Annotated in this window: 37 protein-coding genes and 2 pseudogenes (2 of these 39 running past the window's edge); 7 read left to right on the forward strand and 32 right to left on the reverse strand. The window is 47.7% G+C overall.

Features of this window, described 5'->3' with window-relative positions:
- From AB4Z29_RS11400 to AB4Z29_RS11455, 12 genes are all read right to left on the reverse strand, one after another.
- Positions 1–455, reverse strand: partial view of a response regulator transcription factor gene (locus AB4Z29_RS11400; protein WP_441943175.1) — the beginning only. The gene continues 1,096 nt to the left of window position 1, outside the view; the window shows 455 of its 1,551 coding nt (coding positions 1–455); the start codon lies at positions 453–455; the stop codon falls past the left edge of the window.
- Positions 456–537: 82 nt separating this feature from the next.
- Positions 538–2,985 carry a glycoside hydrolase gene (locus AB4Z29_RS11405; protein ID WP_441943176.1) on the reverse strand — a complete coding sequence of 816 codons (2,448 nt, stop codon included), beginning with the start codon at positions 2,983–2,985 and terminating at the stop codon, positions 538–540.
- A 288-nt stretch (positions 2,986–3,273) separates the two neighbouring features.
- Positions 3,274–4,197, reverse strand: a complete 924-nt coding sequence (locus AB4Z29_RS11410) for an ROK family protein (RefSeq protein ID WP_441943177.1) — start codon at positions 4,195–4,197, stop codon at positions 3,274–3,276.
- 12 nt (positions 4,198–4,209) lie between these two features.
- Positions 4,210–5,955: a class I mannose-6-phosphate isomerase gene (locus tag AB4Z29_RS11415; RefSeq protein ID WP_441943178.1), complete on the reverse strand. Its 1,746-nt coding sequence runs from the start codon at positions 5,953–5,955 to the stop codon at positions 4,210–4,212.
- An 89-nt stretch (positions 5,956–6,044) separates the two neighbouring features.
- Complete coding sequence (locus AB4Z29_RS11420; protein ID WP_441943179.1) at positions 6,045–6,818, reverse strand: DeoR/GlpR family DNA-binding transcription regulator; 774 nt, start codon at positions 6,816–6,818, stop codon at positions 6,045–6,047.
- Between the two features lie 225 nt (positions 6,819–7,043).
- Entirely contained in the window at positions 7,044–7,259 is a 216-nt protein-coding gene (locus AB4Z29_RS11425) for a hypothetical protein (protein WP_441943180.1), read from the reverse strand.
- 65 nt (positions 7,260–7,324) lie between these two features.
- Entirely contained in the window at positions 7,325–7,960 is a 636-nt protein-coding gene (locus tag AB4Z29_RS11430; protein WP_441943181.1) for a carbohydrate-binding domain-containing protein, read from the reverse strand.
- A gap of 415 nt (positions 7,961–8,375) precedes the next feature.
- Positions 8,376–9,245, reverse strand: a complete 870-nt coding sequence (locus AB4Z29_RS11435) for a YitT family protein (RefSeq protein WP_441943182.1) — start codon at positions 9,243–9,245, stop codon at positions 8,376–8,378.
- Positions 9,246–9,469: 224 nt separating this feature from the next.
- Positions 9,470–16,450, reverse strand: a complete 6,981-nt coding sequence (locus tag AB4Z29_RS11440; protein WP_441943183.1) for an S-layer homology domain-containing protein — start codon at positions 16,448–16,450, stop codon at positions 9,470–9,472.
- Between the two features lie 36 nt (positions 16,451–16,486).
- Positions 16,487–17,356: a carbohydrate ABC transporter permease gene (locus AB4Z29_RS11445; RefSeq protein WP_441943184.1), complete on the reverse strand. Its 870-nt coding sequence runs from the start codon at positions 17,354–17,356 to the stop codon at positions 16,487–16,489.
- A complete protein-coding gene (locus tag AB4Z29_RS11450; protein ID WP_441943185.1) occupies positions 17,353–18,276 on the reverse strand; it encodes a carbohydrate ABC transporter permease in 924 nt (307 codons plus the stop codon). Before AB4Z29_RS11450 ends, AB4Z29_RS11445 begins: the two co-directional genes overlap by 4 nt.
- 72 nt (positions 18,277–18,348) lie before the next feature.
- A complete protein-coding gene (locus tag AB4Z29_RS11455; protein ID WP_441943186.1) occupies positions 18,349–19,752 on the reverse strand; it encodes an ABC transporter substrate-binding protein in 1,404 nt (467 codons plus the stop codon).
- A gap of 615 nt (positions 19,753–20,367) precedes the next feature.
- Between AB4Z29_RS11455 and AB4Z29_RS11460 the strand changes: the two genes are divergently transcribed.
- Positions 20,368–21,258 (forward strand): AraC family transcriptional regulator, encoded by an 891-nt coding sequence (locus tag AB4Z29_RS11460; protein WP_441943187.1) that lies wholly within the window; start codon positions 20,368–20,370, stop codon positions 21,256–21,258.
- Positions 21,259–21,527: 269 nt separating this feature from the next.
- On the opposite strand, the gene AB4Z29_RS11465 is transcribed toward AB4Z29_RS11460, so the two are convergent.
- The 13 genes from AB4Z29_RS11465 to AB4Z29_RS11525 all read right to left on the reverse strand — a co-directional run bounded on the left by AB4Z29_RS11465 (position 21,528) and on the right by AB4Z29_RS11525 (position 40,449).
- Positions 21,528–23,954 (reverse strand): hypothetical protein, encoded by a 2,427-nt coding sequence (locus AB4Z29_RS11465; RefSeq protein WP_441943188.1) that lies wholly within the window; start codon positions 23,952–23,954, stop codon positions 21,528–21,530.
- A gap of 406 nt (positions 23,955–24,360) precedes the next feature.
- The gene (locus AB4Z29_RS11470) at positions 24,361–24,930 is read right to left on the reverse strand and encodes a helix-turn-helix domain-containing protein (RefSeq protein ID WP_441943189.1); all 570 of its coding nucleotides are present in this window, start codon (positions 24,928–24,930) and stop codon (positions 24,361–24,363) included.
- A gap of 48 nt (positions 24,931–24,978) precedes the next feature.
- Positions 24,979–25,953: an NAD-dependent epimerase/dehydratase family protein gene (locus tag AB4Z29_RS11475; protein ID WP_441943190.1), complete on the reverse strand. Its 975-nt coding sequence runs from the start codon at positions 25,951–25,953 to the stop codon at positions 24,979–24,981.
- Positions 25,954–25,965: 12 nt separating this feature from the next.
- Positions 25,966–27,159 carry a glycine C-acetyltransferase gene (locus AB4Z29_RS11480; RefSeq protein WP_441943191.1) on the reverse strand — a complete coding sequence of 398 codons (1,194 nt, stop codon included), beginning with the start codon at positions 27,157–27,159 and terminating at the stop codon, positions 25,966–25,968.
- 858 nt (positions 27,160–28,017) lie between these two features.
- Positions 28,018–30,003 (reverse strand): YjhG/YagF family D-xylonate dehydratase, encoded by a 1,986-nt coding sequence (locus AB4Z29_RS11485; RefSeq protein WP_441943192.1) that lies wholly within the window; start codon positions 30,001–30,003, stop codon positions 28,018–28,020.
- A 30-nt stretch (positions 30,004–30,033) separates the two neighbouring features.
- Positions 30,034–31,491 carry an alpha-ketoglutaric semialdehyde dehydrogenase GucD gene (gene gucD, locus AB4Z29_RS11490; protein ID WP_441943193.1) on the reverse strand — a complete coding sequence of 486 codons (1,458 nt, stop codon included), beginning with the start codon at positions 31,489–31,491 and terminating at the stop codon, positions 30,034–30,036.
- A 31-nt stretch (positions 31,492–31,522) separates the two neighbouring features.
- Positions 31,523–32,398 (reverse strand): fumarylacetoacetate hydrolase family protein, encoded by an 876-nt coding sequence (locus AB4Z29_RS11495; RefSeq protein WP_441943194.1) that lies wholly within the window; start codon positions 32,396–32,398, stop codon positions 31,523–31,525.
- 138 nt (positions 32,399–32,536) lie between these two features.
- Positions 32,537–33,295: an IclR family transcriptional regulator gene (locus AB4Z29_RS11500; protein WP_441943195.1), complete on the reverse strand. Its 759-nt coding sequence runs from the start codon at positions 33,293–33,295 to the stop codon at positions 32,537–32,539.
- 35 nt (positions 33,296–33,330) lie between these two features.
- Positions 33,331–34,956 (reverse strand): response regulator transcription factor, encoded by a 1,626-nt coding sequence (locus AB4Z29_RS11505; protein WP_441943196.1) that lies wholly within the window; start codon positions 34,954–34,956, stop codon positions 33,331–33,333.
- Positions 34,957–34,966: 10 nt separating this feature from the next.
- Positions 34,967–36,715 (reverse strand): sensor histidine kinase, encoded by a 1,749-nt coding sequence (locus tag AB4Z29_RS11510; RefSeq protein WP_441943197.1) that lies wholly within the window; start codon positions 36,713–36,715, stop codon positions 34,967–34,969.
- Positions 36,716–36,784: 69 nt separating this feature from the next.
- Entirely contained in the window at positions 36,785–37,690 is a 906-nt protein-coding gene (locus AB4Z29_RS11515) for a carbohydrate ABC transporter permease (RefSeq protein WP_441943198.1), read from the reverse strand.
- Between the two features lie 13 nt (positions 37,691–37,703).
- Positions 37,704–38,603 carry an ABC transporter permease gene (locus AB4Z29_RS11520; protein WP_441943199.1) on the reverse strand — a complete coding sequence of 300 codons (900 nt, stop codon included), beginning with the start codon at positions 38,601–38,603 and terminating at the stop codon, positions 37,704–37,706.
- 100 nt (positions 38,604–38,703) lie between these two features.
- On the reverse strand, positions 38,704–40,449 hold the full coding sequence (locus tag AB4Z29_RS11525; protein ID WP_441943200.1) for an extracellular solute-binding protein: 1,746 nt from the start codon (positions 40,447–40,449) through the stop codon (positions 38,704–38,706).
- A gap of 491 nt (positions 40,450–40,940) precedes the next feature.
- On the opposite strand from AB4Z29_RS11525, the gene AB4Z29_RS11530 reads away from it, so the two are divergent.
- From AB4Z29_RS11530 to AB4Z29_RS11550, 5 genes are all read left to right on the forward strand, one after another.
- The gene (locus AB4Z29_RS11530; RefSeq protein ID WP_441943201.1) at positions 40,941–42,506 is read left to right on the forward strand and encodes a response regulator transcription factor; all 1,566 of its coding nucleotides are present in this window, start codon (positions 40,941–40,943) and stop codon (positions 42,504–42,506) included.
- Between the two features lie 14 nt (positions 42,507–42,520).
- Positions 42,521–44,266 (forward strand): sensor histidine kinase, encoded by a 1,746-nt coding sequence (locus tag AB4Z29_RS11535; RefSeq protein WP_441943202.1) that lies wholly within the window; start codon positions 42,521–42,523, stop codon positions 44,264–44,266.
- A 123-nt stretch (positions 44,267–44,389) separates the two neighbouring features.
- Entirely contained in the window at positions 44,390–46,072 is a 1,683-nt protein-coding gene (locus tag AB4Z29_RS11540; RefSeq protein WP_441943203.1) for an ABC transporter substrate-binding protein, read from the forward strand.
- Positions 46,073–46,208: 136 nt separating this feature from the next.
- Complete coding sequence (locus AB4Z29_RS11545) at positions 46,209–47,147, forward strand: ABC transporter permease (RefSeq protein ID WP_441943294.1); 939 nt, start codon at positions 46,209–46,211, stop codon at positions 47,145–47,147.
- A 52-nt stretch (positions 47,148–47,199) separates the two neighbouring features.
- Positions 47,200–48,087 (forward strand): carbohydrate ABC transporter permease, encoded by an 888-nt coding sequence (locus AB4Z29_RS11550; RefSeq protein ID WP_441943295.1) that lies wholly within the window; start codon positions 47,200–47,202, stop codon positions 48,085–48,087.
- Between the two features lie 315 nt (positions 48,088–48,402).
- On the opposite strand, the gene AB4Z29_RS11555 is transcribed toward AB4Z29_RS11550, so the two are convergent.
- Together AB4Z29_RS11555 and AB4Z29_RS11560 are read right to left on the reverse strand one after the other, a co-directional pair.
- Positions 48,403–49,416 carry an endo-1,4-beta-xylanase gene (locus tag AB4Z29_RS11555; protein WP_441943204.1) on the reverse strand — a complete coding sequence of 338 codons (1,014 nt, stop codon included), beginning with the start codon at positions 49,414–49,416 and terminating at the stop codon, positions 48,403–48,405.
- A 268-nt stretch (positions 49,417–49,684) separates the two neighbouring features.
- The gene (locus AB4Z29_RS11560) at positions 49,685–51,208 is read right to left on the reverse strand and encodes a glycoside hydrolase family 43 protein (protein WP_441943205.1); all 1,524 of its coding nucleotides are present in this window, start codon (positions 51,206–51,208) and stop codon (positions 49,685–49,687) included.
- 553 nt (positions 51,209–51,761) lie between these two features.
- On the opposite strand from AB4Z29_RS11560, the gene AB4Z29_RS11565 reads away from it, so the two are divergent.
- Entirely contained in the window at positions 51,762–52,502 is a 741-nt protein-coding gene (locus AB4Z29_RS11565) for an S-layer homology domain-containing protein (protein WP_441943206.1), read from the forward strand.
- 449 nt (positions 52,503–52,951) lie between these two features.
- Here the strand turns inward: AB4Z29_RS11565 and AB4Z29_RS11570 are convergent.
- The 5 genes and pseudogenes from AB4Z29_RS11570 to AB4Z29_RS11590 form a co-directional block, all read right to left on the reverse strand.
- Positions 52,952–53,134: pseudogene (locus tag AB4Z29_RS11570) on the reverse strand (4Fe-4S dicluster domain-containing protein); the annotation flags it as partial.
- 25 nt (positions 53,135–53,159) lie between these two features.
- Positions 53,160–53,492 (reverse strand): annotated as a pseudogene (locus AB4Z29_RS11575) (FAD-linked oxidase C-terminal domain-containing protein); the annotation flags it as partial.
- Positions 53,493–53,704: 212 nt separating this feature from the next.
- Complete coding sequence (locus AB4Z29_RS11580; protein WP_441943207.1) at positions 53,705–54,802, reverse strand: SGNH/GDSL hydrolase family protein; 1,098 nt, start codon at positions 54,800–54,802, stop codon at positions 53,705–53,707.
- Positions 54,803–54,860: 58 nt separating this feature from the next.
- Entirely contained in the window at positions 54,861–57,341 is a 2,481-nt protein-coding gene (locus AB4Z29_RS11585) for a hypothetical protein (protein ID WP_441943208.1), read from the reverse strand.
- Positions 57,338–57,671 carry the 3' portion of an L-arabinose isomerase family protein gene (locus AB4Z29_RS11590; protein ID WP_441943209.1) on the reverse strand. It continues 1,109 nt past the right edge of the window, so only the last 334 of its 1,443 coding nucleotides appear in the window; its start codon lies beyond the right edge, outside the window; the stop codon is at positions 57,338–57,340. The genes AB4Z29_RS11585 and AB4Z29_RS11590 overlap by 4 nt, the downstream gene beginning before the upstream one ends.

Below are 57,671 nucleotides of genomic sequence, written 5' to 3' on the forward strand. Positions count from 1 at the left end.
AGCAGCATTTTTTCCTTTTCGTAAACCAATCCCCGATTATACCCCTCCAGCAATTGATCCGTGCGCATGTTTTGCGCTGCTATCTCGTCGCAGGTTTCGATCGTCTGCTTCAAAACGGCAAGAAATTCTGTAACTTGAATCGGTTTGAGCAAATAATTTGAAATATTCGTGCGCAGCGCTCTTCTTGCATATTCGAACTCGTTAAAGGCACTATAAATAATGATTTCAATATTCGGATGCAGCTTGCTAACATGCTCCGCCAGCTCCAGCCCATCCATAAAAGGCATCTTAATATCCGTAATCAGAATATCGATCGGTTGATTATTAATGATTTCCAGCGCAACCTCGCCGTTCTCGGCCAATAGCGTCTCGAGATCCAGCTGATGCGTCTTTATTAGCTGCAGGATACCCTGTCTTTCGATACGCTCGTCATCAACAATCAGAATGCGATACACAGTAGATTTCCCTCCTGGATAAGAGCAAAAAAAGGGCATCTTTAATAAGATGCAGCCCTTTTTTTGGTCAATCGATTTATTTTTATTTTGCTCGAAACGCTACCGTTCCTGCATTTGCACTGTGACACAGCTGAATCGCTTTCTCCGCTGTATTCACGTCGCTTCCCCATTGCAGCATATAACGGAACTCGTAGAAGCCGCCTAATGTTGCCTTGAAATTCGTCTCCCAATAGTTCGTCAAAACCCATGCGTACAGCGTTTTCTTAGCATTCTCCGGTTGCTGGCCTTGAACGAGTCTTGGCCCATATTCCAAAGAACCGGTTTGCATAAGCGGCGTATCAGGAGTTGCAATCGATAATCCTCCTTGTGCCGAAACGAGAGCAAGTCCCTCTTGAATGCAATAGAAGTCCATGCCAGTACCCGGTATTTGATCGATGCCTGGTCTTACGAGCGCCCCAGCTTTTTCAAACCACAGATCTCCGTTCTCCGCTTTGACGAACGGAAGAGAGATATATACGTTCTCCGGGTCCCAGACACTGTCCTTGTGAATGCGTACGGAAACATCAACTCTCGGCTGTGCCAAATACACTTTGAGGAATAACGAATAATGGCTCATTCCCTGCACGTTGTATTTCAATTCGATGATGCTGTAAATCGGTCCGTCCGTTATGGCCTTCACACCTGTTAGTACACCGGTAGAACGCTGAACGTTCATGCCTTTTCGATTCCTTCCCATGGTTCTTCTCACGTTCATCTGATCGCCATGATCGCCGCGAGTCACTTCATAGACGGGCGTGAATGCTCCGCCAGGCTGCTCCTGATCGATGAGCTCTTTTCCTGTCTCTTTCTCGATCCATGAAACGATACCTTCGCCAGCTCTCCAAGCAATCCGCACATAGCGAGATTCAATGCTGTTCTCAGTAATATGCATCCGAGGCCTATCTTCCTGTACAGGAGGCAACAAATCTACGATATCATGGATGCGATCGGCTCCCCGCAAGCGGGTGCTGCTGGTCGTAATCGATGAAGCCTGCGCAGCGTCGCGGATATAAAATCTTTTTTCTTCCTTTGCGCTAAGCTTAACCATTATGGCAATTTGATATCCTCTGCTTACCTTCTCCTGCTGGTGAGGAATCACTTGTCCCGTTTGCTCGTCGACTACCTCGAAGCCTTTTCTGTAATAATCGGCTTCCCATTGCTCCTCAAGGTAGAAGAATGCCATATCTTCTACAGGATAATCGAAGGAATTGACCACTTTATAGGTGAATGCCCTGTTTGCTCGCAGCAGCACATCGCCTCGTCCCTCTAGAACATCGTCCAAAGAAACGTAAACCAGTCTGCTTGCATTTGCGGCGTAGGCTTCTTTTCTAACGGCGAGCTCCTGCACCATCATATGCCAAGGCTCCGATATCGAGGAGTGATAGCCCCAGGTATGCTCCGCATACATGATCAATTGCTGTTCGGCTTCAGCAATTCGTTCCGGTTTCACATAGCTCGCTTGCGGATCCAAACGTTTGACCACATCGAGCGTACGTTGAGCGTTTCTGAAAATTTGCGTATGCATAGCCGTGGAAGCAACGCCGTCGGACCACCAGTCCGGCCAATCGCCTCTATACACGGGAATGTCGACATCCTGCTCTTTCACAAGATCGAAGAAACGGTTCAACGTCGTCATTTGGATTTCCACGCGATTCCCATGCTTCTCGTTCCATTCCTGAATGAAGCTCATAATTCTCCCATTAGGAGCCGAGTTATCCCGAAGAAGTCCCATCACGTTAACCAAAATAAAATCATACGGATAATTTTCTTTCTCAAGCTGCTCAAGGTAACGAGAAATACGAGTTTCCGCATGCGTCCAGTGATCCTCAGCAATGCCCCACACCGGATTCTCATCCCGAATCGTGTAGGAGAGCGTTCCGTCCGGATTGATGCCCAGATCATTGCCCATCATATAATGCTCGCCGCTCCAAACTAATATTTTCTCGCCTTTTGGAGTTTCCCAGTAAAAGGGATACTGCTTGCGGCCGATCGCGAACATGCCGTGGTGTGTGTGAATGCAGGAAAGCAGATTCTCGATTCCCGCGTCTGCCAAAGCCTGCGCATATCCCCAGCTGTATCCGTTAATATCAGCCGTCATAGCTGATCTTACTTGTAAGCCCAGCGGATTCGCAAACTTCCCTGCTCTTGCCAGCATATTGCTCAGCAGCTCGAAATTGATCAATTCGGTCATATTCAAGTACGTGCCCGATAATTCGATATCTCCCCGCTTAAGTGCATCCACGAACGCTTTCTGTTCTTCTTCCGTCGCTTCTGTTAAGAACTTCTCGACGGCCCAGAAGGTTTCGCACGTCCATTTAAAACCTTTCCATTCTTTACGTTCCTCCGTATGAGAAGCACGGCATATTTCGATGGCTTGCCGAATGAAATCCACCTGATACTGCTCGATTTTTTCTTGCCTTTCTGTATAGCCGATATCGGTATGCGAATGATGAATCACATGAATTTTCCAATTCTTTTTAAAATTGTTCATAGGTTCGGTTCCTCCTTGGTTTCACTGCTTAACTCTGAGTGTATGACCATTATAGACAAGACGCGAAAACGAAGGATATATTACATTTTTTCGAAACATATCACTTTCTTCCGCGCTTGCGCTGCCTGCTTTTCGCTCGCGCTTTCCCACAATATTTATCCCGAATAAGCTACTATATTAGATGAACTAGACATGAGTATACTGTTAGCGCTGCGCGACCAAAGTCATTCGTTCAACTTATATAGGCTGTTTGTCCTTGCACATGCAAGCGCATCCATACTGACGCGTTTATTTGACGAATTCGTATATGCCTTTGAACGTGCTCTCAAGCGTATCCTCGCTGATCGCAACCCGGACATATATCCCCAGAGCCGCCAGTTTATCTTGAAAAGCCGGCACAAACAAATGGCCGCTCTTGGAAATCTGGCCCCCAAATACGACCAAATCCGGCTGATATGCATGCAGGGGCTCCTCTAGAATAACAGCCATTCGCTCGCCGAAACCTGCAAAAAGCTGGATAGATGCCGGGTCTCCCTCGTTTGCTAACGCAGCGAACTCATGAACATCCGTACCTTTCCCATCCATCCCGAGCTCTGACGCGAGTTCAAGCACGCCTCTTCTGGAAGCATAATCGTCCGCGATGCCTCTCTTATAGGGAATTGTGTACAGCCAGCCATTATCGGGCACGTCAAAGCGATCCTTCACAAGCTGCCCATTCTCAAGAAAACAAGAGCCAAGCCCTGTCCCAACAGTGAGGAATACCGTTCGTTTGGCTCCAAGCGCAGTCCCGGATCCGGCCTCACCGAGACCGAACAACGCGGCGTCGTTCTCAAAACGGATTCGAAAATCTGGAGCCAGCCTATGCTTCAAGGAAGCTTCCTCCCGAATGGCTTTCTCAAGCAGATTGCCGAAAGGAAGACCATACAGGGATTCGTATTTCGCCAAGCCTTGGATGCGGCTAATTCCATTCTCGTATTCGAAAGGACCGGGGAATGCCATTCCAATTCCTCCAATAAGCTTATCGGCAGAACCTGCTCTTAACAGCACATCCGAAGCGATCGCTACGAAGTGGGCGATGATCTCGCTAGCGCCTTGGTCCGAATGAGCTTCATATTGCGCGATGGATGGCTTAATAATGGAGCCACTGATAAGCGCTGCAGCTTTAATTTGCGTGCCACCGACGTCAAAGGCAAGAATGATGGAAGAATTCATATAATACCCCCTCTATACTCGGACGTATGCTTTAATGGTGCCAATGGTTTTCCCTACGCTCGGACCACTTGGCCGAATCGTATAAGCAGCGACATGAGCCGGAATAATGAAGGTTTCCGCATAATGTATAATGAATGGCTCGAAGGCGCCATTCGGGCTTTCGATTGTCGCTTCTTCGCCTTCGACCAAATTCAGCATATGAACGCTTCCGTTTGACTCGTGACTAACTGGAACTGAGAACCAATGCCGGCGTGTCTCGATGAACTCAAGCGCATGAAGCCCGGTCCTCTCTTCGATCCAACCTTGTCCTTCCGCAATGTGTTCTACCCTACCGACGCATTCCGACGTTGTCCATTTGGTATCCCGGTCCCATTGAATAACCTTGCTCCCATGCTCTACATGAACGGGCCGAGGCTTGCCGTCAAGTCCGAGGCGTTCCCAATCCCACAGCTTGAAGGTGAAAATATACGGAGTCGCGCTGATCTCCAGCACCATGCAGCCCGCTCCCGAACAATGGACGGTTCCCGCCGGAATCAAAAAATGATCATGCTTGACAGCTGGATAAACATTGATGTAATCATTCGCCGGGAAGCTGAATCCGCCTTCCTGCGCCTTGTTCAGATCAGCAATCATGGCTGTCGAATCGATGCCTTCCTTCAGACCAAGATACACCTCTGCGCCTGGCGTCGCCTCGAGAATGTAATAGCTTTCATCCTGTGTGTACGGCATCCCGAAATGTTCCTTGATATACTCATTGGTCGGGTGGACTTGCAAGCTCAAGCTTTGCCCGCCAATGGTGTCCAGAAAGTCGAAGCGAATCGGGAATTCGGCACCGAACCTCTCGAATACTTTCTCTCCCAGCAGCTTAATCGATTCAAAGAACACGAGATTGATAGCGGGAAGCTCAATCCTGACCGGTCCATATTGGAAATAGAGACTATTCTCCTCCGGCACTCCGTCGAAGCCCCACGCATAAGGATGCTCTCGTTTTGGCAAGTCGATATTCGCTTCAAGCCATGTGCCTCCCCATACGCCGGGATCAAAATAAGGGACGAGACGGAACGGACGATTCGCCGTTTGCTCAAGCCCTGCGAACAATGCGCTCTTCGATACCATCTTAGGATCGTCTTTCGTATTCGTATCCAGGTAGTAATCTATACGGCCTAGTAATGTTTTCTTCAAATTGTCAGCCATTCGCCATTCGAAGAAGAAGCCGCGTTTGTAGCGGCGGAGCATATCCTCTTCCGGGTGGCTCGTTCTCCAATTTCCGATTTCCTTGGAACGAAGACGAAGCTGGATTTCCCAACGCGCCATGTCTGCATAGATAAGAACGTCGCCTGCCGCAATAAGAGAAGCGCCGAATCCGATAACAACGATAATACCGGCGGATATCGCTTCAATCTGACTTTGGAGGGACACGATTTTAGCTTGATCATAAAATTCATTGATTTGAAAGGAGGTCATAAATCCGAATACACGATCGTTTGTCATAAATCCGTCTACGATGCGATCAACTTCTATAGGGTCGAATGCCGCTTCTTCGGCTCGTATGATCGCAGCCGGGTTCAAAAAAGAAGAAATCCCCGTTAGAATTTCCTCTTGCCTGACGCCGGGATAACATTCGATAACGACAACCGTTTTCTTGCTGACACTCGCTTTATCAAATATCGTTGATCCAATTGCCTGATATCCGGTCCAGGCTTCATGCTCCCAGTTTTGAATAGTGGTGGAAGGTTCTCTGTTATAAGCTAATTCCATGTCAAATTCACAGCTCCCTTATGTTAATTTATCATAATATATCATAAACTAACACAAATGAACATACAAAAAAGGAACGAATTGAATGTTTAAACAATATGAAGCTCAACGCCGCTTGCTTCGATAATCCGTCTGTCTTCTTCCCGCATTCCGTTATCGGTCACAAACACATCGATATCGGACAGCTGCGCTACCGTTGAGAAGTATCGGTTGCCAACCTTGGATGAATCCAAGAGCATAACCACCTTTTTGGCGGAGCTAATCATCGCTTTCTTCACCTGCGTATCGAGCAGGTTTGGATCCGTAAACCCATACTCAGGCGAATAGCCCAGTGCGGATAGAAACAACGTATTCGCATGGTAATCTGCAAAAAATTGTTCCGCCACCGGCCCGACAAATGTACCCGACACTTCCCTCAGCAGCCCGCCGCAGCAAATGATCGCATGTCTCTCCGAGACATGYGGGCGAAACCGGCTTAACGTTTCCAGCCCATTGGTCAGCACGGTCAACTGCCCGAAGGAATCCAGCAGATCCGCAATCCGGGATACCGTCGTTCCGTTCTCCAGAATGAGAACATCCTCTTCATGGATGAAATGCTCGGCTGCGAAGGCCGCCAACCGCTCTTTAATATCTTGGTTATTGGCTTGCTTGGAAGCCAGATCCGGTTCTTGAGCCAGCTTTGAGTCTTGGTATATGACTCCCCCATGGGAACGCTGCACATGATTTTCTTGCTCCAGAGCGTTCAAGTCTCGACGAATGGTCATTTCAGAAACGCCAAAATGATCGCTAAGCTCTTTCATGGTAGCTGCGCCTCGTTCGGATAGATAAGTCAATATAGCTTGTTTGCGTTGTAATGGCAGCATTCGTTCACCTCTTTTTTTCACTCATTTTAACACAAATGATCAAATTCGATCAAATAATTTCCGAGTTCATTTAGGATTACAAAGCAGTATCAAACACAGCTCAAAAACACCCGAGAGATCCTCATTATCGAGGGATCTCCCAGGCGCTTCATAGCATGATGACAATACATTAAGGGGAAAGGACGGCCAGCTGAAACAGGGTTGGCGTTTTCTTTGAATCCTGAACTATTGGCGCACTCCTCTACCGCCGCCTGCTCCTCCTCCACCCCCGCGTGATTGCGTGATTTGAGTGATTTTTTCTCCATTAACCGTGACATTGCCGCCATTCAATTGAACTGTGCCATCCGCGTCAAAGGCGGAAGCTGCTTCTACATTAATGGTTCCTCCGTTAACATAAATATCACCGTTTGAATCAAATGCATCCGTATCACCGCTAGCCATACTTACCTCAATCGTACCGCCATTGACCTCAATGGCTACCTCAGAATTGACTTTTGGTGTGGCGTTTAGGCCATCATCATTCGCATAATTTTCAGATCATCCTTTGAAGAGATACCGTTCCCTTGATTCGATATTACTTCTAAAGTTCCAGTCCCATTCAGGGTCAAATCTGCTTTCGAGAAAATGACCGCATCCGAATTAGTCTCACCATCCGCCACATAGCTTCCAAAAACCTCCATGTAGTTCTCGCTGACAGTAGATGTAACGAATACTTTATCCGCTGCTTTTACATAAATGGCAGGTGAATCTTCATTGGTTATACTAACGCCATCAAGGACGATTTGAACTTTTGCATCCTCGGCAGCAGCAACCACTAGCGTCACATGTTCCACCTCACCACTAAAGACATAAACACCTTCCTTATTGAGTGTCACATCTTGATTGCTTTCCAAATTCATTTGTGTTGCTGCTGCAAGATCCGCCGACTGTTCTAAATCCCGATCACTGAACATTTCCGATGTGTCTAGAACGGAAGCAGTCACTGCAGACGTTGCGCTTGGCGACACGGTCGAACTTGCTGTTTGAGTAATTGCAGGAGCCTCCTCGGTGCCGACTTGTGCCTTTGAGCATCCCACGACGGATACGGTAAGTAATGCGGCCAAAGTAATGGCGCTAATGCTTTTTAACTTGTTGGTTTTCATAAATTAACACTCCTCATATAATCAGTAGCAAACTTTTGTTTATTATTCAAAAAGCAGTATCGCTTCATGACTTGTTTAAATCATAATTCAGATAACATAAACCAAACTTAACTAACGGATCCTCTCCTAATGTTTTCTTTAACGATTAAAGTCAGACCAAAACAATAAAACTCCCTCAAACTTATTCGTCTGAGGGAGTTAAATTTGAATAGTGAAGATCTGAACCGAGTCGATATCGCTAAAATAAATTTCCAGGATAATTAGTTCAAAGGTTCCCTGAATGGCTAGCCTAAGCAAATAACAAAAACCACGCCCATAAATGGCGTGGTTTTTGTTTTTTAGAGCCAAGTAGATGTGATTTGCAATAGAGCGTCTATCCAGCTTGGGGAAGTCCGAAATTAGGAGCTGTAATCTTTTAGTGAATGTCCTTCTTCTTAAAGCTGCCTCCCTTTACTTCTGCAACTTCATACACCATGATGAAAGCATTTTCGTCAATCTCACGAATGATTTCTTTCATTTTCCGTTCTTCCAACCGGTTAATAACGCATGTAATTTCTTTGAAATGTTCATTCGAATATCCGCCTTGCACCACACTATACGTAGCGCCTCTACCCAAGCGATCGCGAATAGTGTCAATCATGACTTCAGGATGTTTGGTAATGATTTTGAACGTTTTAGCTCCGCTCAAGCCTTCCTCGACGATGTGTATCACCTTGGAAGCTATAAAATAAGCAATACCCGATAATATAGCACCCTGCAAACCAAATACGGTCGAGACGACAATAAAAACGAATACATTTAGGAATAAGATAAGATCGCTTGTGCCGAAAGGAAGCTTCCGGGAAAGCAATACCGCCAACATATCAATGCCATCCAACGCGCCGCCGTTCCGAAGAGCAAGACCCATTCCCAAACCGATAATGATGCCTCCCACAACGGTGACGAGGAGCGTATCTCCTTCTACGATCGGATTAATATGATGCATGACGACGGTTCCCACCGCCAGCGAAGCAATACCAATCACAGAATATATCGCGAAGCTCTTTCCGATCTGTTTATACCCTAAATATACGAACGGTATATTTAGAATTGCAATGAGAAGTCCCAAGGGCCACCCGAATAACTTCGACCCTACGATGCTAATGCCCGTCACGCCACCGTCGGATACGTTGTTCGGAATTAATACGGCCTCAAGGCCGTAGGCTGTAATAAAAGCGCCGATGACAACAATGAGTCCTCGCAGCATCGCACTCAGTACTACGGTCTTTTTATTCTCTTTCTTCATTTTAAACCTCATTTCCTAGTTTCATCACTTAAACTTCACTAAATGTAAATATTTTTCACATTAAAATTCTAAATATCTATTAGCTTAAAGTCAACTAAATATTCCCTGATTCTGGTGTGATAATGTCAAACGGGGCTATGTGATTTTTGGGGGATGGACAGCAGAAGGCACAATATAGAAGCAATCGCCTCTATATTGTGCCTTTTAAGTTTACCACCAATAAATTAGTTTAGATCTAGCAATCGCAAGATGACTACGAGCGCTTCCGCACGTGTTGCTGCGTCATTTGGTGCAAAGCTGTTGTTGCTGCGTCCTGTGATAAGACCTAGCTCACTCAATGCGTTGACTGCTCCTTTGCCCCATGCCGGAATTGTCGAATCATCGGTGAAGCCTGTTTGATCAACTGTTGAGCTAGCAAGCTCTAATACTCTCGCCAGTATGACAATCATTTCTGTTCGAGTAATGACTTGATTCGGTCGGAAGCTGCCATCGGTATAGCCGGTAATCACACCGAGCTTAACGCCTTGAGTAATCGCATCCTTCGCCCATTCGCCGATTTTGTCATTATCCGTGAATGCCAGTTCATCTTGCGGGTCTTGCCACTTGAAGGCATTTGCCAACATCTGCATAAATTGCGCACGAGTTGTCGGCTCAGCAGGCTTGAACGTGCCGTCCGGGTATCCTTGTACGATGCCCAGTGCTGCGGCGCGCTTAATTGCGGATGTTGCCCAGTGTGTTTCTGGAACATCGATAAACTCGATTTGTGGCTGCTCCGGCTCGACTGGTTTTTCTGGCACTTCTGGATTTACAGGTTTATCAGGTCCCACAGGTGGAATGTACGTCAGTGTTGTTACTGCAACTGTCGGACCATTGCTCCAATTGTTTGCTGCGTCACCCGCTTCGAGCTTAAAGGTGTAGCTCGTACTTGACTGTAAACCGCTTATCACTGTGCTCGTCGCATTTCCATTAATGACATCATGCGTTTTCACTTCGGTTCCTTCTACCCATGTCACCTTGTAACCCGTAACAGCTACATTATCCGTAACAGCATCGGCATTCCAAGTTAAAGTGACACTAGTTAAACCCGTCTGCGCTGATACGGTGCTGCCTGCATTCCATGTAGGCGCTACTGTGTCCCCATCAGTTGGATCTAACGGATTGCTTATAATGACCGTTAATGAATCACTCGCGTTGTAAGTTGAAGTTTCCTTCATTCTCACATAATAGGTTCCGGCATCAAGCTCAGTAACCTCTACACCTGCGATGGCAGTCCAGTCGCTCAAATCAGCCCCCTGCTTCTGGTATTCCATCGCGGAATCCACGCCTATGATTTTCCCATCCCTAGCGCCAATTACGCTGACATTGACACCTTTGACCACTGTACCTAACGGAGGATTCTGTTCCTGCTTAGACCCGTCAGGAACGATAACGATGATCACTGGACTCGGATTTGCGATATCTGTCTCCGCATACCTGATTTCATAACGGCCAGCTTCAAGGTTGTCAATGCTGCTTCCGCTAACCGCAGTATATGCACCGCCATCTGCCTTCCGATATTCCATATCGGCAGTCACGTTTTCGATCTTCCCGTCGCTTCCGCCTGCTATTGTAACTGGAGTAACGACCAGCTCATTCGCATCTGGCGCATCCTGATCCTCCTTGGCTTCATTACGAATCTCAACAGTTACCGGCTGGCTGGCATGCAGCTCATCTGTCGCTGCATATCGGATTTGATAGCTGCCGGGCTCCAGATTTTCAATACTAGCGCCGTTGACGCGCACGTAGTTCTCATCGCCCAGCTTCCGGTATTCCATCGTGTCGCGGACGCCATCTATCTTTCCGTTTGTTTGGGTATCGGAATTAGCATGCGTAATCGTCCATTCGCTTGTTTCCGGCGCTGATTGATCCTGTTTCTGTCCTTCCGGAATGACAACTTCCTTATCCGGGCTGGCATTCAGAGAGGCGGTTTTCATATACCGGACAAAATAGTTCCCGGCGCTCAGACCTGTAATTTCAACGCCAGTAATTGCGGTATACTCTTCCACTCCTTCCTTCCGGTACTCCATTGCTGATGTCACGCTTATAATCTTGCCGTCGTTGCCATTTACAGTTGTCGGCGCAACCGCTGTAGGTGTTGTCGGTGCTTCCTGCTCCTGATTGGAATCCGACTTAAGCACTTCCCATTCCCATAAGCCTACGCCAACTCCGCTTCCCGCTGATTGCTTTGTCATCGTAACGCGCAGCGCTTTCACTTTCAGCGACGCATTGAAATCAACAAGATTGGAGGAGCCCACCGGTGTATGATTCACCAAGGTGATGCCTTCGGTAATGGATTTCGCCGTCAACCATTCATTTGTAGCGCTATCCATTGGAATGTAGGAATACTCGTACTTTGTAGGTGCCAATATGCCGCCTGCATCTGACCATAGCACCAAGTTAGAGCTATTGATTGTGACGCCCTGCGGCCAATCATATTGCACCCATTCCGCTGCTCCTGCATTCCCCCACGTCCCCCAATGCGGGATGCTCGCTTCTGCTTTTCTTCCGTCATTAACGGAAGCTAGATTCTCCCAAGGAGAGGTGTAACTGGCGGATACGCGAGCCAAGAACGCCATATTGTTATCGCGCGGACGGAGCAGCTGCAGATCTGTCAGCAGCTTATCGAGCGCCTGGGCGACTTCCTCTTCTGTCGCATCCATTTTTTGAATGACGGCTGCCGCATTCGCCTTTGCCGCATCAATTGGCGAGAGACCTAGATCGATAAAATTAGAAGGATTCAAGGCATTGACATAGTTATTAACACTGATCAGTTCCGACTTGTCTACCGTTCCCGTATAGCCGTTTACCTTCCATTCCAGAATACCGCTTCCGTTTGCAGTAGGCCTCATGTCTATACGGACGCCTGTAATATAGGCAGGCTCGAAAGTGGTTGTGTTGTACTTGTCCAGTTCATTTCCAAGTCCGTTAATAGCTCTTGGCGTATACCATATTCCATGCTCATCGCGAAGCTTGAGCTGCATATCCTTGGGACGGAAGTTTCCTCCGCCGTCTTGGAAGACGTATACATCCATCGAAGAGGCAAGGAGTGGTTGAACCCATTCATATGTGATCCATGCCGGATCTCCTTCTCTTCCCCAGTTGTGCCAAGCGCTGTTCGGAGCCGTGCGAGAAGGCGAGAAATCTCTTGAATTTCTTGGTTCAACGCCGTTATTCATCGCCTCGGGATACCCGTCACCACCGGAGAAACTGGCAGAGGCTTTTGCTGTCAGCGCAGCATTCTGAAGCGGCACGCTCACGACATATACCGTAGCCTGTACCTCCAAATCGCTGTCGATCACTTTGCCGCTTGCTTCGAAGCTGCCGATTGTCTCATAGCTGCCTGGATCGATATCATTCCATGCAATTGCGCTCTCCTTATATCCGTCATCGTACAAAATCTTCATATTTGGGGGAAGCGACGGAGCCGTTCCCTTCCGTGTTACGGTATTGATTGCCCGGTAGGCATCTTCGGTATCTGCTTCAATCACGATCGTTACATCCTTGCTTGCCGTCTTGCCTTCGTCGGCAGCAGTAAGCGTGAATACATAGGTGCCCGCCTTGCTTACGCGCGCATATGCGGTCGCTTTGTCTCCTGCGACAATCGCGATATCGCCTGCGCCATTCGGCTTCTCCTTGACGGTCCATGCGTACGCCATGTCGGGCTCAAATTCCGCGCTGTGGATCGGATCCGGGATTGCCGTACCGGATAAAATCACAATGCTTTCATTCGTAACGTCTTGAGCGGCAGTCACTTCGCTAATCTGCGGAGGCTGTTTTTCCGGTGGAGCGGCCAACTGGAATGTCAGATCGTCAGAACCGCTCGTCTGCCCGTCATTAGCGGAGAGTCTGACTGTATAGGAGCCTTCCTTTGTACCGACAGCCTGTGTAATGCTAGCCTTTGGATAGACAAAGCTTAGCTTGCCGCCTTGCGGTGTGCTGATCACTTCCCACTGGTAAGTCAGCGTTCCGTCCGGCGCGCCATCGTCGCTCACAATACCGTTCAACATAAACGGAATCAGCGCCTGCGGGTTTTGCGTTGCCGTCTCTGCCGCAACCTGCGGAGCTTCATTTTCGCCCGTACTTAGCTTTTCGATGGTCAACTGAGCTGTCTCGTCGCTGTTCATTTGGAACCTAGCAAGTCCTTTATTGTTTCTTACATAGAACTGCCCAGCAGCTTCATTATTCAACTTAATGGCATAATAGCCATTTTCCAATCCTGCTCCGTCTATAGCAATTCTCGAAGCGTGTGCTTTTTTATCGAGATTCGCGAGTGTCAATTGGAATAGACTGCCGTCCTTTTGGATTTCGGCGCTTACCATTTTTTCATTTTGAGAGACCAAATATATTTTTTCGTCGATTAAGTTAATGCGCTTGCCGAATCCGTCCTTCGGGGTAATCTCGTAGCTGCTGCCTTTGTCGGCAACCAATGCTCCATACCCGAAAAGTCCAAATACCGGATCTGTTACAATGTCCGAGCTGATACTTAGCAGGGAGCCGTAAATGCCCTCGTCGGCTTCGCCGGAAAAATCGTTCCAGCCGTTGTTCATCACGCGGGTACCGCCATCGTACACGTCTTTGGTACCGGTTCCACCTTTGTACATGGAATATCTCCAAGAGGTGCTGCCTACAGACTGTGCAGAAATCTGTCCCATGTTAATCGCGTTAAAGTTCGATATCTTGGCCGCATAGTTGCGCTGCTGTGCGATCGCGGTCTGAGCAGCGGATCTGCCGTCATCCTGATAACGAATCCAGTCATCCATAATATAGCCTGCCAATGACGTCGTATATTGGAAGTTCCACCAGCCCTCGCCGCCGCGAAATACCGGTACAGAGTAATGGTACCAGGTTGGCTGAATGCCGCGCATGGCGCGAGTCTTCCAGTCGGCCATTTCCATGCTTTTCTTAGCCGCGACTGCCTGTGCGTCCTGAGGGTAGTAGGTGAGCAGCGCCTTGGCAGCTGCATAGGCTCCTTCTTCGCCGGTATTGTCATATTCAAATTCCGAGCCGTAAGGATAAGCAGCGAATGTCATGCTTCGTCCTTTGTCTAGGGCGAACTTTTTCCTGAGATTGTCAAACTCGGTTTGCATTCCCTCTTCTTTCAAAGCTTCGATCATATCAGGGATCTGCTGTTCGCCATAGTATCCGATTGCGCCGCTGGAAATTCGGTTATTGTAAATGCCATAAGCCTTCTCCAGATAATACTGCGGCGACTCGCGGTACTCGATCAGATGAGGATACGCCTTTTGGATCCGATACATGTTGAAAAAGCCGGTGGCTGCCATGATTTCGGAAAACTCACGTGTGTAAGGCTTATCTTTATCCGTGAACGAGCCAGAATCTCTAAGCCAATTCGCAACAATAAAGCTGTCCTGCGTATGCTTCATAAAGCGTTCCCACATAAAATCAATGAGGTAATTTTCTATCGATTCAATCTCTTCAGGACTTGGATCCAAAAAGTTCTTCATGGTTATGGAGTTGATATTATCATGACCCCAGTCATCTCCCCAATGGTTGATGTTGGTGTCGAGCCCATCCTTCAGATACCAGTCAAAGTAGTTGCCGTAGGTAGGACTTTGCGGGTCCTTGTCCTGCGTCTTCTCTACCATAAATTCAGTGTGGGTGCTCATCGTTTCGTCAAGCTCGGCCATTACATTGAATTCATATTGCGTAAATTTATTGACCCATTCATCGCCAACCTTCAACTCATACTCCACACGGACGCTGTTATTGCCCAGATCGTCAAATTGGAGTGAATAGATATGGTGCTGTTCGCCGTCTACAACCTTGGTCTCCAAAAATTGATAAGCCTCGGTGTATCCCGGGTTCCCGTCAGCAAGCCCACGGCCTGTGCGAGAGTTATTAACCATCTCACCTCTCTGCTTGCCAGGCTTGATATTCGGAATATGCGCTTCATCATAAGGATCATTCTCGTGAACGGATTGAATATCAATCGACGTTACTTTAATTTTGCTGTCATCATAGTGCAGAGCCAGCTTGGTCGGCATATTAATGGCCGTCTGGAAGCCAGGCACCGCTACGGCGTCTACCATGCCAGATTGGTACAAAATGGAGCGAAGGTTTTTCTCGCGCTCTTCCACGGAAGTGGAAGCGTTGTTAGGGCTTTGGGCACTATCCTGCGGCGCGTTGTCACCTCCGCGTACTGCGGAAAATTTAAACTGATAGGTTTTTTCCTCATCCGGACCCAAAACTAGGCTGGAGGCATCGGTAAAATATCCGCGGCCCGTTTTCTGTATATCCTTGGAGTGGATATAGAGCACGTTCAGCCCAGGAAACCAGCCGCCGCTGTCGCCGGTCCAGTTGGTGAAGGTTTGTCCAGCACGCAGTTCGCCTTCCTCCTGCATCCAGTAATCGACATATTCAATGCGCGCTCCAGTTTCCGTTACCGGGGTAAACAGCATGAAGTTTCCTTCACCGCTGGTCCGGATGGCATAGGAGTACCCGCTGTCAGCCCCGGCAAAGTTATGCACGGTTAAACGATTGTCATACGTATCGGATACCGATCGGTATTTATTATTCCAAGGCATCGGCAAGCCGATATCGCCGAATTCCATGTATTTGCCGCTTTTGTTTTTCAAGGTTATTTCCCATAGCATGGAACCGTCTTCCGTCTCCATGTCGAACACTGACTTCACGTCAAAACCCTTCATCGCCCGATTCGTTGTGGAGCCCAGATCCTGGCCGATAAAGTTGACTTCTACTTTCTTACCCTCCGTAGAAACCGTTCTCTCGAAATATTGGTTATCAGGATTAATATTGGAATAGGTTGTTGATCCGCCAGCTGCAAGCGTTTTGTTTGTATCCACTTCTACAAAGCCATCCCTGCTTACAGGGAATTGTTCGGTATCGCCGGTGCGGTAAGAAAAAAGCATCTCGCCCATCCATTGATGCTGGACGTTGTTCTGCGGAGACGTATTGTTAGGCAAAACAAAATTGATAGGAGCCCCGTTTCGATTTACAGGATTGTTTTTAATAAACAGCTCTTCAATCTGTCCCAAATCGCCAATTTTCGCAGAAAGGCTGGCATTGGATATATCGTCCGCTGCTGCAGCCAGCTTAGTTAAATCGCTCGAATTAAGCTGCAAAATCTGAAATATCAACATAAATGCGATCGTCATCGACACAAGCCTTTTTGTAATCGTTTTCATAGAAACCTCCTGATGGCTTAGTTATCCAAGTCCGAACTAATTTTTCAACCCGGTAAGCGTGATGCCCTCTACAAAATACCTTTGACCAATGAGGTAGAAAATAACGCCTGGAGCAAAGGACAAGCATGTTGCGGCCATCGTCATCGACCAATCGCTTTTTAGCTGGCCCCTAAAGTTGGTTAGCCCTAGCGCGATCGTAAATTTATCGCTTGAATTAATATAAATCATCTGCTGGAGCAGATCGTTCCATAATCCGATGAAGATAAACAATGCGACTACGATCATAGCCGGTCGGATGGCTGGCATGATGATACTGAATAAGATGTGGAAGTATCCAGCACCGTCAATCGTCGCTGCTTGATCGAGCTCTCTTGGTATCGACATAATGAATTGACGGATTAAAAAGATATTAAATGCGCCGCCGCCGCAAAAATACGGCAAAATTAACGGCCAGTAGCTGTCACTGATTCCTAGGCCTCGCGTCCAGCCGATATACAGCGGAATAAGCGTAACCATTGCAGGCAGCAGCATGGAACCGATGCAAAGCGACCAGATCAAGTTTTTGCCTCGAAACCGCAGCCTTGCAAAAGCATAACCACACAAAGTTGCTGTGAATGTCCCAGCTAAGCAGGAGGGAACAATAATAAGCATCGTGTTCCACAAGTACTTCCAAAATTTGAATATCTCTAGCGTTTTCTCATAGTTTGAAAACAGCCATTTGTCCGGGGTCAGGGCTGGCGGATATCTGTAGATCTCGGCATTCGTCATTAGAGACGTGCGGAAAATCCACCAAATCGGGAAGATCGCTAGAATGGCAAAAAAAACGACGGCGACTATCGTGATGATGTTCATCGTTCTGGTTCTGCGTTTTTTGCTTCTTAGTCTGCCATATGCTAATTCGCTCATTTGTCATCGCCTCCTTCATTGTAGATCCACCGGTTGGACGTCTTGAACAAAATCAGTGTAAAGGCAGCAAGAATAGCAAATATAATCAAGGTAGTGGCGCAAGCATAGCCGATCTTGTAATTCACGAATGCTTGATCATACATCAGATAAGTCAAGAACCTTGTAGAATTCCCCGGGCCGCCATTGGTTAATGCAAGCGCCGGCGTTACGACTTGAAGGTTGGCGATCAAGCTCATCAACAAGTTGTAGAAAATGATCGGCGTCATGCATGGCAAGGTGATATGCCGGAATCGCTGCCAACCGTTTGCGCCATCCATTTCGGCAGCTTCATGGTATACATTCGGAACATTTTGAAGCCCGGCCAAAAAGATGACGATCAAGTTTCCCGAAAGCCAAACCGAAATCAATGAGAGAGAAGGAACAACAAAGCTGGAATCGGCGATAAAGTGAATTTTATTCAACCCGATCTCGGAGAGAAGATAGTTGAAAAACCCGAAATTCCCCTCGTAAAGCCAAGACCATCCTACATAGATCGCTACAGCCGGCAAAACGTACGGGATATAAAAGACCGCTCTAAAAAAACTTCGGGCTGGAATTTTACGATTCAGCATCATAGCAATAAAAAGGGAATAAATCATGCTTCCGATTACGGATAATACCGCAAAATAGATCGTCGTGATTATAGAGTCCTTGATATAAGGATCGGAAGTAAATAGCTTGATATAATTCTCGAATCCGATGAACTCCGGGGATTTCAAACCCGTCCAATTGGTAAGACTGATTCCGAGTACACCGAGAAGAGGCAAATACGTCAGAAAGATTAATCCCACAAAAGCAGGAATCAAGCATATATAAGCAACGCGCGCCTCGCTTGAATAAAAACGGGAACGGCGCTTCGGCAGTTTATTAACGGTTTCCATATCTTGCCCCACTCCTTACGAATAAAGGATGGCCGCCACCGTTGCAACGCTGGCGGCCATCCCTTCTATCTATTATTTACTGCCTGCATGAGCTGCTTTCAAAGCATCGAGATTTTTGGAAATCGCTTCTTTAGCGGTCGTCTTGCCAGTCCAGACATCGCCGAGTACCGACCCGAGCAAGGTATTGAAGTCTGTTGTATAGTTCGTATAGAACCACGCAGCCGGCCTAGCAGCGTCGGATTGCGCATAGTCAACGACAGCAGACTTGTATTCCTCGTACGGTGGGAAGTTAGGATTTTCCACCCATTTGCGAGTGAACGTTTCATCCTTATACCACTTGTCTAGTGTCGGCATCCAAATGCCCGATGAAATAAGCGCCCAGTTGTTTTCTTCGGAGTTGTACCATTTCAGCCATTCCATCGCTTCTTCCGGATGTTTGGTCTGAGAGAATACAACGTTCGCGCCGCCTGTATTGAGGGTTACCTTATCCTTCAAATAAGGCAATACGGCTACGCCATATTTAAGGCCCTCCTCTTTGGCCGTATTCAAGCTTGTTCCTATGTTCCATTGTCCATTCGTAGCCATAGCGACAGTGCCAGCAATAATCGTACGCTGGATACCATCATCGGTCTGTCCGACGGACAACGGGGCAACGTGATCCTTCAAGTACAGATCAGCGACTTTCTGAATCGCTTCGATGCTGGCATCTTCTCCGATGCGAACCTCCGTGCCGTCTTCCGAATAGAAACCGCCGCCATTGCTGAGGGCCCAGGTTTCGAGCTGCCATGAAAGATTTTCGACGGAAGTGCCGTACTGAACAATGCTCTGCGCATCAAAACCTTCCTCGCCAGAATGCTTGCCGTTTTTGTCGATCGTCAATTTCTTCGCCGCCGCTACGAATTCATCCCATGTCCATGCTTGGTCCAGTGCAGCCGGAGGGTAGGGCACATTCGCTTTATCAAACATATCTTTATTGTAATAGAGCAGGAGAATTTCATTGGCAGCCGCATAAGCAACGGTATTTCCCTGATGCTTGTATGCCAAGCTGTCCAGCGGTTTGCTGTCGCTTCCCTCATACATTGCGCTTACGTCATTCAGCATGCCTTCGGACGACCATTGGATGACGCCGCCTTCCTGCAGCATCCCTGTATCCGGCAATTGACCTGCCGTTGCAAGCGTATTCAATTTTGTCATGTAGTTTTCCCATGGAATCGCTTGCACTTCTACCTCAATTCGATCCTGCGAAGCATTAAACTTGTCCGCTACCGCCTGAGTCGTACTTCCTTCGGCCGCGCTTCCCCACATGGAGTACAAAATTTTGACCTTCTCTGTCTTAGAATCCGCCGGTGTATTCGTAGCATTCGATTCCGGTGACGCTGTGTTGCCTCCGTTTTCTCCGTTGTTCGCGCATCCAATTGCACTCATCGCCAATGCAGCTGCGATAAGGCCTACCCCAAGTTTCTTCCCTGTTCTCATTGCCCCCGTCTCCCTTCAAAATTCGCTTCATTTGTATGTCCAACCATTTAACTCAAGCACTAGAGCATGCAAGCAACAAGTTAAACGTTTAGAAATAATTACAACCAGATTGTGCCATAAGTATTCATGAAAGGCAATAAGATATTTCAACCTGTTCTTTTGATATTTCAACCAGCCGACAATCTCTTCGCCATCAAGATTCGATTTGGCTCCTCCCTTATTAGGCATTCATGGCATTTGATTAATCGTTTAACCATCTATTCACTGTATTGGAATAACCAGCATTCTCTTCAACCTGCAAGAAAACGCTTACTTCATTGTATCATCCATTGTTAACATTGAAAAACGATTATTTCAACCTCTATTTATGATATTTCAACCTATATTTTTCTGTTTGAAAAGTGTCGTAGATTATGTTATTTTGATATAAAAGTCTTTGATTTACTCTACGATCGGACAATTTCACCTAACAAAATATCATTTTGTGAAACGTTTAAATGTTTATGTTATCTTATGTTATTTCACCATTGTAAAAACATGAATGTGGCGCTAATGCGCTCCTTTATCACCAAATTGATCGTACCACTATTACGGCACAAAGTGAGGCGAATCGTTATGTCTGATATCATCATGCATTTTGTAACTCCACCTATTCCCTATTTTATCGACAATGGGAAGCATACTTTCCTGCCGGGAGAACGGCATGTCAGCCGTAATTCCATTAACGTATTCGATATTATTATCGTCACCAAGGGCAAGCTGTTCATAGGAGAAAACGATAATGAGTGGATGATAAGCAAAGATGAAGCCATTATTTTAAGACCCGATGCCTATCACTTCGGTACGGCCGCTTGCGAAGAAGAGACGGCTATTACGTGGATTCATTTCCAAACATTCGGAGCCTGGGATGAAATGAAAAGCATCAGCGATTGCTATGACAATCAAATTGCTTTATTCGAAAAACATAAACAGCAAGCGTATCTCAACCATTGCGAAGTCAACTCGATCTTTATTCCCAAGAAGTTCAAGCTGTCAAGCCAATCCATGAACGATCTAACCCCATTTTATTCCTTGGATAAGGATCCGCGTTCGCTTCGAAATTGGAGAAAACAAACCGCCTTCCAAACCTTCATGCAAAATATAAATCATGATTCAGCGCATTCAATAAATTCAACCGCCATACATCTCGCTGAAAAAATTGAATTATTCATCCGTCAAAACTACACCACAAAAATCACGAATTCCGTGCTTAAGGCCGAATTTAATTACCATCCCAACTACTTGGCCAAATGCATGCTATTAGTTTATGGAGTCACCCCCATTGATTATTTGCTGCAATATCGGATCGAACAAGCAAAACGACTTCTATTCCAAACCGACTGGTCGATTGCCCGAATAGCCGATGAATTAGGCTTTAGCACGCCTGCCTATTTCTCCTCCGTTTTCACCAACAAACAAGGCAGCTCTCCAGCAAACTTTCGAAAAAAAAGAATTTCGGATTTCTGAACGGAGCTGGACAAGGTGAAACGGCTTTCGCCGTCCTCTGGCGGCGCAGCGCGTTTTATTCCGAGAAATAAGAAAAAGTATAGTCTAAGGATATACTTTCTTATATTTCAAGAAGAAAAGGCTTCGCCGTCCTCTGCAAGAGGAGGGTATTCGTTTCTCGTAGCAATGAAAGAATGCTTTATCGCGTGAAACATATGAAGTCTTATCTATTTAAAAACGAAAGCCGTCGCTGAATTGCCGGCTTTCGTTTTTTTTTCCAGATCAGCTTGTTAACGATTAACTTTTGCGCTTTCAAATGTATCATCCATGAATAATACGCTCCTTACGAGCTCACCTGCTTTTGAAACGAATGCAAGTCCTTTCTCCCTCATGACATATTTAGTCGGATATGCGGCATAGCTCGTAATTTCCCATCCCTTTTCTCTCGGCTCAATAAAACCGTTTACGCAGCTTAGCCCGCCTTCTTCATCCGTATAAAGATACGTCGTCGAACCGAAACCAAGCATATAAGCAACGAGTTCTTCCCCCATGTCCCAGTCGTCGCCTTCAATAGTAGAAAACAGGCTGCTGAATAAGGGATCGCTCGACTTTTTAAATATGGATTGCCCAAAACGATTTCTGGAAATCTCGGGCATATTTAAATTCGGAGCCGCAATGCTGTACGTAGAAGCTGCCTCACCAGGTTTTAGTTTGCGTGTAGTCGAGTAAACATTCCAATCGTAACAATTAAAAACAGCCATTGCGGCTCGATAGCCTGCTTCCAGCAATTGCGTGTCTCCAATTGTTTCATAAGTAGCCCGAGCAGCACCCGCTACTAGTCCTCCCCATAAGGAATGCGTCATGAATGACAATGCCTCCCACCACCGATCCGGAGCATTCGCTCTATAATCGTTGCTAAATCCGATATTCGCAATAATCAGCGGGGCGTACAATTTTGCTTCATCCGTTAATTCGGCTATGCACAACGCTTCACAAGTAAGACCAAATCCTGCATTATCATAGAAATGCTCCGTCACGGCCCCTTGGTACCCTTGCGAACCTTGTTTTAGGCTTTTTACAAATGCTGTCCATAGCTTGTCAAGCTTCTCGTACCAATTAACGAATCCCCTCCTTTTCAAATGCTGTAACAAGTCGCCAATATATAAAATAAAAACGCCTACAAGCCCGGCTTCTTCTTTTTCGCGTTTGTGCTGGTGACAATCCGGATCCAATCGCATACACATGACCTCTGCGGCCCAGCATAAATAGGTTTCTGGTTTTCCATAATGCAAATGCGATTCATCAAATTGAGATAATAAATAAAATACGTGACCAATGTAATCAAAATCATACATGCGGTAAAAAGATCCATACAGCGGTTTAGGGTTCATAAAATCCCCATCCTCAAACCAATGGTGTTTGAGATCATGGAAAGCAGACCTTTCAACTTTACTGATTTGTTCCGGCATAGGAGCAGATAGAAGATTTTTCATTAGAATAAAAGATAATTTGCCAAGCGACTCTCCTTGATTCGATAAAGGTAAACAGGCATAAGGGCGAGTTTCTTGGAACGTATTAAAGCTATGGTTGCATAACCAAACTGCCCTCTCTTCGAGTATTTTATGGATGGGTTCAAGGACATTTCCTACCAATACATCATATTTTCCGTTATCGAGTATAGCTACTATCTTGATCTCTCCAGCTGACCTTAGTGGCAGCACCGCACGTAAACGTTTAGATTTTTCATCAGAAATCATATGAAACTCATTTGAAATGTCGATCTCCTCAACGGTACCGCCTTCTTCTCTTACGCTTAAAAGCTTAACGCCAAGCAAAGAATCATTTTCCGGCAGTATCACTTCTGCAAAAAACTTTCCTTCCGTAGTCGTCACGGGCGAATATGTCCAATGCGGATGCCCGTACTTTTTCGCCTTTTTATAAAAATCCTCTTGGTGTTTAAATGGCGTAAAAACAAAGGACCATGTTCTTTCGTCGCCAGGCTCAAGCGTAATAGACGAGTAATCTCCACCATAAATCCAATCACTGTCCGCAGACTGCTCCATGGAGCTTCCATCCTCAACAAATGACAATCGGTGGTATAATATGCCATCCAATGACGGAGAAACCTGTTCCAAAAAACGGTTCACATAACTGCAATACGTACCGAAAGCGCTAACTCGTTCGCCCGTGCTGTATATGGCCAGATGAGGAGCCTCGTTGCTCCTTCGCATAGCTGCAAATTTGGAAAAATCCCCTCCCAAATGCGGGAATACCGCGCAAGAGTGATTCATGTTCCTCAAAACATCATGATCACGGAACATTATATACGCAAGAGAAAACCAGCTATGAAATCCCTTTACAACGATAGAATCATTAGTTGGGTTTGAACAACGAATCGTCCATGTCCATTCACCGTTAAAATTAAGCAGGTACTCATACTGGACTTTAAATGTATCGTGTAAAAAAGTAACAATAGCAGATTGATTATCCATAACTTCCATATGAGGCTGCAGATTAATGCTTTCAATCATTTCGTCATTGATTTTAGCGCTCCAATGTCCAAACCGTTTATCCTGATTCCCATATCCAGCGTCCTTCACATATTGCGCATCGATTACCCAGTTCATCTTTTCTGGATCGTCTGTCAATAGGATGGATTCCACTGTGCCGTGTGGAGACAAGCATATTTCAAAAGTATCATTACGAAGCCGTTTCAAGTTCTCACCCCTACCCTATTAATTTAAACGTTTAGATAATAAAATTATATTATCACAGTGCCATAACTCCCATCAAGCAATTTATACATTCCTCCAGAAACCCAGTTAAATCAAGGAAATTCTTTAATCGCTTCTCAAAATATAGGGACTATTAAGAATGATGTAATTCTGTCAAGAATATGATATACAAGTTAATCGTTTTTCTTAATTTCGCAAAAAAGAGACCGTTTTGTTAGTGAACACGGTCTCTCTTCGAACATATGATATCTGCGGTTTAACAAAGCAGGCTGCCCATACAGACGATCTCACCACGTTTGTTAGGAATGTGAAACGAAAGCGAAAAGCCCGCGATTTCGCGGGCAAAGGCCAGAGCGTCATATTGAATTGGGCTTAGATGGGAAACTAATCAGCCCCGCGCCGCGGCATCCGCGTAGAAGATGACGGCAAAGAACTTTGCCGTCTCCGCGCCAGTATTCCGATACGTATGGAGCTGATTCGCGTGAAAATGAACAGCGCTTCCCGCCGTCACCTTATAGCTTTCGCCGCCGTGCTCCAGTTCCAGTACACCCTGCTGGACGAATAGATACTCTTCTACGCCATCGTTATGAGGCTCGGAGTCGTGCTCGCAGCCCGGCTCCATCTCGACCAGATAGGATTCAAATTTGTTACGCAGCCGATACGGGAACAACGGGAATGTACGGTAAGTGCCCCCTTCTTCCGAGAACGGCTCCAGATCGCCCGGCGTTGCTATCGTGACGTCCGAATCTACCTCGTCTATCAATGTCGTGAACGAGATGCCCAGACCGTTCACGATTCGCCATAGCACCGAGATCGTCGGGTTGGAATCCCCTCGTTCGATCTGGCCCAGCATCGCCTTGCTCACACCGGTCATCTCCGCGAGGTTGTCAAGGCTGAGGTTCCTCGACTTCCGAATGGCGTGCAAATTTTTACCGACCTTTTTATGAATGGGCTCCACAGGAATCAGCCTCCTCGCAATTTCGTCATTTCGTACAACTCTACCGTATCATAACAAAATCGCGCCTTTCTCGCCATCAGGAAGCTTGCGGTATAGGGTCGCCAGCATTTCGTCGGTCGTCCGGTCCAGATCATAAACGGGCTGGAAATCCCACTCCTTGTACGCGGCCGAGGCGTCGATCGCGTCCGGCCAACCGTCCGCGATCGCCTGTCGGAGAGGGTCGATGTCGAAACGGAGCTCAAACTCCGGCAGCCGTCTGCGAATGCTGGCCGCGATCGCTTCAGGATCGACGCTCATGGCCGTGACGTTATAGGCACTGCGTCGCTTCAACCGGGAAGCATCGGCTTCCATTAAGCTGACGACGGACGCTATCGCATCCGGCATATACATCATATCTAGGAATGTTCCTTTGCCAATGTATGAGGTATAACGGCCGCATTTGATGGCATAATCGTACATCTCGACGGCGTAATCGGTCGTTCCACCACCCGGAGGGGCGGTGTGCGAGACCAAACCTGGAAAACGCAAGCCTCTCACGTCCACGTCATATTTTCTGTAATAATATTCGCACAACTGCTCGCCCGCAGCTTTGCTAATCCCGTACATCGTCACCGGCCGCAGTGACGTGTCCTGCGGAGTGCCTTGCCTGGGGGCGTCTGGACCGAACGCGGCGATCGAGCTCGGCGCGAACAACTGACAGCCCAGCTCCCGTGCCGTCTCCAGCGCGTTCAGCAGCCCTCCCATATTAAGCTGCCAGGCAAACATCGGCTTCGCTTCCGCCGTCGCGGACAATAACGCTGCCAGATGGATGACCGCATCCACCCGGTGCGACCGTGCCGCATCATGGAACGCCCGGCCGTCGGTAACGTCCAGAAGCCGGAACGGACCGCCCTGTGCTGCCTCGCTACGATCTTCTCGAATGTCGGTCGCTAAAACCGCGTCATCCCCATACAACTCCCGAAGTTTGACCGCCATCTCGCTCCCGATTTGTCCAAGCGCGCCGGTTAACAGTATCCGCTTCATCTCGCATTCCTCCTATCCGATAATTCCGAGCTCACGGCCCACTTTCTCGTAAGCGGCAAGTGCTTGGTCGAGCATCTCTGACGTATGCTTGGCCGTCGGCATGTTTCGGATGCGGCCCGTTCCTTTCGGTACGGTCGGGAACACGATCGCTTTCGCGTATATACCTTCCTCGTACAGCAGGGCGCTGAAGCGCTGCGTCTTCTCTTCATCTCCGATGATGCATGGCGTGATTGGCGTCGCTGTCGGACCGAGAGAGAAACCTAGCCTCCGGAGGCCGTTCTGGAGATAGGCCGCATTGTTCCACAGCTGCTCCTGGAGATCCCGGCTTTCTTGCAGCAGATCGATCGCCGCGATGCTTGCCGCCACCGCCCCCGGCGGAAGCGACGTCGAGAAGAGGAACGGTCGGCTTCGAGCCTTGAGCCAATCCGCAACCGATTGCGAGCATGCCACGTACCCCCCGACGACGCCGACCGCCTTGGACAATGTGCCAATTTGCAGGTCGACGCGGCCAGTCAGTCCAAAGTGCTTCACGGTCCCCGCACCACCGCCCAGCACGCCGGAACCGTGGGCGTCGTCCACATAGGTGATTAGGTCATAGGTGTCCGCGATATCCACGATATCGGGCAGCTTTGCGGTATCGCCGTCCATTGAAAACACACCATCCGTGATGACCATGATTTTCGCATACCGGCCCGACTCCTTGGCCTCCCTAGCCTTTTCCCGAAGATCGTCCATATCGGAGTGTCTATATCTGATGACCTTCGCCTTCGTCAGCCGACAGCCGTCGATAATGGAGGCGTGGTTAAGCTCATCCGACAGAATGGCATCCCCATCGCCCATAATGGCCGAGATCGCTGCCATATTGCAGTTAAATCCCGACGGATAGGCGACAGCCGCTTCGGTTCCTTTGAACGCCGCCAGCTTCTCTTCCAGCTCGATGTGAAGGGACAACGTCCCATTTATCGTGCGAACGGCGCCGCTGCCGACCCCGAACTGTATCGTGGCCTGAACGGCAGCTTCTACGAGCCTCTTGTCTGTCGCCAATCCCAAATAATTATTGGAAGACAAGTTCACGAACGTCCGGCCTCCCATTCGGATGATCGGACCGTTCGCGCTCTCCAGCGGTTCGATCGTATTGTATAGCCCTTGGACCTTCAGATCGGCCAGTTGTTCGGTTATAAACGAAGATAAAATCGGGCTTGCCATTCGAATTCCTCCATTCTCAGCTCAATCAAAATGTACGTTATAACATATTTTATTATACTATTACATTTATATGTTATATTACACAAATGTGCGTCATCGCGCAATACATCTTTCCAGATAATCAAACCTTCATTTTTAAAATTAGGCCTGCCTGCAAATTGTATGTGAATAGATTATGCTGCTTTTTTTGCAAAGTGCGACCGATTGATCTGGTCCTTCGGCATAAACTCGAAAAGTCTATTTCGTACCTAATCGTGAAAAGGAACCAAAGATGCAGGTCTCTCTCTTCCAAGTAAGCCTAGGATGGACGATACATGAAAACAGGAGCAGATGCCGAGGCAGCTGCTCCTTCTTTTGTTCGAAATACGTTGCTCGTTTGCGCAATTCTATCTTAAAGCAGCAACCTTCTTAAACATGTCGGCAATGTGGAGAGCATCCTTTTTGACACTCCTCCTTAATGACGGGATTCGTAGGACAGTGACTCGTTGCGTACTCCCATCGTACCGAGTGAGCTTTATGTCGAACATCATATGATAAACAAAATGCCCAACAAACCTTGATGAGATATTTATTTTTTTCTAGCCAAAAGATTAAAAAAGATCGCCGAAATAAATAAAAGCCACATCATGAAGACGTGGCCATTGATTCTTCTATAGAACTTATAAAGACGACATTAACAATGTACGAATGCTGCCGTTTCCCTATGTATCAGATAAAAGGAGAGCAAAGTCACACAGCCCGGAACCATAAGTATGGTCGTATTGGCCATATAGTAGTAATCATCTACCCGGATGAAGTCAAGGTTCGGATAAACCGCCCAAATAATGGGGTTATCGTAGATAACCTATCGACCCTCTTCTACTTCCGGATATGGGAATCCAACGCTTCCTTTCCGGCCTCCAACAGTTTGACGATCCGGTCCACGTCATAGACGCTGCCCCGCCATATTCCGCCGCTAGCTRCTTGAAGCGCGGCCCATAGCCGCGTATCGTCCGGCAAGTCCGGATCCGGCGCAAGCAAGGGATGGGGCTGACGCCTTTGCAAACGCCGAGCGCCTTCCTCGTAGTCGAATCGTTCGTCTCCTTCTCCTACGAAATTAATCCTGCCAGACAATTCCTTCAAGTCCACTACAATTTCGACCCAATCCCCGTCTCGCAGCTTGGAGATCGGTCCTCCGGCCAACGCTTCCGGACCGATATGACCGATGCATGCGCCTGTCGATACGCCGGAGAAGCGCGCATCGGTTAGCAAAGACACCTCCTTGCCGTATGGCAGGTGCTTAAGAGCGGATGTAAGCTGGTACGTTTCTTCCATGCCGGTGCCGCTCGGCCCTCTGCCGATTAGAGCCATAATATCGCCTGCCGATATATTTCCGGTTTTAATCGCCTTAATAGCGTCTCGCTCCGTCGTAAACACCTTGACTTGCCCCAAATGCTTGTATACGCCGCTCTCGTCTACGACAGATGGGTCAATAGCAGCCGATTTAATAACCGAACCTTCCGGCGCAAGATTACCGATCGGGAAGGTTACGGTAGAGGCCATCCCGGCGGCGCTTGCATTCTTGGGGGAGTAGATGACCGTTTCAGGATCGATGCCATCGATGCTGCGCAGCAAATCCCGCACGCGCCGCCTCCGCTCGGATGATTCCCACCAATCAAGCACGTCTCCCCACGTCTTGCCGGATACGGTTAGCGCCGATTCGTCCAGCAGTCCGAGTCCTCTCAGACGGAGCATGACTTCCGGTACGCCGCCCGCAAGGAAAGCTCGAACAGTCGTATGCGGTACCGGTCCGTTCGGCAATACGCTTACTATGCGAGGCACGCTGCGATTAATAGTCGTCCAATCGTTAACATCGGGGACTCGCAGCCCCGCCGCCTGCGCAATTGCCGGAATATGCAGAAGCAGATTCGTGGATCCGCCGAACGCGGCATGAACGACCATGGCGTTGCGAATCGCGGAATCAGTTAGAACCCGACCTACGGTAACGCCTTGCTCCACTGCGGATATGGCCGCTCTCGCCGATTGGCGGGCAAGCTCGGTCCATATCGGCTGTCCGGATGGGGCTAGCGCGGCATGGGGCACCGTCAGACCCAGCGCTTCCGCTATAACCTGCGACGTTCCCGCCGTGCCAAGGAACTGGCAGCCTCCGCCCGGCGTAGCGCATGCCCGGCACCCCATGTCCGCCGCTTCCTCAAGCGTGATGTCTCCGTTCGCGAACCGTGCACCAATGGACTGCACCTTGCCGGCGTCTTCGCCAAACGTCGGCGGCAGCGTCACGCCGCCGGGCACGATAATTCCAGGCAGCGATGGCGTTCCCGCCAAGGCAAGCAGCATGGCTGGCAATCCCTTGTCGCAGGTCGCGACGCCAATCACGGCCTTGCGTGTTGGCAATGAACGAATCAGCCTCCGAAGCACGATCGCAGCATCATTCCGGTAAGGCAACGAATCGAACATCCCCGTTGTCCCTTGCGACCTGCCATCGCATGGATCACTGACATAACCTGCGAATGGAATCCCGCCTGCTGCGCTGATTTCCTCAGCTGCGGCTTCCATTAACAGGCCGACTTCCCAGTGGCCCGTGTGGTAACCTAATGCAACAGGCTTGCCGTCATCCCGCCGTATGCCCCCAAGCGTACTTAAAAGCAAAATCTCCCTTCCTCCCAAGCGCGAGGTTGGCAAGCCCATCCCCACATTTTGAGACCATCCGAACAAGTCGCCGCTAGGCAACTCTCTTAACAACTCCGGGGTAAGCGGCAATGATCCCGGCGGCCCCGGCGCATGGGTGGAAATCCGGTAGAGCTCGTCGCCGCGGGGCTCCACGATGTGTTCCCAATCCTTGTTCATTCCTCGCTCCTCCTTATGGATGGAAGCCGATCATGGCTTCATGAATACCGTCTTGACCGAAGTGAAAAATTCGATCGCCGCTTGTCCTTGTTCTCTTGAATGAGAGCTGGAGCCTTTCATTCCTCCAAACGGCGCCTGAAGCTCTACGCCTGCTGTCTCGGCATTAATGCGTACGAGTCCCGCTTCCATTTCCTGTACGAACGCAAGTGCGTTCGCGATATCCTTTGTATAAAGGGATGCGCTGAGGCCGAACGGCACATCGTTAGCCAGCTCGATAGCCGCGGCCAAATCGGCAGCCTTCATTAGCGAAAGCACGGGACCAAAGATCTCTTCCTGCGCGATAGCCATATGCGAATGGACGTCCTCGAAAACCGCAGGAGTGATGTAAAAACCGTTCTGAAGCTCCTCTTCTTCAGGCCGCGTCCCACCAAGCAATAACTTCGCCCCTTCTTCCTTCCCGGCCCTAATATACCCTAGCACCGTCTCATATTGCTTCTCATTGGCGCAAGGACCAAGCCATGTAGACTCTGATAAGCCGTTACCGACCCGGATCGAAGCCGTCTTTTCAATTAATTTGTCGCGAAAGGCTTCATACACGTCCTGTACGACGATTACGCGGCTCGTCGCTGTGCACTTCTGGCCCGTTGACTTGAACCCGCCGCTGATCGTCGCCTCCACCGCCAAATCAAGATCCGCATCGGCTGCCACTATGATAGGGTTCTTCCCGCCCATTTCTAACTGATATTTCGCGCCGCGTGCGAAAGCCGCCTGTCCGACGGACTTCCCTACCGCATTCGAGCCCGTAAACGTGATGCCATGTACATCCGGATGCTCGGCAAGTCCTTGCCCGATTTCCTTCCCTTCGCCGATGACCATATTCAGAACCCCTTTAGGCAGACCGGCCTCAAGAAAGCATTCCATTATGAATGCCGAGGTGACCGCAGTCTCCAAAGCAGGTTTCCATACAACCGCGTTTCCGTAAATCAGGGCCGGCGCGATCTTCCAGATGGGTATCGCAACCGGAAAGTTCCATGGCGTAATTGCCCCTACTACGCCCAATGGGACGCGTGTCGTGAACATGAACGCATCGGCGTCCGAAGCAGGAATGACGTCTCCGACCTTACGCATGCCTTCGCCGGCATAATAGCGCAGAATAGCCGCTCCACGAGCCGCTTCCCCTTTCGCTTCCGGCAGCGTCTTGCCCATCTCGCGCGTCATTATACGGCCGATTTCTTCAAGCCGCCTCTCCAACACATCAGCCGCTTTATACAGAAATGCGCCTCGCTGTGCGCCCGAGAGCTTGCGCCAGGACCCTCGCGCCGCGTTTGCGGCAGAAACGGCCATTTCAAGATCCTCCCGAGTCGACAGGGGTACGCAGCCGACGACTTCGTTGCGGTTCGCCGGGTTAACGCTTGTCGTTGATTTCCCTCGTTGCGGCGGCAACCACGCGCCGCCGATATAATTCGAATAGTTCTGTAATGATTCCATATTCAGCTCTCCTCCTTTTTTATGCCATTCATTAGGCTATGACTTTATTGATTAACGTTCCAATATGCTTAATCTCGATTTCAATGCGATCATGCGGCTGCAGCGTGAAGCTGTCCGGAGGAACCAAGCAAGTCCCCGTTAGAAGCACCGTTCCGTCGAACAAAAGATTGTCCCTCTTTAAAAACGACACAAGCTCATCCAGTCTCCTCTTCAGCAACCCTGTATTCGCCGCTATGTCGACGACGGCTTCTTCGTTCCGATAGATGCGCAGCCGCATGTCCAGATCATAGGGATCCTGTGTCGTCTCGGCGAGCCGGATGGCTGGCCCTATTGAGCAGGACTGCTTCCAGATCTTCGCTTGCGGGAGATAAAGTGGATTCTCCCCTTCGATATCCCTGCAGCTCATGTCATTGCCAATTGTGTACGCCACGATATCCCCTGCGGCATTTAATACGAGTCCAAGCTCGGGCTCCGGCACTTGCCAAGTGGAATCGCTGCGAAGCTTGACATTCCCTCCGGGACCGACAGTACGTGCAGATGTCGATTTAAAGAACAGTTCAGGACGTTCGGCATCATAGACTAGATCATAAAACGTTGAGCCTGCATCCGCCTTGCCGCCGGTCGCTTCGTAGTTGCGCGCTTCTCGGCTTCGCTGGTACGTGACTCCTGCCGCCCATACCTCCGGAGCATCCACCGGAGAAAGCAGCTCGAGCGTATTCCACTCTTCTTCCAAAGGCGTACCGTCAGCTATATCGGCATTGATAATCTCCAGCGGCGTCTTGCCCAGCCGTTCGGCTCTACGGAACAATTCCCATACATCCTTGTCCTGCAGCGCAAAAAACGCCTCATCGTCGGTTACCGCAGCTAGTACTTTACGCACGCCATCCTGAAATTGAATTAACCTCATAACATCACTCCTGGTTTTATAATATAGTACGACGTTCTATAATATAGCTATTATAAAACCTCTATCGGGTCCTCTCGAAGATGATTGACCGCGTTTAGAGGTGTGTTTTGGCAAATAATCGTTGCTAGACGAGGACAGCTACGCTCGATGTCCCAGTCTTTGAGAAATTTCCGCTGCGGTTTGATTCAATTCGACGATCAACCTCTCGAGGTCCTTATCGTCTACTCGCGATCGTAACGTCGAGACGCTAATCGCCGCCGATGTTAGCCCATGATGATCGAACACGGGTACGGCCGCGCACCTGACGCCGATCTCGTTTTCCTCGTCGTCGATCGCATAACCGCGCAGCCTGACCAGCTCCAGCTCGCGGCGGAATGCAGCCGCGCCGATGATGGTCTTCTCCGTCAGTCGAACGAAATCGTAACGCTCAAGCAAGCCTTCGATCCAATCCTGCGGCTGATAAGCACATAGCAGCTTGCCAACGGAGCTGGTATGCAGCATGACGCGCTTACCTACCCGGGAGTAACGGATCGGAGCGAGATGCCCTTCCACCTTGTCGATGTATACGCCATCATCGCCATCCAATATGACCAAATGTGTCGTCTGCCCAGTACTCTGCGTGTATTGCTCCAGGCTAGTCTTGGCAACTTGCCTGATGTCCATTGACTGCAGCACTTGCTGTCCCTTCTCAATTAGCCGCAAGCCAAGGCGATATTTCCCCGTTTCAACATCCTGCTCCATATAGCCGCGAGCCTGCAGCGTCTTCACCAACGAATGAACTGTACTCTTGTGCAATCCCATTCTGGCGCTGATTTCCGTTATCTTCAGCTCCGGGGTCCGTTCATCGAATAATTCCAGAATGAGCAGCGCCCGTTCAACGGCTTGTATGATCGGCATAATTTCTTACAACCACCTTCAAGTTCAATCTTTGCTTATATACGGTTCGACATCTGATTCCGCATTCCTGCCTGCTCCCGGAATTCCTGAGGGGACATACCCGACCACTTTTTAAATACGCGGGTAAATGAATGCGCGGCTTCGTACCCGACGCTGATTCCGATTTCCCCAATTTTGCAATCCGTGTTTTTCAGCCGATCTTTGGCTTTCGCGAACCTTGCGTCCTCAATATACTCCGACAGCTTGACGCCGCGCTCCTGCTTGAATAATCGCGACAAATAGGAGGGATTGAGATGAATCTCGTCAGCAAGGCGGACGAGTGATAAATCCTCGGCAATATGTACGTCAATGAATGCGCAAATTTTGTCGACGGCTGTTATGGCGCGGCTTTGTTCCCCTCGCTCCCGCACATCAAACATTTCCTTCGCGGCCGTTTTCAAGCTGCCAAAGCGATCCTGCCAAGAGGGGAAAGCATCCAGCTGCATGAAGTTTCCAGCCGAAAGCTGTCCTTGCTCATTCCATCGGTTGGAGTAGGATAACAATGCAAGAGCTATCGAGTAATACAGCTCCGAAGCATACGGCGAGGGCCAACTCCCATCTATGGCTGGCCTCGTCAATTCATCGAACAAACCATGAAACTCTGCTCTCCTGCCGCCTTCCAGGTGAGCCGTCAGCATCTCAGCCTTCTCGCGTGGAAAACGCCAGCGCATCCGAGAGGATGCTTCTGCCTCTCGAAGTCGCACGGATTGTACCATTTGCGTTCCGTCCCCTACCCGCAAGTGCTCATGTTCCCTTAGCTTATCGTATGCTTTGGGCAATGATTCCCATGCCGTCTCTTCGGCGCTCATCGTGACGGATAGCTTAACGGACAGCGATTCCTTGCTGGCGTCCTGAATGATCTCGAACATGCCTTCCAGAAACGTTACCGTCTTTTCGAAAGCGATTTCTATTGCCTCTTGAGACGGAAGCGGCTGGACAAGCCAGACGAGATCGCCGTAACGATCGATTACGCCTAGGCTCCTCGTTCTCTTTCCCAGATACGAGTCCGCCAGCAGCTTCACCTTTAAAGCCGTTTCCTGGCGATCGGCGTAAGAGCGGAACGACTCCGCCAAGGACAGGCTGCCAAGGGCGATCAGAACGGGAAGGAAAGGATCAAACGGGATGTTCAGTCTGCTAAAGTTCTCTTCCTTCGCAACGTCGGCTCCACCCTCGAACAGAAGATGACGCACATAATTGCCAATGGCAAGCGTCTCCAGAAAAATTTGGCTTTCCTTAGATCTTTGCAAGAGATCAGCCGTCCTCAATTCCTCTTCGATCTCGAGAACCGCTTGGCCTACTGCATCAATCAGCTTATTGTATCCTTCGCTCTTAAGCAAGTAACGAACACCAGGCCATTGAATGGCTTGATACATCGATTCGAAATCATGATATCCGGTAAGAAAGATGAGCTTGCAATGCGGCCAATTGGATCGGATCTCGTCCATTAAGGCCAGACCGTCCATCTCCGGCATTGCGATATCGGAGAGTACAATGTCAAACCGCGTTCTCCGCAGCCATTGCAGCGCCTCTTCACCCGAGTACGCCTTGTACATATCCAGATCCAGCTGCAGCTTGCTAAGAATCTCGTACAGCCCGTCGGTAATAATTTCTTCATCATCCACGATTAACAGCCTAATCGCCGCTCCCTCCTTTCTCTGCCCGCAAACTCAGCGTCGCCTGCAAGCCTCCCAGACTACTGCGGGCGACTGTCAGCCCGCCTCCTTCCAGCGTCATTCGGATGCGACGATGGATGTTAACCATGCCGGTAATCTCTCCTTGTTCATCCGCTTGGCACAGCGACCTCGTCATTCTCTCCAAATCCTCGTCTGTGAGGCGGTCTCCGTTATCCTCCACGATGATTCGCGCTTCCTCTGCATCCTTCTCGAAGCGCAACACGATTAAACCGTCGCGAGCTTTCTTCTCGAGACTATGTTCGAAAGCGTTCTCGATGATGGGCTGTACGATCAGCCTTGGAACGAGCATGGTGTTCCATTCAGGTGGCAGCGGCTGAAAGTCAACCCGTATCCTCCTTGAGAAGCGCATCTCCTGAATTTCAGTGTACATGCGCGCGTGCCTGATCTCATGCTTAAGCTGCACATTGTCCGACGCATTGCGCGTTACAAATTGAAAATATTCTCCCAGCAGCGTCGTGAATTGCTCAATACGATCCGTGTCTCCCGTCTTCGCCATCGTGTTGAGAATAAAAAAGCTGTTGTACAGAAAATGGGGATTAATTTGGGATTGAAGTTGCTTGAGCTCGGCCCTCTGGGCCAATATCTTCTGCTTATACGCCTGATCGATCAGAGCACGAAGGTTTGCGACCATTTGATTGAACCGGCCGTACAAATAACGGAATTCATCCTTCGAGGCATGATCGATGAAGATATCCAGATCCCCGCTCTCCATTCTTCGAAAGCTTTTCACAAAGGTTAATAGCGGTTTATGAATGAATTTATAGGTAGATAAAGCATATATGGCAATGATGGCTAACGACAAGGTAAGAAATAACCAAGCCCAGGTATAGAAGCGGTCAAGCGGCTCCTGGAATACCCGTCCCGGTATGAATCGAAATAGTGATAATTCCAGCTTCTCAGAAGCCGCATGCACGTAGTAATACCGCATATTCGATAAGTCTACGGTATTTGTATCGCGATGTATGACTTGATTCGACTTCGATAGGAAGCCGGCCATGTCTTGTTCCGGGAAAGCGTCAACTCCGTTGGTGATTGCGACGCCGTTCGTTCCATGCACCAGCATTGCTCCGCTGTCCGCGTACAAGTTGAATTGGCTTAGTTCATCCTGGAGAACCTTACTGTCCAACGCGATTTCTACGGTGAAGAGCGGTACCGCCTCTTTGCTCCCGCCAGGCTTGAAGGCACTTAGGAAGAGGCCGCCATTCCACTCTATGATTTGGGAATCGCTTCCGAACACAGAGCGAATACCCAAGTAACGTTCCTCGTCGAATTCCCGTGCCCCATCTCCTGACAAAGTCTTGCCGATGGGAGCGATATGAACGCTGACATCCTGAATGTAAATGCTGCTATTCTTTATGGTATAAATCCGCTTCAACAAAGAATTGATATGCTCCATACGGGCGATCGTGTCCATAGTCTCCCAAGTGAGTGCCAGTTCATTTAAGTCCTCATCATCCAGAAGGCTATATTGCAGCAGCTTCATCCGCTCAATTTCTTTCTCCATGTCTGAGAGATAATAGGCGATTTGCGATACAGCTGTCTTGGAAATATCTTCACGTGCTGTTTGAACGATCCAGTTATAGATATACACGCCGAGCGACCACATGGGCAGCATAATGAGCATAAAGGTAAGAAGCAGACGCAGAAAGATCGAGTTTCTGAGCGAAATACCATGGCCATTGAACAACAACGTCTCCCCCACCGTTTTCTTTCATTGTATCCGATTTTTTTCCTCCTGTCCTTTTCCGCTTGCCATTTAACCCTTTACACTGCCGAGCACGATACCCTTCACAAAGTATTTCTGCAGGAATGGATATGCCATAATGATGGGCAGCGAACCTAAAAAGATTTGTGAGGCCTTCAGCGTTCTATCGGAGATAAGGGCCAAATTCAGAAGTTCGTCCCTTGACACGTTGGACAGGTTCTGCTGGATGACGATCGTCTGAATGTAGCTCTGCAATGGATAATTGTCCGGATTTCCCATAAGAATCAACCCGTCGAACCAGCTGTTCCAATGCTCCACCATGGCGAATAGCGCTAGTGTCGCAAGGGCAGGCTTCGAAATGGGCACGTATATTTTCCATAATGTCGTCCATTGGCTCGCGCCGTCAATGAGTGCTGCTTCTTCCAGCTCCTTAGGGACCTCCCTAAAGAAATTGAGCAGCAAAATAATGCTGAATACCGGAACCGCCCCCGGCAGCACAAGGGCCCAGATTGAATTGAGAAGCCCGTACTCCTTAAGCGTTACGTACCAAGGGATCAAACCACCGTTGAAGAGCATCGTCAGGAAGAACGCCCAAGCATATACTAGCCGGAATCGAAGCGCATTCGACTCCTTCGACAACGGGTAAGCAACCATGATCGTCAGCAGCAAATTTAACGGCGTTCCAAGCGCCAGCCGCTTAACGGAAACCCACATGGATTGCCAGAACTCACCGCGGCTTGCGGTGTATTCGTAGGAAGCCAACGTGAAGTCAACGGGCCAGAGCCTAACCTGCCCCGCAGCCGCAGCCGAGCTGGAGCTGAATGAGATCGCGATAATATGAATAAGCGGAAATATGCAGAGTATGGCTACAAGCACCAGAACGATCGTGTTGACGATCGGAAACCACTCAAGCTTCCCTGCTTTTCTTGTCTTCGTTCTATTAAATGAATGGCTCATGGCTTCTCGCCTCCTAGAAGATCCGATATTTAGCAAAATGATAGGCAAAGAAATAAGAAGCCGAGATCAAGATCAGCGAGACAATTGATTTAAAAAATCCGACAGCCGTAGCCACGCCGTATTGCGCATCAAGCAAACCGATTCGGTAGACGAAGGTGTCTAGAATATCACCGCTTTCGTATACCTGGGGGCTATACAGGTTAAACACTTGATCAAAGCCGGCATTCAATAGCTGTCCTAAGCTCAGCACGGACAACAACACGATGACCATTCTCATCCCCGGCAGCGTAATATGCCATACTTTGCGCCAGCGGTTGGCGCCGTCGATTGTCGCAGCCTCGTACAAACCGGGATCGATGCCCGTAATGGCTGCCAAATACACAATCGTTCCATACCCGAAATTTTTCCAAACATCGGATCCCACCAGCGTAAAGGGGAACCAATTATTATCCCCTAGGAAAAAGATTTTGGGCAAGCCCATCGATTCTAGAAGTCCATTCACGATTCCGCCTGACGGCGAAAGAATATCGATCAGAATGCCGCCAAGCACGACCCATGAAAGGAAATAAGGCAAATAGATTGTCGTTTGAACCGTACGTTTCAACACCGCGTTCTTGACTTCGTTTAGAAGAATAGCGAACACGAGCGGCACTAACAGTCCCAAAATGAGTTTGAAGCTTGAAATCAGCAATGTATTTAACAACACCTGCGTGAAGCTCGGCAATTGCAAAACATAGGAAAAGTTGTCCCACCCGATCCATTGCTGATCTCCAAATAGGCCTTTGGCAGGTATAAACTTTTGAAAAGCGATTGCAATTCCGGCCATAGGCACATAAGAAAATAAAATGATAAAGATTAACCCCGGCACGATCATCAAGTGCAGCGGCAGCTCTCTCCTTGTCTTGGCTCCCATTCGATGTTGTCCCTCCTATGCGGTCATGAAACAGGGAGAGTAGAGGGGAACCACTCTCCGGTCTCTACTCTTCTCCGTTCATTCGCCAGCTGTCAGTCTCTTATTTCGTACTCGCATACCATTCGTTAACTTCTTTCGTTATCTGTTCTCCGCCAAGCTTCTTCCAATCCTCCACGAACTTGTCAAAGGTTTCGATCGGGTCGCCTAGTATGATTTTGACGAACACTTCGTTCTGCAGCTTCTCGAGCGTCGCTTTGCGCTCCACCATCGTCGGCGTTGGAGCTCCTACAAACTTTTCAAGAAGAAACTGGTTGTTTTTGTCGTACTGGTCCGTAATGCCCATCGAGCCCTGCTCGCTGTAGATTCGCTCCCAGCCCCATACGGCAAACCCTTCCTTCGAGCCCGAATAATACGAGTCCATCTTCTCCTGAATCGTCTTTGCTTCACCCGTTAGCGTAGACATATCGCCTGCCTTGCGAGCTGCGTCAATTGCGCGGAACGCTTCGACGTTTTTCTTCAACGGGTAAGGAGTTACCGGTGAAAGCTGCCATACGCTCTCGGCTTCAGGCGGTGCGAAATAATAACCAAAGTCGCCCGTTTTGCCCCAAATTTTCTCCAAATGCATGTTGAACAGCTTAATCAGCGCTTCTGGATGTTTGACACCCTTTTTCACTGCATAAAACCGGGCCGTGCTGAATTTAAGCGGAATCTTAGCCATATCGCCGGACTCCGTGACGATCGGAAACGCTTGCCACTGCGCATTAGCATCAACGTTTTTGTTCAATTGAAGCGGATAGATCGAATTCCATTGCTCGCCGTATTGCATGCCGATCTTGCCTCCGGCAATCAGCTCGGATACTTTGCTTCCATCCTTAATCCCAAACTCCGGATCCACTTGCCCGCCTTTGGACATTGCCTGCAGCGATTGAAGCGCCGTCCTTACTTCGGGCTGAATGCTTCCATAGACAAGGCCTCCTGAAGCATCCTCCACCCAAATATTCGGGAAAGCGTTGTAGCCTGCCATGAAGCCCTCCAGACCCATCGCGCCGCCCCATAGACTTTTGGTAAAGCCAAGCCCAAACGTATCCGGTTGGCCGTTGCCGTCAGGGTCCTTCTCCGTGAAAGCCTTGGATATCGCAAGTACGTCGGCCATCGTCTTCGGAGGCTGTAAGCCAAGCTTATCCATCCAATCCGTGCGGATCCAGATGAACATCGAACGTTCGATAGAAGCCTCCACCATTGGGATTGCCATCAGCTTTCCGTCCAGCGTTACCGCGTCGAACGGACTGGATCCCTCCTGCAGCAAAGCTTCCTTAAGGGCAGGAGAAGCATATTTCTCGTACAGCTCTGTCACGTCTTCGATCTGGTCGGAATCCGCAAGCTGCTTAAGCTGTGTTGCATTTACCGGAATGAAATCCGGCAAGTCTCCCGACGCCAAAGTCACATTGATTTTCTGCAAATATTGATCCGACGTAATATCTCCCTTGACTACCCAATCGTTGACAATTTTAATGCCAAGCTCTTCTTCATACACACGGGTCCAGCGGTTATTCTCCAGCGTTTCGTCCTTTAATACGCCGAGCACGTTATTCTCGACGACGTCGCTCAGATGTCTGACGAACGACACTTCGATTGGCGGATCGTATTTCACGAATGGACCATCTTCCGCTCCCTCGCTCGTTTCAGAATTGCCACCGCTGTTCGTGGTGCCCGTTGTGGCCGAAGGCTTCACTTCATTCTCCGGCTTGCCGTTTTCGCCCGACGTACAAGCCGTAAGAGCGAGTGCTGTAATCAGAAAGATCATGAACCCTTTTAGGCCTTTACCTGCTATCTTTTGCGTATCCATATTCTTACCTCCGGTTTCATAATCACTTCAGGAGCCCCTATTTGTATACGCTTTCAGTATATTCGATCTATATTTGGGCAACAATGTGCAACTCTTTACATCCTTACCCGTTGTTTACTTCCTAATTTGCATTAAGAAATAGACATGTAAGAGAAACGACCTATTACGGGCAATCTGGAGTGCTTCGTAATAATAGTCATCCGGCTGATGTCGCCGAATTTTGTATCGATGTCGATCACGGATTCCACATCCTTGAAGTTATGCGTTAGACTGCATCTGCCGATTTCAGCACCTTCCCTCTATCTGTTGAGTTCATGACCATGATCCTCAATAGTATATTCGATAGCCTCACGTTATGTAATTCCTTGCAATTACTATGAATTTGATTGTATAAATGAGTTTATACTTCAATTCTGCTTATAATAAATTCCATATTAATAGGTTTGCTCTAATTAATCGGCCTTAAATGATATCACGAAGGAGGAATATTCATGTATAAAGTACTAATCGTGGATGATGAGATTTTTGTGCGCAAGGGATTGATCAGTCTGATGGATTGGTCGTCACAACAATTTGAAATCTGCGGGGAAGCAGAAAACGGGGAGCAAGCACTGGAGCTTATCGAACAACTTACCCCTGATCTAGTCATTGTGGATATACGCATGCCCGTGTTAGACGGTCTGGAACTGATCCAAAAGGTAAAAGCGGAAGGCGACCATCAACCGCTGTTTATCATCTTAAGCGGGTACCCCGATTTCTCATATGCTCAGCAAGCCTTTCGTTTCAATGTGTCGGATTATATCCTAAAGCCGGTTGATGAACAAGAGCTTACAGCAACCTTGAAAAAAATAGCCATTACGCTAAATCAAAAACAGCTCTTATCGATAACGAGAGAAAAGCCGCTTATCGAAATCGTAATCGAAAGCTTGCTGCAGACCGAACCAAGCGAGCAAGTGATGGCGCGGATTGCCCTTGCGTTGGAGCTTCCGCTATCCTCTTCGTATACCTATTTCATTGCAGAAATACAGGATGAACGGCCTCATGGGACAATCGACTACTTTCCCGCGCTGCAAAGATCGCTCCAGCAATATTTTCATCATGAGGGACAACCTCTGCTCATTCATGTACGCGCGTACAATCAATATGGCATTATTGTGCCCCAGTTTTGGCTGGACAAGCAAAGCGAGTCCGCGTGGACAAGCTACGCCAAGCTGCTTGAGATGCTGGAGACGGAGCTTGCAACGACTATAGCTTTGTATATAGGTCATACGGCAAGCCATTTGAAGCGGATTGCTCACTCCGGGACCAGTGCCGAGGAATGCTTGAATTATCGTTTTGCCGCCGGCGTTAACGGCATCTTTATGGCATCGGAGCTTCTGGAGCTGCCCTTATATTATTTTGATGTGGATGAAGAACTGCATAGCAAGCTCATTTATGAGATTGAAGCGAATCGAAAGGATGGGTATAACTCTGCTATTGATGCGATTTTTAACTCCTTTCAGGAGCGGCATTTCGCTTCAGGCGCAGTTACGAATACGATAAGACGAATAATGATTGCTATCATCAATATCATCCGGCAGCTGGAAGGAAACGAAAAAGATTTGCAATGGTTGGACGAGTTGCTCAATTGGCAGATGAAATACCRCAATTTGAAGCAGCTAAGGCATGTTTTCTTGCAATTTATAGAAGAAGCAGCTAAATATATCGCGGAAAAGCGCGGAGAAAAGAACGAGGGCAGTATTGAAAAAGTAAAAAAATATATCGACAGCCACTACAAAGAAAATATTTATCTGAAAGGAATTGCTTCCGAATTTCATATGAATCCGGTCTACCTCGGACAGCTGTTTCGCAAAAATTACGGCGTTTATTTCAATGAATATGTGCTTTCGCTTCGCATCGAGGAGGCAAAGCGGCTGCTGCGGCAAACGAAAAAACGCATGTATGAAGTCGCGGATCTCGTAGGCTTCCAGAATGCCGATTATTTTGCTGCCCAGTTTGAAAAGCTGGAGAACATGACGCCAACAGATTATCGCAATAAGATGATCGGCAAAAAATAAGGAGGCTCCCCCTCGTGCCAAACTTTCGTTTTCATCATTTGAAGCTCCGGAACAAGCTGGTCTTCATCTATATTGTGTGCGTATTCGTACCGATCGTACTGACTAACGTGATGTTCTATCATGTGACAACCATTAACATAAAAAATCAGAAAACGGCAGATGCGGAACAAGCAATCAATCAATTGAAAGCCGAATTAGGGGCAGTCATTGAAGATGCGGCAGGTATTTCCTATCTGTATTCGATTAACAAGCAGCTCAACGATCATTTAAACATCGTTCATGCTTCTCATGATCGCTATGTGGAGTCGCTGAATGACATTTCGAATCTGTTCAACCGGGCCGATAAGGAGTACAAAACCATCAGCTCCGTTGTCATTATGAGTGACAATCCGACGATACTGGCCTCGAGCCACATCATCAGACTTGAGGACGAGATGCGGAACGCGGATTGGTACCATCAAATTAAAAATCTCAATAATACGTATCCCTATTTGTACGTAACATCCGACAGTATCAGCGTTATTCAAAAGCTATCCGATCGCCGGACCGAGATGTATGAGCATGTGATGAAAATAGACTTGAATATGGATTATATGAATCAAATTCTTGATTTATCCAGCTTTAAGGGGGATTTTTACTTTTTGGATCCGACTTCCCAAGCCCGTTACGGCAGACTGTCCAGCGGTCAACCAAGTGTTCAGATCACAACAGAGCAGACACTAAGCCTCAATGATATACCCAAGCCCGATAAAGCAATCGTAATCAGCAAGCAATATCGCAATAATCGCTATTTGGGAGACTGGACGGTATACGGCGTGTTGGATGAAGAGAAAATTTTGTATGATGTCAGGCAATCAGGTCAATTTATCCTTTGGTTTGCAGGGATTAATTTTCTTGTGCCTACGATCGTAATCGTGCTGGTTTCCCGCTCGATCCATACGCGCATTCAAAAAATACTGAAACACATGAAGTCCGTAAAAGGCAAAAATTTCGAACGTATTCCTTACCATCGGGAACGTGACGAGGTTGGCGAGCTTGCAGTGGAGTTCAACCGAATGAGCGAGCGGATCGAGAACCTGATCAATGATGTGTATGAAACGGAGATACAAAAGAAAGAGCTGGAGCTTAGCCAAAGACAAGCCCAGCTACATGCGCTGCATAGCCAGATCAACCCTCATTTTTTATTCAATGCGCTGGAGACGATCCGCATGCGAAGCCAGATGAAGGGCGAGATACAAACAGCCAGGACCATTCAGAACATGGCAAAAATCTTTCGTAAATCGATTCTTTGGAAACGGAGCTTCGTTACGATTCGCGAGGAGCTTGAGTTGATGGAAAGCTTCCTGGAAATTCAGAAATACCGTTTTGACAGTAAATTGGACTATCATATCGAAGTCGATCAATCCCTTTTGGATACTGAAATTCCGAAGATGACCTTTTTGCCGTTTGTAGAAAATGCAAGCATTCATGGCATCGAGAATGTGCCCGGCATTGGGTATATTACGATTCAGATCGCGAAAGAACAAGGGGAAATTGTCTTCCTCATTGCGGACAATGGGGTAGGCATGGATCAAGAGAAGATACGGGAGCTTCATCATTACCTCCATGAGGAGGCTATCATGGGCGATTCCATCGGAATGAAAAATGTGATTACTCGCCTGAGAATATGCTACGGTGATTCGTTCACCTTTACGATTGACAGTGATCCAGGAGGAGGATCACGGATCATGCTGCGTCTACCGCTGGATAAAAAAGACTGAACATGCCAAAGAAGATCTTAATTATTCAAAGATCGATCTAAGGTTTGCTGTATAACAATATTAAACGCTTTCTTCTATACTGAAAGTGCTTACAATACTTTGATAGAGAAAGGGGATATATCAATGCGCAAGAAAAAATGGCTGCAAACGAGCCTAGCCGTAATAACGGCTGCGACATTCATCCTTGCTGGCTGCTCGAATAATGAGCCAAAAGGAAGCAATACGGAGACAGGCGGAACGAATGGAGAGGTCAGTACAGACCCGGTAACCTACGATTATTTCGCATTCGGAACGAATAAAGACGTGATTGCCAGCAACACGACCATCGGCAAGATTCTCCAGGAGCAGACTGGAGTAGACTGGAAAATGGAGTATGTTGTAGGAGATGCAAGTACCAAGTCCGGCGTTATGATTGCCGGCGGTGATTACCCTGATGTCATCTCCCCGGTAAGCGAGCTTTCGAAGCTTACGGATGCAGGCGCGTTCATCCCGCTCAATGATTTGATCGAAAAGTACGGTCCTAACATTAAGCGTGTATACGGCGACTACATGGACAAGATTACGAATGAGGACGGCAACATCTACATTCTGCCTTTCACGGCCAATGTAAACGGCTACTTGAAGGAGCCGGACGCGACCAGTACGTTTTGGATGCAACGACGCGTACTGAAAGAATTTGGGTATCCGGAAGTGAAAACGCTTGATCAATATTTTGATCTGATCGAGCAGTATCAAGCCAAATACCCTTCCGTAGACGGAAAAGGCACGATTGGCTTCCTAACCTTTGCGGGCACAGCTGGTGAGTTTTTCACAATTACCAATCAACCGATGCATCTAGCCGGATATCCGAACGATGGCAACGTTATGGTTGACATGAAGACACATGAAGCCAAGCTTTATATGGGAACTGATTATGAGAAGCGCTGGCTTGCCTCATTAAACGAAATGAACCGGAAAAGCTTGCTTGATCCGGAGACCTTTACCGCAAACAAAGACCAGTACCTAGCCAAACTTACATCCGGACGTGTACTTGGATATGTCAACTATTCTTGGCAGATTGGCGATGCGACGAACAACCTGAAAGCGGCGGGCAATGATGATCTGCGTTACGTGGCGCTTCCCATTGTCTTCGACGAAAGTATTACGGATGCCTATATCGATCCTCCTTCCTTCGTCAACAACCGCGGGCTCGGAATTACCGTGAGCGCTGAGGATCCGGTACGCATCATTAAATATTGGGATAACATGTTGTCCGAAGAGAATCAGAAGCTCATTCAATGGGGTGAGAAAGATGTCACCTATTCGGTGAATGAAGAAGGCCGTTTCGTTATGAGCAAAGAGCAGCTCGCCAACCGCAACGACAATGAATTTAAACGTAAATACGGTTGGGCCTATTTCGATTATGAGTGGCCGCGGTACGGCAACAACTCGTTGTACGAGGACGGTAACGCCCATGTGCCTACCAGCCAACCGGAAGTAGCTGAGGTCAATTATACAGAAGGCGATCTAGCCTTGCTTAAAGCTTACGGCTTGAAGACCTTCTCCGGTTTCTTCGCTGAGCCGGTGGAGCGCCCATGGTACCCTGCCTGGAGCATCGAGAAAGAACAGGGTTCACCCGAGCAAATCTTCAATCAGAAAGCCGGAGATCTCCAGCAGAAATTTTATCCTAAAATGGTGTTTTCTTCTGAAGCGGATTTCGAATCCATTTGGAATGACTATCTCGCAGAGTTTAATAAGCTGAAGCCTGCCGGCTTTGAAGCATTTATAACCTCTAAGGTGAAGGAACGTATTGCGGGAAATTGGTAAGCAGCGGTTTTTGAATTTTGATATTGAAACGGGGAAAGTAAAGTGAATCCACTTCACTTTTCCCTTCTACCCTTGTTTAGAGAGAGAACGTTTTAGCTGGAAAGGAGTCGGATCGGTGGAGAAACATGCAGTACAGATGGCAAAATCGTCTTCAGAAGATTCGCGCCTGAGAACCTTATTCAAAACATTGTCCAAACAGAAAATGCTGATGCTGATGTCATTGCCATTTCTTATTTGGGTCGTCATATTTAAATATCTTCCGCTCTGGGGATGGACGATTGCTTTTCAAAAATTCAGATTGGCAAAGGATCTATTCGACCAAACTTGGATCGGATTGGATAACTTCAGGTCTTTATTCCAAGAACAACAATTTTATCTCGTCCTGCGCAATACGCTTGTTATGAGCTCGATCAATCTGGTACTGGGGTTTGTAACGGCCATCGTGCTGGCACTGCTGCTGAATGAACTGCGCAAGGTCTACTTTAAGCGGGCGGTGCAGACGATCAGCTACTTGCCGCATTTTATTTCGTGGGTTGTCGCTGCAAATATTGTGCAAACAGCGCTGGCGCCCGAAGGTATAGTCAATGTGCTGCTGCTCCGCATGCAGCTTATCGATCATCCTATTCTGTGGTTAGGGGTAGGCGAATATTTCTGGGGTATCCTCGGAGTAACGGAAGTTTGGAAGAATGTCGGCTGGAACACCATCATTTACTTGGCCGCCATTACAACGATTGACCCTACTCAGTATGAAGCAGCGGAGATGGATGGCGCTTCTCGCCTTCAACGCATGTGGCATGTTACGCTGCCAGGCATGAAGCCGGTCATCATCATTTTGCTGATTATGAATCTAGGTCATATACTGGAGTCCGGGTTCGAAGCACAATACTTGCTTGGCAACGGCATCAATGTTGAATTCTCGGAAAATTTGGACATATTCGTCTTGAAATATGGCATGCAAATGAATAACTTTGGCTTGGCGACCGCAGCCGGAATGTTTAAAACCGTGGTCAGCTTCATCTTCCTCATCGCCGCTAACAACCTTGCCAAACGGATGGGCGAAAGCAGATTGTACTAAATGAACGGAGGCTAAGGCTGTGGAACAAGCCAAATCAGCTCGGAATTTTTCGATGGGCGATAAAATTTTCGATGTGTGCAACATCATTTTTATGATTTTCCTAATCATTGTGACTCTCTATCCCTTCTTGAATATGTTTGCCTTGTCGTTTAACGATGCGAATGATTCGATTCGAGGCAGTATTTATATTTGGCCGCGCGAATGGACGCTGAGAAATTTTGAATATGTGTTTAATGAGTCCAATGTGTTTTATGCAACTTTTATCTCCGCGGCTCGGACGATCATCGGGACGGTCATCTCTGTGTTTTGTACGGCGATGCTGGCTTATACGATCAGCCGCCCTGAATATGCATTGAAGAAGTTTGTAGCGATTACCTTCATTTTTACGATGTATTTCAGCGGTGGCTTGATTCCGAGCTACCTGCTGACCAAAGAGCTTGGATTGTTGAACAGCTTCTGGGTATACATTATCCCGGGCATTATCGGCGTGTTCAATATGATTGTTATCCGTTCTTTTATTGAAGGTTTGCCGGAGGGTATTATGGAATCGGCTAAAATCGATGGTGCCGGAGACTTTACCACATTTATGCGTATTGTGCTTCCGCTTACCGTTCCTGCGCTTGCTACGGTTTCATTGTTCGTAGCGGTATCCCAGTGGAATTCCTGGTTTGACGTATTCTTATACAACTCTTCACAGCCTAATCTAAGTACCTTGCAGTATGAACTGATGAAGGTGTTGTCCACATCAAGCGCTACGACAAGCTCAGGCGGCTCGGCGGGAGATGCCTTTGCTAATGCGCAAGGAAATGTAACGGCGGTTACACCAACCTCGGTTCGCGCAACAATGACGATCGTAGCCAGTGTGCCGATTATTATGGTCTATCCGTTTCTGCAGAAGTATTTTGTCAAAGGGATGGTCGTTGGCGGAGTAAAAGGTTAAAGCAAAACGGTAATTAGAAGGAGCTCAGTCTTTCGAAATTGGGCCACCGGCTGTCGAGAATGTCTCGGCAGCCTTTATTGCGTCAATTCGGTTCAACACCCCGCCGCAATAATGTCGTACGATCAGGATGTAGAAGAGCTTTCATACTTAGCTTGACAATTCGTCAAAAAAATAAAGCTGTTCAACAGAAAATAAGCCGGATTCTCTGGAATGAAAATCTGGCTTTTTACTGATGAACAGCTTATTTCGATAATCATACTGGAAATGAGCTGGCTCATATAATTAACGCTTTTGCATGGCATGAGCAGCAGTATGTTACTTGGCAAATTTCACAACATCCCAGAAAGCTTTTTTCGGCATACGGTTCTGATCAAAGAGGAATGGCCAATTTTTCCGCCCGTATACTGGGAAGTTATCCAGCCACGTATAATCATCAGCCGCCCCCCAAAAGGTTACAGAGGTAATGTGCTCGCTGTACGCTCTGAACAGCTCAAAAAATTGCCGATACCGTTCTGCTTGCCGCTCCATCATCTCTTCAGTCGGAGCGAGTAAATTCGTTCGGCGGTCTTTATGATCGAAAACAGATACATCCAACTCTGTAATATGCAGCATCATGCCTAAGCTTGCATATCTTTCAATTGCTTGTCGAATGTCATCTATCGACGGATGTTCCAGGTTCCAATGCGCCTGCAATCCAATCCCGTGAATCGGTACATCTATCTCTTTCAAGGACTTTACTAGCGTATAAATTTTTTCTCTTTTTCCAGGTACAGATTCATTATAATCATTGTAGAACAATATAGCCGCTGGATCTGCAGCATGCGCATATTCGAACGCTTTGGCGATGAAATCTTCTCCTGCAATGTCGAGCCATTTGGATGATCGCAATAGCTCATCTCCGCTGTCAGCTACCGCCTCGTTCACCACATCCCATCCATAAATGGTTCCCTTATAACGCGAAACCACGGTTTCTATATGGTTTTTCATCCGTGACAGCAAAGTTTCACGATTAACTGCCCTGCCAGAAGCATCCTCAAACATCCAGTTCGGCGTTTGATTATGCCATACGAGCGTATGGCCTCTAACTCCCATACTGTTTTCTTTGGCAAACGCGACTAATCGATCTGCTTCCTCGAAGGTGTACAGGTCCTCAGCAGGATGCAGGCGCTCGAACTTCATCTCATTTTCTGCTGTCAAACTATTGAAGTGGTGGATTAACAACTCACGCTGTGTTTTTAACGTTTTGGAATTTACCGCCGCTCCAATGAGAAACTGATCGCTAAATGCTTCATGCAGCTTAATAATTTTATCATCTTGGAAGCTGGCCATTAGCTGGGTCCCCTTCTTTACCTAATATTCATTTGCAAAATATACATTTGAGTAACAAACGGCTCGTTAGGCGTTGGTTTGATGCTCATATGGATCTCCTACTTCGAGAGAGGTTAACGGATAAATAAAGTGTAGCGCTTGTCTATAACGGAGACAACCCTTCAATGAATAGAAAAACACAGATAAACTATAGATTTAATGCTGTGGATCGTTTTTTTTGGATTGTCCTATTGAATCAGTTCTAAATTCCTGTTATTGGTGATGAATTTCATACGAGTCTCTCATAACGGAAGTAATCACAATCAACAAAACCTCCCGCTCGTTTCGTTGCATAATTAAACAGTCCAAACCGATAGCCCATGAAATGTTCGAGCTTATATTGCATCTCCAACGCTTCGCCTATCGCACGCCACGTCTCTCCATTCTCTGAATAATAGAAACGGGCAATATCCTCGCTATTGAAAAACTGAAACTCGATCTTCAAATAAATATGGTCTCCCTTGTATGGAATACGTTCAATTCTAATATCACTGCCGCTTCCTTCCGCTCTCCCGCTAATGCACATAGAAACGTAGCGATCTCCATTGTCAGCAACTTCGATACCAACTGCTCCAAAGTCATATTGCAAAGCAACTAACCCCGCATGATCGCCAGGCTTCATCTGGGTAATATCCATCAAAGTCGTCCCTGTGCATGCCGGACCTTCCGTCCGCTGCGTCAACGTATTGCGCGCAAATTCGACGCTTCTGGCCAATTGTCCTGTCGCAAGGCGCAGATAGCCCGGTCGTTCCGTAACAGACCAGCGTGAATGATCTGGATTATGATTCCATTGCCAATTCAATGCCAAATGATTTTCTGTATACACAAATTCATCGCTAATGACTAGCGGTTTAGGTGACGAGCTGGGCAATGACACTTCGAATGACCTGGGTACTTTCCCATTCCTGCCGAAAACTGGCCAATCATCCTCCCAAGCAACCGGCAGCACGCATGGAACTCGGCCAACTGATTCATGATCCTGGAATAATACCGTGAACCATTCACCTGATGGTGCATCGACGATTCCACCTTGCGCAATACCATTATTGCGATAGTCCATGTGATCATCGAGCAGCAATTGATGTTCGTACGGGCCAAGAATAGCATTTGATCGGTAACATACTTCTCTTCGGCGTTTATTACCGGTGTGCGGCCATTCAATAAAAAACAAATAGTAATAGCCATTTAGTCGGTACGCATGGCAGCCCTCGCACCGCAGCATGATGCCATCTCTGTCCGTCTCAAACAATAGTTGATCGAGCCCCCCCGCTTTGAGGGCAGTTGCCTCTTCCGTCAACTCTGTAATGCGAATATCACCATTGCCATGAATGACATAAACGCGGCCATCCTCATCGAACAGCATGCTTGGATCATGGTGTAGCCCTGGAATAACGTGGCGTTCCCACTCCCCATTCTCAATGTCATTCGTGGTATAGACGTAGAACTGATTCATATCATTGCTTGAAAAACAAACATAGAATAAATCATTATGGTGCCGCAAGCTCGCAGCCCATGATCCTTTGCCATATATACCTTTTCCATCCAACAAATTATGCGCATCGTTATCCTCAAACGTATTGAATACATAATTAACAAGCTCCCAATCACTCAGATTCCCTGACTTCATAATCGGGCAACCTGGCATCGAATGCATACTTGTGCTGACCATATAGAAGGTAGTTCCTACACGGATTACGCTTGGATCCGGGACATCAGCCCAGATGATGGGGTTAGTTATTCTCGTTTTATTCATTTCTATTTCCCTTCTAATAGGAATCATTTTTGGTGTCTATGCGGGCCATGCATCCATTGTATTTTGTTGCTCCAACTATAGGTTTTGCTGCTGGAGTTGTTCCAAGGTGAGAGGCTCCGTTTCGTTCTTCTTACGCTTTTCTTTCGACAAGCGAAGAGGAATTTCCTGCCATACAGTGGACTGCTGATGGAACACCACTGATAGATTCCACGTTCCAAATCGCGCTTAAAACCATAATCATCGTGAATCCAGCATTCAAACACCAGCATTTCCAATAACGCACTTGGAGTTCGTGGGCTTTTCGTTTAAGAATATGTCGACTAAAACTATCAACTCTCGCAAAAGGGGCAGTCACCTCAAGTATAAAGATTCTCAAGGGACAGCCTCTTCGTCTTCTTGCAAACTTTTTTTAAAAAAAAATTACAGAATGAAAAATAATAGCCTCTTCGATTGTATTACTAATGTAAGGACGACAAAGTTGATAAAGATTGGTTAATCCGAACAACGAATAAAATGCTTGAATCTTAATCAAATACACTACGAGGTGAAAGAAATGAAAACAAAATTCAAAATGATTACTCTTTCCGCTGTTACCGCGTTATCATTAACCTTTGCAGGTCAAAGCTATGCGGCTGCCGATCCTTTCTCGGATATAACGAATATCTCGGCAAAGGATAAAATTGTTGCCTTACAAGAACTAGGCTTAGTCCATGGTATTTCGGATGACTTATTTGCCCCGAATAACACAATCACAGCGGCACAAGGTATTCAGCTTATTGTTAATGCAGCGCATTTGAATCTAGATCTAGTAAGATTTCTTGAAGAACCTAAAGCTACGGATTATTTCAAAAACGCAGACAACGATGCTTGGTATGCGAATGCTTTAATTACAGCAAGCGTTAATGGGGTCGTACTGCCAGCCGATCTGGATCTTAACAAGAAATGGACGCGTGAAGAGTTCACTCACCAGCTTATTAGCACGATTGAAGCGCACAGCAATCTTCCAAAAATTAAACTTGTTCCCACCCCGATTAACGATAGCACGGATCTAACCATTGATTATGATGGAACGATCCAGCGGGCACTTGCTTATAACGTAGTGAAACTAGATGAACAAGGGAACTTCCATCCTAAAGCTGAAATCTCTCGTGCTGAGGCAGCGGAACAAATCTACAATGTACTTGAATACATTAAGGCACATCCTGCACCATCGCCACAACCTGATGTAGAATCAGAAACAAACTCAAAAAGATCACCTTCGTCAACAAGTCCACAAATACCAGGAACAAAATAGATCCTGTAAATTCGGTTTTCTCAGAATGATAAAGCGGTCTCCCTAATCATGGGAGATCGCTTCATGAAACGATTCTCCTTTAATATCGATTTTAATATCGCAGCTATAAGAAGGGCCATGTTGCTTCAGTGAAGCAACATGGCCCTTCAATCCATTTCTCATGCAAAATCATCATCAAGAATATATGGGCAGCTTTTTAACGACTTTGATCGTCTCGCTGATATCCAACTACTATTTATTCGAAATCAATCGCCTGCGGATTCGTTTGTACCAGCAATTCTTTCGTAGAGAAAATCGACAATATGTTTAACTTCCATATGCTCTGGATTCCCATATTTCATTACACCCGATTTCATCTGAAGCAGGCAGCCGGGATTGCTTGTCAACATATAGCGGGCTTCCGTTCGATTCGCATGCTCCATCTTATGCTCAAGTATACTACCCGCCATCACTAGTTGCTTCATCAGTGCGATTCGCCCTCGAGGGGATTTGGGCTCGAATCCTGTTTCTCTAAATGTCGGACAAGCCGGTAAGCAGAAGCCGCAACGCATACAATTGGTCAATTGATCGTAATCAAGCTTCATATGAAGCGACTCGGCAAGTGGGCTGTTAAGCTTCACAGCCGGCTTCATCTGTATTGCAGCAGCATGAATTGAATCAGTCACGATTGATCACTACTCTCTTCCTTGTCTCCTTGGCAAACATTTTTCCTGGATTCAACAGGTTATACGGGTCAAATACCTGCTTTATTCCCCGCATCACTTCCATGCCTGGCTTTCCGATCTTCCACTCCAAGAACGGAGCCTTCACGATACCGACTCCATGTTCACCAGTGATAGTTCCTTCGAGTTCAATCGCAGCTTCGAAAATCTCTTCGAAAGCCTGTTCCACCCGTTAAACTTCCTCATGGTCTCTAGCGTCCGTCGTCGCCGTCGGATGCAGATTACCGTCTCCTGCATGACCGAATGTCGCAATCATAACATCGTATTTGATAGACTGTTCTAGCATACATTTTCCCCGTTTTCTATAGGTCAGCGGTCGTTCTACCATATCTTTTAAGGTGTATTTATGGACATTTGCTAACTGCAATGGTAATAAAAAGCCCATACCCCCGAACACGAGGCATGGACTTCACATAATAGAAACCGCCACAAGTTGGCCAGGTTTCTTTATGTTCAACTAGTAGGTCCTCCCTAACGCTGTTAGAAAATCAGTTTAGTAAGAATAGGGCTAAGTGTTTCCGCTATACGAAAATAACCTAAATCCGAAGGGTGAATACCATCTGTGGTGCATTCCTGATAATCCTCGCCTAACAGCTCTGCACCATCGAAGAAGTGGAGATTAGCATCCCCTTCCTGCTGCAATCGTTCAACATTTGCCAATTGAAGCTGTTTGCGTTCTTCGCGCAGGCGAAGCATAGATTCGTCAAAGGCTTCTATCGGCAATCGGATCTGTGTGAGGACGAGAATGGGAACCTCAGGATGGCGTGAACGATAGATTCGGATAAATTCAGGCAATGATTCCTGAAGCCGTTGTGTACTAGGCGTATTCACTTCATAATCCAGAACAAGCAACGCCGGCTCTTCGATTTGGCTGATCAAATGGGCTAACTCCGGCTCCCCTTGCGCATTGCCGGAGAAGCCAAGATTCACTATTTCAATCGGAAGCCTTCGACTTAAAATGTTGGAATAGGCCATACCGGGCCTAGAGGCACAAGCCCCATGGGTGATGGAGGTTCCATATATAAGAACCTTCTTATCACTTACAAATCCAGGAAACCCACTTACCGATGAAGAAGGATCAAGACCTATCCAAAGCTCCTTCACCCCTTGATATAAAGGTAGATTAAGGGTGATATCCCGCATTTCCCTTGGCAGGGATTCATAGAGGATGGATTCGTATTCATCTCTCGAATGATCAAAACGAGTGGTATTTACATACTGTTGATTTCCAGTTGTACCGAAGTAGCAATCAACGCCACATTGACCAGTAGCAGGCATTTGGTACATAGTGGCTCTGTCAGCCAAAACAACCCTTACACAAAGTTTAGGTGAATCTGTCTGGAAACGAATTTGCACGCCAGCTGTATAATTCGCAAGTCGATCTACCTCTGAGCGAATCGGATGACTTGGCTCAAGTGGCAATCTTCGATATACCCCGTCTTGTTCAAGCCAAGGCAGCCCCGTTATCCGAAAGGGCTCATTGCGAGGCGAGTGCCATTCCCAGTCGCTGCCCGAATCCGTATCTATTTTCATATTTTGATCCAGTATCTCTTGCTCATTCTCTCTTGATACATTCATCCATTCACACCAGCCTTTCACATGACGGATTATATTAAGTAGCTAGACGATTAGATTCCTACCATGAAATATCAATGTTCCCGCTAATGTGAGTTAGACGTATACGATTTCCGAATACTTTACCGATTAAATCCAAAGCCTGATCACCGATTTTCACTTCCACATTGCCCGCTTGCAGCTGTGCAAGAGGTGGATAAACAGTCAATTCGGCCTCAATCAGATTATAAACGCTTATCGTACGGAGCGTGCGGCCGCGCTTCTTCGGTGTTGGAACAGGCTGATTTTCCCTGCATGTAATGCGAGAGGTTTGCTTTTGGTTAACAAACATACGGCATTCATCATGAAACGTTCGATCTAGTGCATAAGCAGCCGTTCCATTGCCAATCATAGCGGTCTGTCCGACGATAAGTGGAGCACCCTCGGGAAATTGAAGGTTCAGCCTAACGGACGAATCCTGCTTACAGCCGGTAAGGATAAACGCGTTATCCTTCCTTGTAATAAACATCAATGCTGATTCCGAGGCTGCATCCTCCTTCGTCTGGTACAGACCATAACCAAATTGCTGCAGAAGATAGCGCACGAATACGGACGAATCCACAAATTCCTTTTCCTGTCGCACCGGCAAATGCGTGATACCTGCAATTTGGAAAGGCAGCGAGCCGCGCACCCACCCGACTCTGCCTCCATCCCATTCAGGTAAAGCTCTAGTTAGCGCAAATACACGCTCTATCTCGAACTGATTCACACTTGCATGCACGAACGTATTGCAATCAGCCAGGTCGTCCACGACTTCACTCAGCCCACCGCCTGAAATGTGTGAGTGATGGAACAATTGATAGCTTCCGTCTTCACTTATAGGCTCCCCATTCATGATTGAATCTCTTGGCGAGGCAAGGTTAACGGAAAAATCACCTTCAAGCTCATCCTCGTATGCCAGATTCAACAGCTTGCGCAGCTCCGGATCTTCGACACGACCATAGAAAATGATCTTGCCTCCGTTACGGACATACTCGACGATTCGCTGCGCCTTCTTCCCTTTGATCCAAAATGCCGATGTGAATAAGATTGTATCTTGAAGCTTATTTATGGCATCGTCGTTCATCGCAAAAAAATCATCCGTGCTAACAACCGTATTCAGCGGCAAGCCTTGGTTAATCGCATTGCGCACAAACCAATCATGGAAAAAAGTGTCGCTCGCATGCTCGTCTGATTCAGCCATTGCTTCATGCAGCTCTCGAATCGGGTACAACCACGTCAATATTCCCGGCTGGTCGGGTGCATCTTTGAAGGCCTTTTTAATATGAGGGATAACCTCCATCGGGATATCAGCATCCAGCTCGCCTTTTTCCGTGTCGATGGTCAAAATTTGTACAATACCTGGGCTCTCCAGCTCTCCCTGCGTGTTAACCCGAGCGACGGTCAGCGGGCAATAAATATCATGCGGCTCCCGATCGTACAAATCCCACCACGGATTTTGCCAGAACCATGGATCATTGGCATAAAAGCGGAATAGGTAGGTTTGACCCGGAAGCATTGCTATACGTGACATATAACCCGTAAGCTCCAAGCCGAAATCATAGTTAAGAGCTCCCCAAGGTGAGTTTGGCGGCGGAATTTCAACATAGTTTCTCTCATACAGATCTAATAAGGGAATACCGTCTTTGGCTAGGTCCATGCCTGTACCATAGTTGGTTCCTCTAATCTCTGTTCGATAATTCGGGCACTCTTGCTTGAATATTTCCCAGAAGGACAGCATCTTGGTCGATAGTTCTTCGTACTGGGCCATTGGAAGCTGCTTGCCATCGTAATTTGCACCTAGATACGTCCAAGGAAAGTATGACAGCGCAAATCCATTGGAAAACCAAATATAATCAAAGCCTAGTGCCGGTAAAAAGCTTGCACACTGCCGCCCTAGAAATTCGCCGAATGGCGTGCCTTCGGGAATGCCGCCAGGATAAGCTGCATAATCCACGTGATCTTCTTTCAATTTCGACCAACCACATACGACCGTATAATCCGCTTTTAATGAGATGAATTGCCCGTTCACTTCAGCGCGGTTAATTTCCGGGTGCAGCTTATATTTGAAATCGGAATAGGCAAATTCAGGTCCAGCGTCAAAAGTCGCTCCTACCTCCATACGAATGCCATAACGCTCAGCTGCTATTCTTTTGAAAGAAGCGATTATGAATTGCAAATCACCGTAGGTGATTGTTGCTGGTTCGCTGATGTAAGGCTGGGCGATTCGCGGATCAGTGCCCTCCGTGAGGTGGGTGAAAAACTGCTCATTGGCGTACCCGATATAGCGGGCCCATTCGATCTCACGCTGCAAGTCGCCATCCCAGACTAGAATCTCGCTTCCATCGGCGACCCAAAGCAGCACAGAGCAGCTGCCCGCCATGCCGATCAAAGGAAGCCACTGGCGGATGGCCTCCGCACATACTGCTTCGATAGCCTCTGGTGCCGTACTCTTGAAAGGCTTCAGACTCATTTCCAATGAGACTCTTTGCAAGGCATGCTTTGGTTTTGCAATAGTCGTCATATGACTTCCACCTCTATGCCTAGCACCTTGCCAACATTACGGATCTTGGAGCTCACATGTCCCACACCTAGCGCGAAGTGATGCGTAGGACCTGCAGAGCACCATTTTTCCACAAATTCGGAAACACTGTAATCAAATTTACAGCGTGTATTTGTATTTCCAGTCTGCGGAATTTCTCCTTTGATGGATTCGCCTTCCGTGGCGATCATTTTGTATTTGCCGTTAGCCGTTTGTGAAATACTGAGCAGCGTAACAGGTCCTGATTTGATGGCGAACTCTACACCGATACCAGATCCACTTTTGCCATGAAACAGATCCAAGCCGCGAATA

It is taken from the genome of Paenibacillus sp. 2TAB23, assembly GCF_052115165.1.
Lineage (GTDB): Bacteria > Bacillota > Bacilli > Paenibacillales > Paenibacillaceae > Pristimantibacillus.

Excerpts from the sequence above, each read along its gene's own strand:
- AB4Z29_RS11405 (WP_441943176.1), bottom strand. The coding sequence starts at position 2,985 with ATGAACAATTTTAAAAAGAATTGGAAAATTCATGTGATTCATCATTCG.
- AB4Z29_RS11410 (WP_441943177.1), bottom strand. The coding sequence starts at position 4,197 with ATGAATTCTTCCATCATTCTTGCCTTTGACGTCGGTGGCACGCAAATT.
- AB4Z29_RS11415 (WP_441943178.1), bottom strand. The coding sequence starts at position 5,955 with ATGGAATTAGCTTATAACAGAGAACCTTCCACCACTATTCAAAACTGG.
- AB4Z29_RS11425 (WP_441943180.1), bottom strand. The coding sequence starts at position 7,259 with ATGGCTAGCGGTGATACGGATGCATTTGATTCAAACGGTGATATTTAT.
- AB4Z29_RS11430 (WP_441943181.1), bottom strand. The coding sequence starts at position 7,960 with ATGAAAACCAACAAGTTAAAAAGCATTAGCGCCATTACTTTGGCCGCA.
- AB4Z29_RS11435 (WP_441943182.1), bottom strand. The coding sequence starts at position 9,245 with ATGAAGAAAGAGAATAAAAAGACCGTAGTACTGAGTGCGATGCTGCGA.
- AB4Z29_RS11440 (WP_441943183.1), bottom strand. The coding sequence starts at position 16,450 with ATGAAAACGATTACAAAAAGGCTTGTGTCGATGACGATCGCATTTATG.
- AB4Z29_RS11445 (WP_441943184.1), bottom strand. The coding sequence starts at position 17,356 with ATGAGCGAATTAGCATATGGCAGACTAAGAAGCAAAAAACGCAGAACC.
- AB4Z29_RS11450 (WP_441943185.1), bottom strand. The coding sequence starts at position 18,276 with ATGGAAACCGTTAATAAACTGCCGAAGCGCCGTTCCCGTTTTTATTCA.
- AB4Z29_RS11455 (WP_441943186.1), bottom strand. The coding sequence starts at position 19,752 with ATGAGAACAGGGAAGAAACTTGGGGTAGGCCTTATCGCAGCTGCATTG.
- AB4Z29_RS11460 (WP_441943187.1), top strand. The coding sequence starts at position 20,368 with ATGTCTGATATCATCATGCATTTTGTAACTCCACCTATTCCCTATTTT.
- AB4Z29_RS11475 (WP_441943190.1), bottom strand. The coding sequence starts at position 25,953 with ATGAAGCGGATACTGTTAACCGGCGCGCTTGGACAAATCGGGAGCGAG.
- AB4Z29_RS11480 (WP_441943191.1), bottom strand. The coding sequence starts at position 27,159 with ATGGCAAGCCCGATTTTATCTTCGTTTATAACCGAACAACTGGCCGAT.
- gucD (WP_441943193.1), bottom strand. The coding sequence starts at position 31,491 with ATGGAATCATTACAGAACTATTCGAATTATATCGGCGGCGCGTGGTTG.
- AB4Z29_RS11495 (WP_441943194.1), bottom strand. The coding sequence starts at position 32,398 with ATGAGGTTAATTCAATTTCAGGATGGCGTGCGTAAAGTACTAGCTGCG.
- AB4Z29_RS11500 (WP_441943195.1), bottom strand. The coding sequence starts at position 33,295 with ATGCCGATCATACAAGCCGTTGAACGGGCGCTGCTCATTCTGGAATTA.
- AB4Z29_RS11515 (WP_441943198.1), bottom strand. The coding sequence starts at position 37,690 with ATGAGCCATTCATTTAATAGAACGAAGACAAGAAAAGCAGGGAAGCTT.
- AB4Z29_RS11520 (WP_441943199.1), bottom strand. The coding sequence starts at position 38,603 with ATGGGAGCCAAGACAAGGAGAGAGCTGCCGCTGCACTTGATGATCGTG.
- AB4Z29_RS11525 (WP_441943200.1), bottom strand. The coding sequence starts at position 40,449 with ATGGATACGCAAAAGATAGCAGGTAAAGGCCTAAAAGGGTTCATGATC.
- AB4Z29_RS11540 (WP_441943203.1), top strand. The coding sequence starts at position 44,390 with ATGCGCAAGAAAAAATGGCTGCAAACGAGCCTAGCCGTAATAACGGCT.
- AB4Z29_RS11545 (WP_441943294.1), top strand. The coding sequence starts at position 46,209 with ATGGCAAAATCGTCTTCAGAAGATTCGCGCCTGAGAACCTTATTCAAA.
- AB4Z29_RS11550 (WP_441943295.1), top strand. The coding sequence starts at position 47,200 with ATGGGCGATAAAATTTTCGATGTGTGCAACATCATTTTTATGATTTTC.
- AB4Z29_RS11555 (WP_441943204.1), bottom strand. The coding sequence starts at position 49,416 with ATGGCCAGCTTCCAAGATGATAAAATTATTAAGCTGCATGAAGCATTT.
- AB4Z29_RS11560 (WP_441943205.1), bottom strand. The coding sequence starts at position 51,208 with ATGAATAAAACGAGAATAACTAACCCCATCATCTGGGCTGATGTCCCG.
- AB4Z29_RS11565 (WP_441943206.1), top strand. The coding sequence starts at position 51,762 with ATGAAAACAAAATTCAAAATGATTACTCTTTCCGCTGTTACCGCGTTA.
- AB4Z29_RS11580 (WP_441943207.1), bottom strand. The coding sequence starts at position 54,802 with ATGAATGTATCAAGAGAGAATGAGCAAGAGATACTGGATCAAAATATG.
- AB4Z29_RS11585 (WP_441943208.1), bottom strand. The coding sequence starts at position 57,341 with ATGACGACTATTGCAAAACCAAAGCATGCCTTGCAAAGAGTCTCATTG.